Origin of the sequence: Sporosarcina sp. BP05, assembly GCF_014282005.1 — a bacterium.
In the GTDB taxonomy this organism is placed as follows: domain Bacteria; phylum Bacillota; class Bacilli; order Bacillales_A; family Planococcaceae; genus Sporosarcina.
Genome location: NZ_JACFTD010000006.1, coordinates 1 through 57,671 on the forward strand (window position 1 = coordinate 1; position 57,671 = coordinate 57,671).

At 39.8% G+C, this 57,671-nt stretch carries 47 protein-coding genes and 3 pseudogenes (1 of these 50 running past the window's edge); 38 read left to right on the forward strand and 12 right to left on the reverse strand.

The annotated features are described in order from the left end of the window. Positions 1-61: 61 nt before the first annotated feature. The 3 genes from H2672_RS08515 to H2672_RS08525 form a co-directional block, all read right to left on the reverse strand. Positions 62-394 carry a DUF3139 domain-containing protein gene (locus tag H2672_RS08515; RefSeq protein WP_186670896.1) on the reverse strand — a complete coding sequence of 111 codons (333 nt, stop codon included), beginning with the start codon at positions 392-394 and terminating at the stop codon, positions 62-64. Between the two features lie 108 nt (positions 395-502). After that, complete coding sequence (locus H2672_RS08520) at positions 503-739, reverse strand: ATP-dependent Lon protease (protein ID WP_186670897.1); 237 nt, start codon at positions 737-739, stop codon at positions 503-505. 161 nt (positions 740-900) lie between these two features. Next, positions 901-1,140, reverse strand: a complete 240-nt coding sequence (locus H2672_RS08525) for a hypothetical protein (RefSeq protein ID WP_186670898.1) — start codon at positions 1,138-1,140, stop codon at positions 901-903. A 457-nt stretch (positions 1,141-1,597) separates the two neighbouring features. Between H2672_RS08525 and H2672_RS08530 the strand changes: the two genes are divergently transcribed. The 7 genes from H2672_RS08530 (at position 1,598) to H2672_RS08560 (ending at position 10,241) form a co-directional block, all read left to right on the forward strand. Next, positions 1,598-2,533 carry an ABC transporter permease gene (locus H2672_RS08530; protein WP_186670899.1) on the forward strand — a complete coding sequence of 312 codons (936 nt, stop codon included), beginning with the start codon at positions 1,598-1,600 and terminating at the stop codon, positions 2,531-2,533. Beyond that, a complete protein-coding gene (locus H2672_RS08535) occupies positions 2,533-3,471 on the forward strand; it encodes an ABC transporter permease (protein WP_186670900.1) in 939 nt (312 codons plus the stop codon). The genes H2672_RS08530 and H2672_RS08535 overlap by 1 nt, the downstream gene beginning before the upstream one ends. Before the next feature lie 111 nt (positions 3,472-3,582). Then, positions 3,583-4,563: an ABC transporter ATP-binding protein gene (locus H2672_RS08540; protein WP_186671111.1), complete on the forward strand. Its 981-nt coding sequence runs from the start codon at positions 3,583-3,585 to the stop codon at positions 4,561-4,563. Positions 4,564-4,622: 59 nt separating this feature from the next. Next, positions 4,623-6,272, forward strand: coding sequence for a peptide ABC transporter substrate-binding protein (locus tag H2672_RS08545; RefSeq protein WP_186670901.1), 1,650 nt, complete (start codon positions 4,623-4,625; stop codon positions 6,270-6,272). A gap of 277 nt (positions 6,273-6,549) precedes the next feature. Further along, a complete protein-coding gene (locus H2672_RS08550) occupies positions 6,550-7,491 on the forward strand; it encodes a C40 family peptidase (protein WP_186670902.1) in 942 nt (313 codons plus the stop codon). Then, complete coding sequence (locus H2672_RS08555; protein WP_186670903.1) at positions 7,488-8,501, forward strand: ABC transporter ATP-binding protein; 1,014 nt, start codon at positions 7,488-7,490, stop codon at positions 8,499-8,501. The genes H2672_RS08550 and H2672_RS08555 overlap by 4 nt, the downstream gene beginning before the upstream one ends. A 192-nt stretch (positions 8,502-8,693) precedes the next feature. Then, positions 8,694-10,241, forward strand: a complete 1,548-nt coding sequence (locus H2672_RS08560; RefSeq protein WP_186670904.1) for an AbgT family transporter — start codon at positions 8,694-8,696, stop codon at positions 10,239-10,241. Positions 10,242-10,888: 647 nt separating this feature from the next. Here the strand turns inward: H2672_RS08560 and H2672_RS08565 are convergent. Both H2672_RS08565 and H2672_RS08570 read right to left on the reverse strand, forming a co-directional pair. After that, complete coding sequence (locus H2672_RS08565) at positions 10,889-12,223, reverse strand: aspartate aminotransferase family protein (protein WP_255485614.1); 1,335 nt, start codon at positions 12,221-12,223, stop codon at positions 10,889-10,891. Continuing rightward, complete coding sequence (locus H2672_RS08570; RefSeq protein WP_186670905.1) at positions 12,223-13,926, reverse strand: sigma 54-interacting transcriptional regulator; 1,704 nt, start codon at positions 13,924-13,926, stop codon at positions 12,223-12,225. The genes H2672_RS08565 and H2672_RS08570 overlap by 1 nt, the downstream gene beginning before the upstream one ends. 189 nt (positions 13,927-14,115) lie before the next feature. Here H2672_RS08570 and H2672_RS08575 point away from each other — a divergent pair, with 189 nt between their 5' ends. From H2672_RS08575 to H2672_RS08605, 8 genes and pseudogenes are all read left to right on the forward strand, one after another. Next, positions 14,116-15,273, forward strand: a complete 1,158-nt coding sequence (locus H2672_RS08575) for an amidohydrolase family protein (protein ID WP_186670906.1) — start codon at positions 14,116-14,118, stop codon at positions 15,271-15,273. 22 nt (positions 15,274-15,295) lie between these two features. Then, on the forward strand, positions 15,296-16,675 hold the full coding sequence (locus H2672_RS08580) for an APC family permease (RefSeq protein WP_186670907.1): 1,380 nt from the start codon (positions 15,296-15,298) through the stop codon (positions 16,673-16,675). Further along, positions 16,668-17,858: a M20 metallopeptidase family protein gene (locus H2672_RS08585; protein ID WP_186670908.1), complete on the forward strand. Its 1,191-nt coding sequence runs from the start codon at positions 16,668-16,670 to the stop codon at positions 17,856-17,858. Before H2672_RS08580 ends, H2672_RS08585 begins: the two co-directional genes overlap by 8 nt. Beyond that, complete coding sequence (locus H2672_RS08590; protein WP_186670909.1) at positions 17,855-19,222, forward strand: glutamine synthetase family protein; 1,368 nt, start codon at positions 17,855-17,857, stop codon at positions 19,220-19,222. The genes H2672_RS08585 and H2672_RS08590 overlap by 4 nt, the downstream gene beginning before the upstream one ends. Positions 19,223-19,912: 690 nt before the next feature. Further along, positions 19,913-20,623 (forward strand): annotated as a pseudogene (gene ltrA, locus H2672_RS20075) (group II intron reverse transcriptase/maturase); the annotation flags it as partial. A 72-nt stretch (positions 20,624-20,695) separates the two neighbouring features. After that, a complete protein-coding gene (locus H2672_RS20080) occupies positions 20,696-21,088 on the forward strand; it encodes a group II intron maturase-specific domain-containing protein (protein ID WP_483315863.1) in 393 nt (130 codons plus the stop codon). Positions 21,089-21,312: 224 nt separating this feature from the next. Continuing rightward, positions 21,313-21,465: an NAD(P)-dependent oxidoreductase gene (locus H2672_RS19635; protein ID WP_255485615.1), complete on the forward strand. Its 153-nt coding sequence runs from the start codon at positions 21,313-21,315 to the stop codon at positions 21,463-21,465. Positions 21,466-21,774: 309 nt separating this feature from the next. Further along, the gene (locus H2672_RS08605; RefSeq protein ID WP_255485616.1) at positions 21,775-22,107 is read left to right on the forward strand and encodes a GNAT family N-acetyltransferase; all 333 of its coding nucleotides are present in this window, start codon (positions 21,775-21,777) and stop codon (positions 22,105-22,107) included. A 22-nt stretch (positions 22,108-22,129) separates the two neighbouring features. Here the strand turns inward: H2672_RS08605 and H2672_RS19935 are convergent, their stop codons facing one another. Both H2672_RS19935 and H2672_RS08615 read right to left on the reverse strand, forming a co-directional pair. Then, positions 22,130-22,291, reverse strand: coding sequence for a general stress protein (locus H2672_RS19935; protein WP_370569625.1), 162 nt, complete (start codon positions 22,289-22,291; stop codon positions 22,130-22,132). 193 nt (positions 22,292-22,484) lie between these two features. Further along, on the reverse strand, positions 22,485-22,943 hold the full coding sequence (locus H2672_RS08615; protein ID WP_186670910.1) for a general stress protein: 459 nt from the start codon (positions 22,941-22,943) through the stop codon (positions 22,485-22,487). A 264-nt stretch (positions 22,944-23,207) separates the two neighbouring features. On the opposite strand from H2672_RS08615, the gene H2672_RS08620 reads away from it, so the two are divergent. The 3 genes from H2672_RS08620 (at position 23,208) to H2672_RS19940 (ending at position 25,854) form a co-directional block, all read left to right on the forward strand. Continuing rightward, complete coding sequence (locus H2672_RS08620) at positions 23,208-24,779, forward strand: S-layer homology domain-containing protein (protein WP_186670911.1); 1,572 nt, start codon at positions 23,208-23,210, stop codon at positions 24,777-24,779. Between the two features lie 391 nt (positions 24,780-25,170). Beyond that, complete coding sequence (locus H2672_RS08625) at positions 25,171-25,680, forward strand: hypothetical protein (protein WP_186670912.1); 510 nt, start codon at positions 25,171-25,173, stop codon at positions 25,678-25,680. A gap of 6 nt (positions 25,681-25,686) precedes the next feature. Beyond that, complete coding sequence (locus H2672_RS19940; protein WP_186671114.1) at positions 25,687-25,854, forward strand: DUF4309 domain-containing protein; 168 nt, start codon at positions 25,687-25,689, stop codon at positions 25,852-25,854. Between the two features lie 456 nt (positions 25,855-26,310). Here H2672_RS19940 and H2672_RS08635 read toward each other — a convergent pair whose 3' ends face one another. Continuing rightward, positions 26,311-27,717, reverse strand: coding sequence for an MDR family MFS transporter (locus H2672_RS08635; protein ID WP_186670913.1), 1,407 nt, complete (start codon positions 27,715-27,717; stop codon positions 26,311-26,313). 815 nt (positions 27,718-28,532) lie between these two features. Here H2672_RS08635 and H2672_RS08640 point away from each other — a divergent pair. Both H2672_RS08640 and H2672_RS08645 read left to right on the forward strand, forming a co-directional pair. Then, the gene (locus tag H2672_RS08640; RefSeq protein WP_186670914.1) at positions 28,533-29,336 is read left to right on the forward strand and encodes a gluconate 2-dehydrogenase subunit 3 family protein; all 804 of its coding nucleotides are present in this window, start codon (positions 28,533-28,535) and stop codon (positions 29,334-29,336) included. Between the two features lie 26 nt (positions 29,337-29,362). Next, on the forward strand, positions 29,363-31,117 hold the full coding sequence (locus tag H2672_RS08645; protein ID WP_186670915.1) for a GMC family oxidoreductase: 1,755 nt from the start codon (positions 29,363-29,365) through the stop codon (positions 31,115-31,117). 359 nt (positions 31,118-31,476) lie between these two features. Here the strand turns inward: H2672_RS08645 and H2672_RS08650 are convergent, their stop codons facing one another. Beyond that, positions 31,477-32,400 (reverse strand): Na/Pi symporter, encoded by a 924-nt coding sequence (locus H2672_RS08650; protein ID WP_186670916.1) that lies wholly within the window; start codon positions 32,398-32,400, stop codon positions 31,477-31,479. Positions 32,401-32,810: 410 nt separating this feature from the next. Here H2672_RS08650 and H2672_RS08655 point away from each other — a divergent pair, with 410 nt between their 5' ends. From H2672_RS08655 to H2672_RS08670, 4 genes and pseudogenes are all read left to right on the forward strand, one after another. After that, positions 32,811-33,311 (forward strand): hypothetical protein, encoded by a 501-nt coding sequence (locus tag H2672_RS08655; RefSeq protein WP_186670917.1) that lies wholly within the window; start codon positions 32,811-32,813, stop codon positions 33,309-33,311. 211 nt (positions 33,312-33,522) lie between these two features. Beyond that, positions 33,523-33,816: pseudogene (locus H2672_RS08660) on the forward strand (bifunctional metallophosphatase/5'-nucleotidase); the annotation flags it as partial. Between the two features lie 57 nt (positions 33,817-33,873). Then, a pseudogene (locus tag H2672_RS08665) lies at positions 33,874-34,041 on the forward strand (excalibur calcium-binding domain-containing protein); the annotation flags it as partial. A 260-nt stretch (positions 34,042-34,301) separates the two neighbouring features. After that, on the forward strand, positions 34,302-35,363 hold the full coding sequence (locus H2672_RS08670) for a permease (protein WP_186670918.1): 1,062 nt from the start codon (positions 34,302-34,304) through the stop codon (positions 35,361-35,363). 382 nt (positions 35,364-35,745) lie between these two features. Here H2672_RS08670 and H2672_RS08675 read toward each other — a convergent pair whose 3' ends face one another. Then, positions 35,746-36,300, reverse strand: coding sequence for a DoxX family protein (locus H2672_RS08675; protein WP_186670919.1), 555 nt, complete (start codon positions 36,298-36,300; stop codon positions 35,746-35,748). A gap of 382 nt (positions 36,301-36,682) precedes the next feature. Here H2672_RS08675 and H2672_RS08680 point away from each other — a divergent pair, with 382 nt between their 5' ends. Together H2672_RS08680 and H2672_RS08685 are read left to right on the forward strand one after the other, a co-directional pair. Continuing rightward, on the forward strand, positions 36,683-38,419 hold the full coding sequence (locus tag H2672_RS08680; protein WP_186670920.1) for a sulfate adenylyltransferase: 1,737 nt from the start codon (positions 36,683-36,685) through the stop codon (positions 38,417-38,419). A 212-nt stretch (positions 38,420-38,631) separates the two neighbouring features. Continuing rightward, positions 38,632-39,609 (forward strand): 2-hydroxyacid dehydrogenase, encoded by a 978-nt coding sequence (locus H2672_RS08685; protein ID WP_370569626.1) that lies wholly within the window; start codon positions 38,632-38,634, stop codon positions 39,607-39,609. A gap of 325 nt (positions 39,610-39,934) precedes the next feature. Here the strand turns inward: H2672_RS08685 and H2672_RS08690 are convergent, their stop codons facing one another. Both H2672_RS08690 and H2672_RS08695 read right to left on the reverse strand, forming a co-directional pair. Then, positions 39,935-40,456 (reverse strand): cupin domain-containing protein, encoded by a 522-nt coding sequence (locus H2672_RS08690; RefSeq protein WP_186670921.1) that lies wholly within the window; start codon positions 40,454-40,456, stop codon positions 39,935-39,937. Between the two features lie 738 nt (positions 40,457-41,194). Next, positions 41,195-42,181, reverse strand: coding sequence for an iron-siderophore ABC transporter substrate-binding protein (locus H2672_RS08695; RefSeq protein WP_186670922.1), 987 nt, complete (start codon positions 42,179-42,181; stop codon positions 41,195-41,197). Positions 42,182-43,410: 1,229 nt separating this feature from the next. On the opposite strand from H2672_RS08695, the gene H2672_RS08700 reads away from it, so the two are divergent. The 12 genes from H2672_RS08700 to H2672_RS08760 form a co-directional block, all read left to right on the forward strand. Continuing rightward, entirely contained in the window at positions 43,411-44,205 is a 795-nt protein-coding gene (locus H2672_RS08700) for an ABC transporter ATP-binding protein (protein WP_186670923.1), read from the forward strand. Positions 44,206-44,260: 55 nt separating this feature from the next. Further along, positions 44,261-45,316, forward strand: coding sequence for a FecCD family ABC transporter permease (locus H2672_RS08705; RefSeq protein WP_186670924.1), 1,056 nt, complete (start codon positions 44,261-44,263; stop codon positions 45,314-45,316). Further along, the gene (locus H2672_RS08710) at positions 45,313-46,350 is read left to right on the forward strand and encodes a FecCD family ABC transporter permease (protein WP_186670925.1); all 1,038 of its coding nucleotides are present in this window, start codon (positions 45,313-45,315) and stop codon (positions 46,348-46,350) included. Before H2672_RS08705 ends, H2672_RS08710 begins: the two co-directional genes overlap by 4 nt. 106 nt (positions 46,351-46,456) lie before the next feature. Then, positions 46,457-47,440 carry an iron-hydroxamate ABC transporter substrate-binding protein gene (locus H2672_RS08715; RefSeq protein ID WP_186670926.1) on the forward strand — a complete coding sequence of 328 codons (984 nt, stop codon included), beginning with the start codon at positions 46,457-46,459 and terminating at the stop codon, positions 47,438-47,440. A gap of 140 nt (positions 47,441-47,580) precedes the next feature. After that, a complete protein-coding gene (locus tag H2672_RS08720) occupies positions 47,581-48,564 on the forward strand; it encodes an ABC transporter substrate-binding protein (RefSeq protein WP_255485617.1) in 984 nt (327 codons plus the stop codon). Positions 48,565-48,689: 125 nt separating this feature from the next. Beyond that, on the forward strand, positions 48,690-50,405 hold the full coding sequence (locus H2672_RS08725; RefSeq protein ID WP_186670927.1) for an ABC transporter ATP-binding protein: 1,716 nt from the start codon (positions 48,690-48,692) through the stop codon (positions 50,403-50,405). A 336-nt stretch (positions 50,406-50,741) separates the two neighbouring features. Further along, positions 50,742-51,800: an NAD(P)/FAD-dependent oxidoreductase gene (locus tag H2672_RS08730; protein ID WP_186670928.1), complete on the forward strand. Its 1,059-nt coding sequence runs from the start codon at positions 50,742-50,744 to the stop codon at positions 51,798-51,800. Between the two features lie 49 nt (positions 51,801-51,849). Continuing rightward, complete coding sequence (locus tag H2672_RS08735) at positions 51,850-52,842, forward strand: ABC transporter substrate-binding protein (RefSeq protein WP_186670929.1); 993 nt, start codon at positions 51,850-51,852, stop codon at positions 52,840-52,842. Positions 52,843-53,497: 655 nt separating this feature from the next. Then, a complete protein-coding gene (locus tag H2672_RS08745) occupies positions 53,498-54,280 on the forward strand; it encodes a SurA N-terminal domain-containing protein (protein ID WP_186670930.1) in 783 nt (260 codons plus the stop codon). 238 nt (positions 54,281-54,518) lie between these two features. Further along, positions 54,519-56,051 (forward strand): DEAD/DEAH box helicase, encoded by a 1,533-nt coding sequence (locus H2672_RS08750; protein WP_186670931.1) that lies wholly within the window; start codon positions 54,519-54,521, stop codon positions 56,049-56,051. Between the two features lie 29 nt (positions 56,052-56,080). Continuing rightward, on the forward strand, positions 56,081-56,863 hold the full coding sequence (locus H2672_RS08755) for a YqhG family protein (RefSeq protein WP_186670932.1): 783 nt from the start codon (positions 56,081-56,083) through the stop codon (positions 56,861-56,863). A 165-nt stretch (positions 56,864-57,028) separates the two neighbouring features. Continuing rightward, positions 57,029-57,671: the 5' portion of a plasmid pRiA4b ORF-3 family protein gene (locus H2672_RS08760; protein ID WP_186670933.1), read on the forward strand. 746 nt of this gene lie beyond the right edge of the window; only the first 643 of its 1,389 coding nucleotides appear in the window; the start codon lies at positions 57,029-57,031; its stop codon lies off the right edge, out of view.

Here is a 57,671-nt window from a genome sequence, read left to right on the forward strand (position 1 = left end):
TATACTTCTTCTAATTCCCTAATTTTGAAAGGGAACCGTTTATAATCGCCCCCTTTTTATTTCATCCGTATGGCTCGTAATGCTTTAATTTATCTGTTGAAAGAATCGTAGAATCTATTGAATGATATTCATACTGTCCTATCTTTTCTTGATAGTGAGCAAAATAAATATACACAACATTTGGTTCATCTGAAAAAATGACGTTAACCCAATACTTTGGCAGCCCTGCAAGATGCCATTTACCTTCAATTGACTGTATATCTTCCTTAACGTATGACATCTCATCTGTCAGGAAGTGTTCAATTTTATTTTCGTACAAGCGTTTTTTTGTTTGTACAATATAAAACGGAACAAATAATAAAATTACCAACCCAATTATAATGAACTTTTTCATTCAATCCACCCCAATACGTAATCTGTCCTTTGTTTAACTAATCGACTTTCGAAACATTTTTTTAAAAAGAAAGATATCCAAATTACAGCAGTTCTTGTTCAACTAAAGCTACCCGTTGGTATCCTTTTCTTTTTCGTCTCTCTCTTTTATATATCTTTCGTATGCCAATTTCACCCTATCATTGCTATTGATCGGTACTACTTGTTTATGAATTTCATTAATTAAAATAAATGACCTAAAAATTACTCCAACAATAATTGCACATAAGATATATATACCAATGGGTCCGAGGAAAGCCAAAACACCCAAAAGTCCAGCAAATAGAACAGATAATAACAACTTCATAAAAATCCCCCTTTATCCATCTACCTTTATTCAACTAAATGTTCCGATTGTTGAACAAGCTTGTATGTCCCATACACAACAGGTTAACATAACGCCACTTCACGGAAGTATTTAACTCAATACTTTAACTAAACCACCCGTTAGTTCAATAAGTTAAATTACTATACTGTTTTTCGCTTTTTTAGTGAAAACAGAAGCAATGCTATGGCAAAGCAAATTATTGAAATAAGTCCGACAAACTGTATAGGTGGTTCACCTGAAAGTAAATATAAAGAAATTGGTAATGTTACAAAACCCAAACTTAAATAACTTTTCCAACTACGAACAATCAACGTATAAATCAAATTGATGACTGATAACAAAAGTGACAAACTAAATAGAACAGAAAATAATATCCCCATACATTCGCCTCCTCTTAGTACTTTACCCTATGTTGTATTAACTACTTATTTCCGACTTCTATATATACCTTTTTCTTAAACTAACCATCCCCATTAGTTGAATAACAGTTCACTAATACTATTTAGAATTTTAAACCTGCAACTTTCAATAATCATACTACATAAATAATTAATTTCCTTTTATTGTTGGAATACTTCAATAAACATATGAAAAAAAGAACTGCTTAAAGCAATGCTAATTTGTATTTGAATTTAGTGTTATTTGTTTTGATAGTAGCGGTGTTATTTAAAGTGTTTTACCACTCAACTGAAAGGGTTAGGATTACTTAGGGGAACGGTTTTTTCTTGGTGATGATATTGTAATATTCATAAGAGTTTGATAGAGTTATAATTAGCCATTTATTTGAATAGCTAGATATAAAAAGGGAGAATGACAAAGAGTCTGGGGGAATGATGCATGGCTGTATACATAGTCAAACGGTTTTTCATGATGATTGCTACGATCCTGATCATCGCAACATTGACGTTCTTCCTAATGCATTCAATACCAGGATCGCCGTTCGATGAAGAAAGGACAACGAATCCGACGATTCAGGCGAACCTTGAAAAGTACTATAAACTTGATCAGCCAGTTGCTGTTCAATACGTCTATTATTTAAAATCAATTGTGACGTTTGATTTTGGGCCATCGATTAAAAAGCCGAATGAGACAGTGAACAGTTTGCTTGCCAGGGGATTCCCGATATCATTCGAACTTGGGATGATTACAATTCTTGTCGCAGTCATATCGGGTGTTACTCTTGGCACATTCGCGGCGCTCCGGCATAACGGATTTATTGATTACATGGCAATGACCTTCGCTGTCGTCGGGATATCCGTTCCGAACTTCGTGCTTGCGACGCTGTTAATCCAGCAAGTCGCCGTTACATGGCAATTGCTACCACCTGCAACGTGGAGTAGCCCACTTCATATGATATTGCCGACATTGGCGCTTGCGACTGGCCCGACGGCAATTATCGCACGGCTGACGCGGGCAAGTATGCTTGAAGTGTTGACGCAAGATTATATGAAGATGGCACGTGCAAAAGGGCTTACACCGTTCCGTATTGTCGTGCGCCATGCACTTCGTAATGCACTTATGCCCGTCGTCACTATAATGGGAACGATGCTTGCAGGGATTTTGACAGGGACATTCGTTATTGAGAAAATCTTTGCGATACCTGGAATGGGAAAATATTTCGTTGAAAGTATTAATAACCGAGATTATCCGGTTATTATGGGATCCACCGTCTTCTACAGTGCATTTCTCGTTTTCATGCTGTTCCTCGTCGACATCGTTTATGGCTTCCTAGATCCGCGCATTAAACTGCACAGGAAGGATGGTGATGTGTAATGGTACAGAAAGACAAAAGCGTAACTATTCCTGATGAATGGTTCAAACCAAAGGGAAAGAACTCAGACAAAATAGAAACGGTCGTCAGGCCATCGCTGTCCTATTGGAAAGACGCCTGGCGCCGCTTGCGGAAGAATAAATTGGCAATTAGCGGACTTATTTTTCTCATCATATTAACACTGTTTGCAATCTTCGGTCCGATTTTCTCGCCGCATACTGTAACGCAAACGAATTTACCGAATCAGAATCAAGCACCCTCTGCTGAACATTGGTTTGGGACAGATGAGATGGGACGCGATGTTTTCACTCGGACATGGTACGGGGCGCGTATTTCATTGTTTGTAGGTGTCATGGCAGCTTTAATCGATTTCTTCATCGGAATTATCTATGGTGGCATTAGCGGTTATAAAGGTGGTCGGACCGACACCCTTATGATGCGCATTATCGAAATACTGTATGGATTGCCGCATTTGCTTGTTGTCATTTTGCTGATGGTTGTTATGGGGCCAAGTTTGACGACAATTATCATTGCGCTGACCATCACAGGCTGGGTCGGAATGGCCCGTATCGTAAGGGGACAAGTTCTCCAAATTAAAAACTATGAATTTGTTACCGCCTCTAAATCATTTGGGGCAAAGACTCCGAGGATTATCCGGAAAAACTTATTACCAAATACGATGGGGCCGATTATCGTTCAAATGACATTGACTGTACCGAGTGCAATTTTCGCAGAAGCTTTTCTAAGTTTTCTAGGGCTCGGTATACAGGCACCGTTTGCAAGTTGGGGTGTCATGGCGAATGATGCACTTCCAGTTATCCTTTCTGGACACTGGTGGCGATTGTTCTTCCCGGCAATTTTCATATCAATGACGATGTTTGCTTTTAACGTTCTTGGTGACGGTATGCAAGATGCACTCGATCCGAAATTGAGGGGGTGATGGGTTTTGAATGAACATCAATTTGATAATGCGAATGCGCTCGTTTGTAATCGGAATGAAGATTTAGACAGACAGAAGGGCAAGAATCGAAAAACTGTTTCAACCGAAAAGGTGCTAACTGTAGAAGAGTTACACGTATCATTTAAGACATTTGGTGGTGAAGTCCAGGCGCTCCGCGGTGTATCGTTTGAGCTGTACAAGGGAGAGACACTTGCAATAGTAGGTGAGTCTGGGTGTGGCAAAAGTGTAACGGCAAACACAATCATGGGGCTGATTCCGCAGCCGCCTGGAAGAATAAAGAATGGCAAAGTCCTGTTCAAAGGTAAAGATCTGACGAAGTTGAGTAAAGCAGGTCTGCGGAAGATTCAAGGTGTTGATATTTCGATGATTTTTCAAGATCCGATGACCGCCCTAAATCCTACACTGCAAATTGGCGAACAGTTGACTGAAGGATATCGAACACATCACAAGGTGAGTAAGGCAAATGCGCGGGAAAAAGCGATTGAAATGTTGGAACTAGTAGGCATTCCGAATCCCGAAGAGCGGCTGAAACAATACCCGCACCAGTTTTCAGGAGGAATGAGGCAACGAATTGTCATTGCGATTGCCCTCATTTGCGAACCCGAACTGCTAATTGCAGATGAACCGACGACCGCGCTTGACGTTACAATCCAAGCACAAATTCTTGAGCTATTTAATGAAATTCAAGAAAAGACAGGCGTATCTATCATCCTTATTACGCACGATTTAGGCGTTGTCGCCAAAATTGCTGATCGAATTGCGGTCATGTATGCCGGTAAGGTGATTGAAATAGGAGAGAAGCGTGAGATTTTCTATACGCCGCAACACCCTTATACGAAAGGGCTACTCAACTCGGTTCCACGGCTTGATTTGAAAGAAGAGGAACTACAGCCGATTGAAGGGACGCCGCCAGATCTGTTTGCACCGCCTGTAGGCTGTCCGTTCACAGCGAGATGTCCGTTTGCGATGGATGTCTGCGACCGTGTTTATCCTGAAACAACACATCTAACTAAAAACCATGCAGTTAATTGCTGGTTACAGGATGAACGCGCGAAACTGGTTTTCACCTAAACGTTGGCAATACGCACGAAAGTGCTTCCATATTCATCACAAACAAAGGGGGATTTTGTATGAAGAAGTGGTTGACGTTTATCATTGTAGCCATGCTTGCACTCGTGCTGGCAGCTTGTACAGCTACGAAGGATGCCGGGAAAGAACCAGAGAAGGTCAAGGATACTAAAGGCGAGGAAAAGAAAGAAGAAACGGTGGCAAAGGAAAAAATCCTATACTTAAATAATGGTGAGGAACCAACATCGTTTGATCCATCAGTTGGATTCAATGCTGTTTCGTGGAGCGCTTTGAATAACCTGATGGAAGGACTGACACGGCTAGCGGAAGATCACCTAGCTGTAGAAGCCACCGCTGAGAAAATCGATGTTTCCGAAGATGGCCTGACATATACATTCACGATTCGTGAAACTGCGAAATGGTCGAATGGGGATCCTGTTGTTGCGGGTGATTTCGTTTTCGCTTGGCGTCATATGCTTGATCCGGCAACAGCTTCACCTGCTTCGTTCCTAGCGTATTTCATCGAAGGAGCGGAAGCCTATAATACTGGTGAAGGTACTGCTGAGGATGTCGCTGTAGAAGCGCCGGACGAGAAAACATTAATCGTGAAATTAACGGCACCGAATGAGGCGTTCTTAAATATTATTACAAACCCAAGTTTCTTCCCAATCAATGAAAAAGTGGCGACTGCCGATCCGAAATGGTTCACAGAAGCGGCATCATTTGTTGGGAATGGTCCATTCAAATTAGCATCGTGGGATCATGATGTAAGTTTAGTTTTCGAAAAGAATGAAAATTATTGGGATGCAGCGGCTGTGAAGCTCGACAAAGTAGAGTGGGCTATGGTCAATGATCCAACAACAGAATATCAGATGTACGAATCGGGTGAGCTAGATGAATCAGGAGTACCACCTGAACTAGCGGAAAAGTTAAAAGATAGCGATGAACTGCGAATCGATGACCAAGCGGGACTTTACTTCTACCGTTTGAATACCTCGATGGAGCCTTTCACAAATACTAAGATCCGAAGAGCATTCGGACTTGCGGTTAATCAGCAAGAAATCGTCGACTACGTGACGAAAAACGGCGAAAAGCCAGCACATGGTTTCGTCACATACGGATTTATCGGTCCGGACGGCAAGGAATTCCGTGACTCTGTAGGGAACCTTGTTGAATTTAATAAGGATGAAGCGAAAAAGCTTCTCGAAGAAGGTATGAAAGAAGAGGGCTATACGGAATTACCAAAAGTGGAATTGACGTATTCAACAAGCCCATCCCATCAAAACATCGCGGTAGCGCTACAAGCGACGTTCAAGGAAGTTCTTGGCGTTGACGTAGGCTTGAAAAATATTGAGAGCGCAGTTTTCGCATCTGAACAAAAAGAGTTTAAATACCAGATGTCCCGCTCTTCTTTCTTGCATGACTATGCAGATCCTGTAAATGCACTTGAAAGTTTCATCACAGACTCGTCTATGAACCGGACGACGTGGTCGAATGCGGAGTATGACAAGCTTATTACAGACATTAAAAATGAAACAGATGAAAACAAACGTTGGGAATTGCTGAAACAGGCGGATCAGCTTCTAATGGAAGAAATGCCTGTCTTCCCGATTTATTATTATAATCAGACGACGCTTGAAAAACCTGGTATTACCGGAATCTTGCGCCACCCGGTTGGTTATATCGATTTGAAATATACGGATAAGAACTAAGTGAAAGTCGCGGCGTCCGTTGTGGCGCCGCTTTTTTTCTTGAATAGTTGATGCTGTACCGCTAACTTTAGGATTGCCAGCCGCATTATGCGTCAAGTTAGCCAAACGTACCTCGCTTCAATTTTGATGCACCGCTTATGCTGGCGAAGGATATCGTCCCAGGCGGAATAGTCTAACAAGAAAGTACGATTTGTTTACTAGAAACGTCAGGGCTGCGCAATGACTTTGGCAATGGTTATGAACAGATGGAGCATATAGATAAAGGAGTGGAAGGTTGATGGAAACGACTGTAAACACCTGGTATTGTGCGGTCCCGGTTGCAACCGTGTGGACTTCACCTGAATCTGTCCGGGTGATTGATGAACCTGGAACAGCGAACCCAGTCCGGTTAACGGAATGGCTTGGGAAGTTAACGTATGAACCACGCCTTGACTTGTGCGATGGCAATCGGATTCAGACGCAGTTACTGTTTGGTGAACCGGTCATCGTTGAAGATGTGCAAGGGGATTGGGCGAAAATCATTGCTGTCTGGCAATCATCAACTAAAGACGAAAGAGGTTATCCGGGTTGGGTCCCTCTTGCGCAGTTAAAGGAAGCACAACCGATACATGCGACTGGATTTGCACGAGTGACGGCAGGAAAAGCACAACTTTGGAAATTGGACGGTTCTCCTTCCGTGATTATTCCTTTTAACTCGATTCTCCCCTATATCGGAGAGTCTGGTGATCATTTACGCGTGTGCGCACCTGATGAAGAAGTCTTGCTACTAAAACGGGATACGGAACTGGCGCCATCTGTTCATCAATTTAGAAAAGAACAACCTTCTGTAGCGGTTGATAAAGGGCTTGCGTTCCTCGACCTGCCTTACATATGGGGAGGCATGTCTTCGTATGGCTATGATTGTTCCGGTTTTACATACAGTATGTTGAAAGCTTGTGGGCACTCTATTCCACGGGATGGTGGTGACCAAGCAAGAGTTGGTGTGGAAATTCCAGTAGACAATCAGTCGCTCTGGAAAAAAGGAGATCTTCTATTCTTTGCTGATAATGAAGGAAAAGCGAGTATCCGTCATGTCGGGTTTTATTTTGGTGACGGGTTGCTCCTTCATTCCCATTCCACGGGGAAATCGGTAGAAGTGATGAAGCTTGCAGGCACTAAATTGGAGAAAGAACTTTGTGCTGTCCGACGTTACGGTGTGACAAAGGAGGGAACGATATGACACAACCGGCATTATTGTCTGTAATAGAATTGAAACGTTATTTCGATGTTGGGCGCGGGGACCAGTTGAAAGCAGTCGATGGAATCAGTTTTGATATTTACAAAGGTGAGACGTTCGGCCTTGTTGGTGAGTCGGGTTGCGGTAAATCGACGGCGGGCCGTACGATTCTAGGCCTGTACAATAAGACAGACGGGGAAGTGTTGTACGACGGTCAAAGCGTTCACGATATGACGAGTAAAGAGAGACGGCATTTCTTAAAGAGAATGCAAATGATTTTCCAAGATCCATATGCATCATTGAACCCGCGTTCCACGGTCTATGAGATTATTACTGAGCCAATGCAAATCCATGGTTTGTATAAGACTAAGAAAGAAATGCGCAATCGTGTCAATGAATTATTGGAGGATGTCGGGTTAAGCGGGGATCATGCGAACCGTTACCCACATGAATTTTCTGGTGGACAACGCCAGCGTATCGGCATCGCGCGCTCGCTTGCACTTGATCCGGAATTCATCATCGCGGATGAACCGATTTCAGCACTGGATGTATCCGTACAAGCGCAAGTCGTGAAGCTGTTGCAGCGGTTACAGCGGGAGAAAGGTTTGACGTATTTATTCATTGCCCATGATCTGTCGATGGTGAAATATATTTCAGACCGTATTGGTGTCATGTATCTCGGGCATATGGTCGAGTTGACGACGAGTGCACAGCTCTACGAGAAACCGCTACACCCCTATACGGAAGCGTTATTATCGGCCATTCCAATACCTGATCCAGACATCGAAGAATTACGTGAACGTATTTTGCTACAAGGTGAACTACCAAGCCCCATAAATCCGCCGTCAGGTTGTGTATTCCGTACGCGTTGTCCATACGCTATGCAGGTCTGTGCGGAATTAAAGCCGAAATGGCTCGAAAAGGAGTCCGGGCATTTCGTCGCCTGTCATCTGCATGATGAAAAAGTGATGGCACGAAATGATACGATTGTAGTACCCGAGTTGTCCCAATGAACCTGGACAGCTTTTTTTGTCCTTGTGTGGCTCTCAAACTTGGCAGAGCTGGCTCTATTTAATGTCGATATTTTGGATACGAGAGAGGTGTCAAATTATTTAGATTAATTTGACAACGACGATAAATATAGTAATCTACTAGTAGGTACATCATTAAATGTGTACCGAAAATCGAGGTTAAGGAGGAAAAAAATGAATCCACCCAAAATTACAAAAGAACAAAAGGGCACAAAGCGTGGTTTTTTTAATAAGTTTTTAGATTTCATTGAAAGATATGGAAACAAATTACCTGACCCGGTAATGTTGTTTGTCTATATCGCAGGCCTTATTTTAGTTTGTTCAACAATTTTTTCGTTACTTGGAACGACGGCGGTAAATCCGGGTAACGGCGAAGTAGTTGCAGTTGTTAATTTACTAAATGGAGAAGGATTTATTAAAATACTAACTAATCTCGTAACGAACTTTACAAGTTTTCCACCGCTAGGGCTAGTACTTGTAGTTATGCTGGGTGTTGGAGTTGCAGAATCAACCGGCCTAATTGGAACTGTTATGAAATCGACAATTTTAAATGCGCCTAAAAAACTAATTCTACCAACGATCGTTTTGGTAGCTATTGTTGGGAACGCAGCTGCAGACGCAGCAATGGTTGTCTTACCTCCGATTGTTGCAATGATTTTCATTGCTTTAGGGCGGCATCCCATTGCTGGTTTAGCTGCAGCTTATGCATCAGTTGCAGGCGCATTTAGTGCGAATTTAATATTGAGTGTTTTGGATCCACTAGTTGCGGGCTTTACACAGACGGGTGCTCAAATGATTGATCCCGAATTCATTGCGAATCCAGCGATGAATTATTATTTCTTAATCGCTTCCACGTTTGTGTTGGTCCCGACAGCTGTTTTCGTCACAACTAAAATCGTAGAACCACGTCTTGGTAAATATGAAGGGAAAATTGAGACGTTGGATGAAGTAACAAGTGTAGAGAAGAAGGGTTTACTATGGGCGGGAATTTCTGTTGCGGTAATGGTAATTATAGTCCTTAGTCTATCAATTCCCGAAAATGGACTGTTTAGGCATCCAGAAACAGGCTCGTTAACGGTTTCACCATTAATGGATAGTCTTGTGCCACTAATGATGATTTTGTTTCTAGTACCGTCAATTATTTACGGGAAAGTTGTTAAAGTCATTAAAGACTCGAAAGATTTAGCGGAACATTTAGCTAAAGCTATGTCTGGGATGGGGATGTATATAGTCATCGCATTCGTAGCGGCACAGATGATTGCCTACTTTAACTGGAGTAACTTAGGTCCAGTTGTTGCAATCAAAGGGGCAGAAACTTTAGAAGCAATTGGGTTGACCGGGCTTCCACTGTTAATTGGCTTTATTATTGTGGCGGCGCTTATTAACTTCCTAATCGCAAGTTCTTCAGCTAAATGGGCTATTCTAGCTCCAGTATTCGTACCAATGTTTATGATTTTAGGCTATAGTCCAGCGTTGACGCAAATGGCATATAGAATTGGGGATTCCATTACAAATCCGGTTACGCCAATGCTTGCCTATTTTGCCATTGCCTTAACTTTTGCGAAAAAGTATGATCCGAAGATGGGGATTGGTACATTCATGACATCGTTGTTACCGTATTCCATTGCGTTTGCGATTATGTGGATTATTTTGTTCGCGGGTTGGTATTTACTTGGAATACCACTCGGACCAGAAGGGGAATTGTTTTTGAAAACTAAATAGGTAGTGAAGTAGGATGTTGGAAAAACGTATCCACTAGTGAATGAGTTTCGGATGGCTGCGTGAGGGACTATTTAGGTTATTCAGTACAACTGTATAATAATAGAATGGAAACCAGACAAATTGGCGAATGTCTGGTTTTTTTGAATGTTTTAGAGGAACGACCACTGTGCGCGAAGCTATTCAGTAAATACAACACAATTCTATAATAATACATAGTAAATCTATACCTAAGCGATTTTTCTTTACCTTTTGTCTGACACCGGTACCTCTCATTCTTACTGTAAACTAGTTGTTGCAACGAAAGCGCCGATAGAGTCTATTGTTGTCCGAGGATGGATAGAGTCGACTTCGGACTTTAATCTAGTGTTCATAAATGCTTTAGTAATAAATACAGTGCCTTTCGTTGTTACTATATAAGAATCAAATAGCCTTCGACGGAATATGCACTAACCTAAAAATAATGAAACAATATAAAACACTTCCGGGGTAGTACACTTGTAAAAAGTACTTTCATAGGAGGTGTTTTGCATGGAAAAAAACGTGTATTCAGGTGAATTGTCGTATAATCTTGCTAATTGCAACCTGAAAGTAAAGGGTTGTGAAGTAATGGTTTAACCACTACATCACAACCATTTAAGTTAAATAACTTAACCCCAACCAGCAAATTCGAGTACTTTATTTGTATCAAAACTTCCAGATTCAATATCAATAAATACCTGTTCCAACGTGATTAGCGCATGCTGAATCTCTTGAGAGCTAATTGTCAATGGGGGAGTAATTTCTAATACATTCCCGTGTATCCCGACGTTATATATAAGTAACCCTAACTCATAAGAACGATAACAAAGGGCAGCAGTCTTAAGTGCATCCGGTTTTTTTGAAAGTTGATCTTCCACGATTTCGACTCCGAGGGCTAATCCTTTTCCACGTACATCACCGATACATGTAAATTTCTTCTGTAGCAATTTCAAACCATCCATGAAACGAACGCCTTGCTGTTCTGCATTAGATAGTAATTGTTCGTCCTCAAGAATTCGAATACTTTCAAGCGCAGCACACGTAGATAAAGGATTACCACTTGTCGTAAACATATGTCCAGCAGCAACACAGTCTAAAATTTCTTTCCGTCCAACGACGGCACTAATTGGCAAGCCTGCACCAAGTGATTTCCCTAGCACAACTACATCTGGAATAATGCCCGCGTGTTCAAATGAAAACCATTTGCCAGTCCGACCCATTCCAACTTTTACTTCGTCGAGAATTAGGTAAATACCGTATTGGTCACAAACTTTACGCAATCCTTGAAGAAATTCTTTAGGCGGTAAAATCATTCCACCATCACTCTGAATGGCTTCTATAATAATTCCAGCTGTATCCTCGGCAGGGCAAATTGTCGCGAATACTTCATTCAAAAAATGAAATGTTTGCTCAGTTAATCCCTCACTAATTCCACTAAACGGTCTGTACAAATTAGGGTAGGGAATCTTCACAACATTTCCCCGACCTTCAAATTTAGATTGTGCACTGTGACCCGAGAGTGATGATGCTCCCATTGTTTGTCCGTGATAGGAGCCCATAAAAGAAATTAGCTTTGACCGTCCTGAAGCAACTGGGATGAATTTGCTGATCAAATCGTTTGCATCTGAGCCGGAATGACCGAACCAAACTTTTTTTTCGAAGTTACCGGGGACAATTTTAATAAGTTTCTCGGCCAATTCAATCATTGTTTCACTTGGTGCACTTAATTGTGTAGTAAAGGATAAATTCAAATATTGCTGGTATATACTTTCTGCAATTGATTTTCTACCATAACCCACGTTCGCTACAGCCCATCCAGCTGTTAAGTCTAAATAATTCTTCCCATTCAAATCAGTAATGCTGCATCCTTTTGCGCTTTTTACTGTCAACGGGTGGAAGCGTAACTTCAAACCTTCAGAAATATACGCTTTATCCTTATTTAATAACTCAGTTTCATTCATCATCAATCATCTCCCCGTATTATTTCGATCTCATATTTGCGGATTTTGTAGTTTAGGCTTTGTCGTGATAATCCCAATTTTTCAGCAGCATTTGTAATATGCGAGTTGGTTTTTTTTAGCATTCTAACGATTAACTCCTTTTCGAAAGCTTCTACCTGTTCGGTTAATGGGAGTGAAGACATTTGTTCTATCGAAATTGAAAAATTTTCCCTATCGTCATTTCTCTCATAGATATATGTGGGTAAGTGCTCGGGTAAAAGAACTCTATCCTCTAATAAAAGTGCTATTGCTCCTTCGATAATGAACTCGAGTTGCCGAATATTTCCGGGATAACTATATTTTGAAAGGATGCCAATTGCTTCTTCAGATACTGTACATTGCTCATTTATGAAATGTTGGACAAGTAAAGGTATATCTTCTTTTCGTTCACGTAAAGGGGGAATGTTCAATGCAATTCCACTCAATGCAAAAAAAATGTCCTCCAATAAGTGACGCTTTTTAAGTGCTGTATTCGGCTTTTCATCTAATAAGGCTATAAAGCGAATGTTTACAGGGAAAGCAGTTGTTTTACCATACCTAAATAATTGTTTGTCTTGAATAACACGTAATATTTTTTCCTGCAAGCGAAGACTCATTTTACTAACTTCATCCAATAGTAATGTGCCACCATTTGCGCCCCACAGTAATCCTTCAGAAGTTGAATTTCCAAATAGAATTTCTTCAAGCAACAAATCAGGTATAGCACCACAATTGATCGAGTGATAAGGTTCACCCTGTTTGGAATGAGTTGCTATAAAATCTCCAAGAATGTTTTTTCCAACTCCAGTTTCCCCGTATATCAGTACATTAGCGCTTGAATTACTTGCCTTCTCAGCGTCAAGAATGGTTTTTTTCATCGTTTTATTTGAAAAGTCATGTACTTTTTGTCTCTTTTTAGTAGGCGGAAGAGTCGCATCAAGTGTCATAGTGGCTTTTTTCATGTTATAAATTGATGCTAACATTGCTTCCTTTTTGGAAAAGTCTTTAACAATCGAAAAAGCACCGATTTTTCGATTGCCTAAAAATAGAGGTTCGCTAATCCTGTTAACGATATATCTTTTTCCACTGTTTGAAAAGAAGGATTCATTTTGAACAATCTTTCTATCTGTGGTTAATGAATTCAATAATGGGTCTTGATGTTGAGTAGCTTCTTTTACGAGCGTTGTATACGGTCTTTCCCGTACACCTATGGGTTCTTTTGAATCCAACTCGCCCATTTTTCGATTGTAAAAAATGATCTTACGATTATTATCGATAAAACAGACCCCTTCATCCAAAGCGTCCAAGATTCTATGGAAGAGTCGAATATGCATTTGGGCATCATTTAGTTCGGTGGATAATTGTTGAATACTGGTGATGTTTTTCAAGACCAGCAATACATTTTCATCATCGATAAAACGAAGATTCGCGAGTAATTGATTCATGCCAATTGATAATGTAATATTTCGCATTTCCTGTTTGTTAATATAAAACATCTCTAAATCCTTTGAAAGAACAAGGTCAATTATCCTTTTTCCTATTAAGTCACTATGCTTTAGTCTTGGAAATAAGTCCAATACTGCTTTGTTAATAGAATGAATAAACCCTTCATCGTCTGTGAAAATAACACCTTCAAATAGATAGGGAGCTATTTCATATAAATCTAAAGTAGGTTTTGAGTGTTTCAAATTTAATCACCTCGAGAAAATATTTTTCGTTTTGTTGCATGACAAATCCAAATAGTCATATAATTAACTCTATCATACAGGGAACTCATATGGTTACATTATTTTTTGGGTTTTCTGTTTAAAAACTAACAAATAAAGAAAAAATATTTGCGCAAAATCAGCATTCGATTAAGAAGGAGAGAATAAGAGATGGAAAAAGTAAGTCTTGGTGGTATAAAAGTAGTCGACGTTCACGCACATCCATTCAAAGAGAGTGTAGAAATGGAAACGCCAGTGAGTTTCCTTAGGAAGTTATCTCTTTCAGTTATTCCAGAAATGTTTACTAGTGTCGATGGCCTGGAAAAGCATCATCCATATCCAGGATCGAATATGTGGATTCAAATACTATTGCGTAACATGGCGAAATATTATTCTTGCGAAGAGGATCTGACTTCTATTGTTGAAGCACGCAATATAAGAGCTAAAGATTATGGCCGTTATACGAAAGAACTGTTTCAAGATGTTAATCTGCAAGGAACAATTATGGATTTTGGTTATCCTCAACCTCCGCTTGATCGGGTTGAATTTGAGAAGTTAAGTGGTGCAAGCGTCTGGGAAATTAGCAGAATCGAACCAATTATGATTACGGAGAGCAAACGAAGTACAAATTTTGATGAATTTGTTTGCCAGTATAGAAAGCGTTTACAAGAAGATCTGTCGATGGAAAAAGTTGTGGGCTTGAAAACAATCATTGCATATCGTAGCGGATTAGAAGTATTTGAAATGAATAAAGAAGAAGCTGAAAAATCATATAGAGAGTTTTTGGAGAATGATCGTTCTCCGGCAAAGGCTTTCAGAGATTATTGCTTCCACATTGCGATGGAAGCTTGTACTGAAACGGATAAGTTTATGCACATCCATACAGGTATTGGTGATGGAGAAGTCGTTATGACAAAAGCGAGTCCAAGTTTTCTACTAGATACATTGCGTAAAGACAAATACAAAGATACGAAAGTCCACTTGGTTCATGGGGGGTATCCTTGGATGGAAGAAGCCGCTTTCATAGTCAGTATCCTTCCAAATGTCTATATGGATATTTCACTGCAAAATCCATTTACAGGCCATGGCGTTGAACGGATTATTTCACAAGTTCTTGAGTTGGCTCCATTCGATAAAGTGATGTATGGATCAGACGCTTTTACAGTTCCTGAAATGAACTGGATGGGTGTAAAGCTCTTCGCGGAATGTTTTGAACGTGTTTTGAATAACTGGGTTGAAAAAGATTATATGACTGCTGAGAAAGCAAGATATATTGGGGAAATGATTTTATACAGAAACTTTGAAAAAGCATACAAGATTAAATTATAAGCAAATACGGGGGGGATAAGAGATGAGTAATAATATACAATTGGATCTCGTACCAAAAAGAACGTTAAAGTTTTGGCATATTTGGGCGCTGGGGGTAGGTGCGGTTGTAGGTGATGGAATCTTTCTCTTGATGGGTGAGGGAATTGCTATTGCCGGACCAAGTTCAATTGTTTCGTATATCATTGCTGGATTATCACAATTATGTCTAATTATCGCATTGACAGAAGTGGCTGTTGCCATGCCGAACGCGGGGGCTATGTCGATGTGGGTAGAGCGAATGATGGGGAAATCATGGGGTTTCCTAGCAGGTATTACATTTGGTATTGGTTGGATCATTGCAGGGGGAAGCGTTGGACTTGCGTTAGGTAAAATAACCATGTGGTTCTTCCCATCATTAACAGGCAGTTGGTGGCCGACATTCTTTGCCATTCTGTTCATCACCATTTTTGCTTTTATTAATATGTTGGGTGCAGTAATTGCTGCACGACTCCAGTTGTACTTGGTGTTATCTTTGGTCGGTGTCATGGTAATATTTGCACTAATTGGTTTAAAGGATGTAGACATGGTAAACTTCACACCTTTCATGCCGTTCGGTTTTGAAGGATTCTTTGGAGCAATTCCACTTGGTACATATGCGTATCTTGGTGCATTGACGTTAGTAACCGCAGGTGCTGAAGCTATTAATCCTGAACGAGATTTACCTAGGGGATTAATTTGGTCCAGTATTACGTTTATTGTCATTTACTCATTAGCCCATTTTGTATTACAAGGAATCATTCCTTGGAATGAGGTAACAACTGATAGTTCCCCGTTCACAGTTGCTGCTGGTCATGTATTCGGAATTGCTGGAGCATTTATTATGAATGCCGCTGCTTGGGTTGCTGCTGCAACAACAATTTTAATGGGAACAATCTATGCGACGTCTCGTATATTTTATCAGCAAGCAAGAGAAGGGATGCTTCCGAAATTCCTTGGGGCAATCAATCCCAAAACGTATACACCCGTAAACGCTATTATCGTTATCTGGGCTGCAACTGTTTTGTTAGTTCTTATCGGACAATTCAATCCAGATTTCATTTACATCGAGTTAACAAATCAGTTGGTAATAGCTTGGTTATTCTCATGGAGCCTTGCTTTGATAGCTGCAGTACTGTTTCGTATTAAGCACAAAGATGAAATCGAGAAATTAAAATGGAAACAACCGCTTTTCCCATTGTTCCCGATTTTAGGTTCTATAGGAATGGTTGTTGTACTTTACGGAACTTTTATAAATTCACTAATGACTTTAGTACGAGGCGGCATATGGCTGACAATTCTATTCGTATTATTTGCAATCTTTAATAAAAGTGCTTTTAAAAAGGGTGCAAACGAGGCAAAGGCAGGCGAAATAAAAAATGACTGATTCGATCCCAGAAGTGTCACTAGAATTAAACAATGAAATTATCACAATCCGTAGGCATTTACATCAACATCCGGAATTGTCTTTTAAAGAATTTGAAACCTCAAGCTATATTTGTAAGGTTCTAAATAAGTGGGACATTCCTTATCAAACGATTGGTGAAACAGGAGTTTATGTTGATATTGTTGGATCAGTTGATGGTCCAGCAATAGGTTTAAGGGCTGATATAGATGCCCTTCCGATTTTCGAAGAAGCGGATGTTGACTACAAATCTACGAATGATCACGTTATGCATGCATGTGGACACGATGGTCATACGGCCATTTTACTTGGTGCAGTACATGAACTTCATTCAAATAAACACTTGATAGAAGGTACAGTCCGCTGTATCTTTCAGCCAGGCGAAGAAGCAGATGGGGCAGCACTGGCATTAATCGAACAGGGTATTTTAGATAATCCGAAAATCGAAGCGGTTATCGGACTTCATTTATGGCCATACATTGCGTTTGGATCAGTTGGATTTAAGAATGGGAGTATTACAGCGTCATGTGATGATTTCAAAATTGTTATTAAGGGGAAAGGCGGTCATAGTGCACGTCCTCATGAAGCGATAGATGCTATTGCCATTTCTGCACAACTCATTCAAGGATTTCAAATGGTGACAGCTAGAAGTTTCAATCCTGTTCACCCCATGGTCATTCATGTCGGAAAAATCTCAGGTGGAGAAGCAAGTAATGTTGTGGCTGATACTGTTGTATTAGAAGGAACTGTACGTTCGTTGCAACCAGATGTACGTAAAAAGTTGCAACTTGAGATTGAGAAAGTTTGTAAAGCCGCTGAAGTACAATGGAATGCAGAAGTAACAGTGAAGTTTGTCTTAGGAGCGCCTCCAATTGAAAATGATGCTTTAATAACAAGAGAATTCGAAATTGTGGCAAGGAAGCTCCTTGGTAATGAAAATGTCGTTGAATTGAAAGATACTTCTATGGGAGCAGATGATTTTGGATACTTTTCTGAAAAAGTTCCAAGTTTATATTTTAGATTAGGTATAAAAAAAGAAAATGAAGTATCCTATGACTTGCATCACCCTAAGTTCCATTTTGACGATGCGGTACTTGCTACGGGAGTCAAGTTGTGTTCAAATTTTGCAATTAGTCTTTTACGGAAAGGGAGGCAGGAAAAATGAAGAGTGAAGTGTTAGAGAAAACAAATGACATTGAAGAGGTTCTAAAGAAAATAGAGCAAGAAGGAATAGATTATATACGCATAGAATTTCTTGATTACACGGGGATAACTAGAGCGAGAACAATACGTAGAGAGCATATTGCAAGTGCTATGAAGGATGGCGTTAATTTTAGTGCTGCAATAATGGACTTTACGATGTTTGACACATATGTACCAAATCCATTACACGGTGTAGAAGCCGGAGACTTTTTCGCTATTCCAGATCCAGATACATATGTTGTATTACCTCATCGTAGAAATACAGCAAGAATGTTTTGTGATTTGTATGATGAAAACGGAAATCCTTGGGCTGGTTGTCCCCGCGGTGTATTGAAAAAATTGCTTAAAGAAGTAGAAGAAGTTTTAGGTGGACAAATCAATATGGTGTACGAACAAGAAGCATATCTTTTGAAAGAGGAAAACGGTAATTTGGTTCCTGCTGATAGCAGTGCATGCTTCTCATCAGACGGTTTGGATATTCAAGAAGAATTCGTACAGAAATTTATTGAAACAATGGCTGAAATGGGTGTAGAAACGGAACAGATGTCCAGTGAATTTGGTCCAGGACAAGTTGAAATCAATTTGAAATATAACAAGTGTTTAAAAGCAACAGATGATCAAGTAACATTTAAACAGTTATTTAAGCATCTAGCGAGGGATATGGGAATGATTGGAACACTTGCGCCTAAACCGTTTAATGACTTAGCGGGCAGTGGATTACATGTTCATATCAGTTTGTTTGACGGTAATAAAAACTTATTTAAAGATATGAGTGACGAAAGAGGACTAGACTTATCAGAAACAGCGTATCATTTCATGGGCGGTATTCTGCATCATGGTAAAGCTTTATCAGCAATTGGTGCTCCGACTATGAACTCCTACAAACGAATGATTCCAGGGTCATGGGCACCAGCACATGTTTGTTATGGTGTCGGAAACAGATCAGTTTTAGTTCGTGTGCTTGAGCCAAGAAGAGAAAGACGTTTCGAATACCGAGGCGCTGATGGAACATGTAATCCCTATTTACTGTCGGCCTCATTGATTGCAGCAGGACTTCATGGTATTAGACAGCGTATGGATCCTGGTGCACCATTGGAAGAGGATGCGGGTGCATTGTCTAATCAGGAACTGGAAGCACTTGGTATTGACTGGATTCCACGTAATTTAAAAGAGGCATTGCATTATTTGTCGGAAGACTCGATATTAGCTGATAGCATTGGACGAGAGATTTGGCAGGAATTCATCAATGTGAAAAATGAAGAGTGGAATCAGCATTTCTACAGAGTGGATGAATGGGAACGCAAACTATATGCTGATAAATTCTAATAATTAGATAAAATGACCGTCTGCAGTTTCAAGCAGGCGGTTTTTATGTTCGCCCTGCATGGGCGAATACTCGGTGGTGAAAGTCCACTACAGGCTTGGCAGTAGGAACTGTTAGCGAAAGACAAGGTGGCTATCGTGAGGTAGTGGCTGAAGGAAGTCGGACGCAGACTCCTGAACTGACGAACAGAAACTAGATATAAGGCTGAATTAGGTCGGATAAGGTTGCAACACAAACTGAAGTCCAATACTGCCCGAAACCTATACAGTAAATCTAGCGATTACATGGGAGAAAAGTATTCGCTCTTACCGGGGGAGGTCTTACGAGGGCGCAGTGCAAGTTAAATGATAACGAACCAGTGCAATCTTTGTGGTGACATGGAGATGAATCGTAAGAAGTCAGCAGAGGTCATAGTAGCGTTCGCTGACAGGACGTGAAGGACTGAACAATAATAATTTTGAGGATACAGGGAGGTATGGAAATTGCGACAACCGCAGAAAACAGGGAAACCTGGCTACCGTCAGAGAGATAATGTGGAACATGAAGGGTACGACGGAGTGCACAGTGATCTCCACGGTGAACTGAACAATCAAAATGGTGTAAATCTGTTTGAGAAAATTCTTTCGAGGAATAATCTCAATCAAGCTTACCTACAAGTTGTCAGAAATAAGGGAGCCGCAGGCTTAGACGGTATGACTTATGACCAGCTACTCCCACACTTGAAGGAGCAAAGGGAAGAATTACTAGTGAAATTACATAACGGAACTTACCGCCCGCAACCCGTGTTGCGGGTTGAAATTCCTAAACCAGACGGTGGTGTAAGAAAATTAGGAATTCCAACTGTCATCGACCGAATGATTCAACAAGCAATCAATCAAGTCTTACAACCCATTTTTGACCCTACGTTCTCCGATAATAGCTTTGGGTTTCGTCCAAAGCGTAGTGCACATCAAGCTATCACGCTAGCGAAGTAGTACTACGAACAAGGATACAAATGCGTTATAGATATGGATATGAAAGCTTATTTTGACACAGTGACCCACGATAAACTTATGTACTATATTGAGAAAAAGGTCCAAGACAAGCGTGTTTTACGTCTTATTCGCCAATATCTCAAGAGTGGTGTTATGATAAACGGTTTATTTCAAGCATCCGAAGAAGGAACTCCGCAGGGAGGAAACTTATCACCACTATTAAGTAATATTTACTTGAATGAATTCGATAAGCTCCTCACGATACGCGGGCACAAGTTCGTCCGTTACGCTGATGACCTTAATATTTACGTCAAAAGTAGACGGGCAGGTTATCGAGTGATGGAGAGTTCAATCAACTTCCTTGAAGGTGAACTAAAATTAACCGTAAATCGTGAGAAAAGTGCGGTAGGAAGTCCATTGAAACGAAAGTTTCTAGGGTTCTGCTTATTGGCAACTAAAAACGGTGTCAAAATTCGACCACATCAAAAGGCGAAATCTACTGTGAAGCAAAAGTTGAAGAAAATAACAAAGCGAAACAGAGGGAGAAGCATTGAAGTTCTATTCAAGCAAATCAAGCAGCTAATGACGGGGTGGATAAACTACTACGGTATTGGTGAAATGAAACGCTTTATGAATGAATTAAACGGTTGGTTGAAACGACGAATCAGGCAATACATTTGGAAACAGTGGAAAAACCCACGAACCAAATGTAAAAACCTTATTCAACTAGGTATCGAAGAGCGAAAAGCCTATGAATGGTCAAATACCCGAAAGGGTTACTGGAGGATTTCTGCCAGTTACATCCTTCACAGGTCATTAACAGATGGAAAACTGGTACAACTCGGATATATGGATATATCCGTGAAATACCAGTTTGTACACTCAAATTATTGAACCGCCGTATACGGGTCCGTACGTACGGTGGTGTGAGAGGGTCGAACGAATCAAACATCTGATTCGTTCACTCTACTCGATTAATTATTTAAGGTGCCTAAAAACTCACCGGCATATAGCGGAGAAAGTTACCGATTAACTGAAGCATTATTACGTATCAACTGAAACAAAATAATCGGTGGCAAAACTCTGTATAAAAGATTGCAATACCCTGCACTTTTTTCTTGCAAAATACAGCTGTTTTTATTAATGTATCTCGCGGTCAGACAGTCGATGAACATGCGCTTATTCGTGCGTTACAAAATGGAGAGATTCATGGAGCTGGTTTAGATGTATTTGAAACAGAGCCTGAAAATCCACATAACCCATTACTTTAAATGTCGAATGTCGTGGCAGTCCCTCACATCGGATCTGCTACAGCGGGGACGTAAGCGGCAATGGTGATGCTAGCGGCAGAGAATTTAGTAGCTGTTTTAGCGGGGAAGGAACCGATAGATCCTGTTGTAAAATTAATTTTAGGTACGCAGTGCTAGAAGCTATCTTGAAAGTTTGATGAAAATAGGGTATTTGTGCACCAAAAACTATGATTACTATAAATGTAAATAAATTATTGTTGGGTACCAGGTCATCGTTTGACTTGGAATTGTTCTATAACCTAGTACCTTTCACTAAAGTGGGAATGGAGAATGGGTATGCGATTGGTGAGACCGTCCATTGAATGGAAAAACGAGCATGAAGACTACCTGAAAGAGTGGGATGAACCCCGGATAACTCCTAGCAGCTTTAATTTAGCTGGCATCGAGAGCTATTATGATTATTTAGTAGCACTGAAAATCCGGGAAAGTGGAGACGAGAAATGGGTGCATAGCACGAACTATTTCTTGGTGGATGAAAAGGATCGGGTTCTTGCAATGGTCGATATACGACACAATCTAACAGATTATCTACATAATGTAGGCGGGCATATCGGGTATGGTGTGAGACTAAATTCAAAAATAAAACCCCCTCATCGAATATAAAGATGAGGAGGTGTGACTATACTTATTTCTTAGCAACGATAACGAGTCTTCCTGTATCTAGCTGGGCTTCCGCTTCAGCCGCTTCACTTGAGGTTAAACCTGCAGCGTCCATTTTATTACGAAGTTCGTCGCCACGGGAAGAAAAAATGTTTTTTATGCTGTCCATGAAACCCAATTCCTCCATTCCAACTTTTTCCGTATGAAGTCCATCTGCTATTTCGCCGGAAAGCTTTTTTGAATGGGTAAAATATAAATATCATCCCTAGAATAACCTTGTGTTTCCAGCTTCTCTACACGTTCTTTGGCTTGTACGACGTTTTCAACTGTTAAATTTACTGTGATTGAAATCTCCTCCATTTGAATAGGTTTTTTAAGAATTAAATGAATGTCTGATTCATTGTATTTATGGGCTCGTAATCAGGTTCGACCAACACTAAAATTTTGCCGTTAATAAAGTACTCATTGTAGCGGTGGGCATCCACTTCCGGAATACCCATTCCAATCAGTGCGCCCTCAAGCCCACCAACACCAACACCCGCTGCCGCACCTGTTATTCCCGCAATAATTGGCCCTGCCGCAACAATGAGTCCAATACCAGGAATTGCTAGTGCGCCTAATCCGGCAAGTACACCACCAATTCCCCCTAATAGTCCACCAGTTGCTGCACCATCAGCGGCTTGGGTTCCTGTTTCGTCAGTTATGTGTTCTATACCTTCCGCATTCTTACTGATAATAGAAATTGCATCTGAAGAATATCCTTCTCTTTTCAAATCATCGATGGCGGCAATTGCTTCAGAATCTGTATCATAGTATCCTACTACTCCCAGTATACCCATATTAGTAACGCCTCCCAGTTTAATAAATCAGCTGTTTTTTCGGCTAGTAGAATAATACCCGTACGCAATCTTTTAAAACATGGTTTTTTAAGATCTATTGGTACACAGTCATAGTTCAGTATATTTCCGTTTTCATTCAGGATTTTGAATGCCCATAGTCACCCATGCACAATTACCTTTCACTAAGTAATAGGTCATTAGATACGAGAAAGAAAGGTTATTCCATACTATAATAAATTGTGTTTATTAGAAAGGATGTTTTCATTGAAAAAGATACTACAGGTTTTAATGGTATTATTAATAGGCATATCTATAGTTACTCTGCCAATTGGCGGTGTAAAAGCAGCAGGCTTTTCTGATATTTCTGCATTAAAAAAGGAGATTGACTATTTAACTAAGAAAAAAGTAATAAACGGATACAACGATGGTACATTCCGTCCGTCCGTACTACTTACGCGTGCACAAGCAGTTGTGATGATTATGCGCTCCATTGGTATGCCGGAAACAGAATTGAAAGATTCAGGATTCAATGATGTAAGTCCAACCAGTTTTGGATACAAGGAAATTTCCTACGCCGTGGGTGCAGGGATTATTAATGGCAAAAGTAAAGTTCGATTCGATCCAGCTGGGAATATCACACGGGCTGAAATGGCAAAAGTGTTAGGGAATGCCTATAAACTAGTGGGGGTGTATGAGCCCGGGTTCACTGATGTCTCCGCTAATTCATGGGCATTCATATTCATTTCATCATTGGCTGCGAACAATATTACCGTTGGGTATACAGATGGAACGTTCCGCCCGACGCAACCGATTGATCGTGCACAATTCTCAGCTTTCCTTGCACGAATCATGGAGCCAAGCTTCCGTCCATCTACTAGCAAAATAGACCATTCCATTGTCGACCTACCAATGGAATCGACAATCATAGATATGGTGAAAAATCCGAACAAACCAATCATTTACTATATTGATGCGAAGTCTAAATCACTGGTAATACTAAACTTGGCAACCAAAGCTAAACAGGTTGTTGAACTGAGACATCCTGCAGAAAAGCTCGCCATCAAAAATGACAAAGTATTCGTCACGCAGCAAATTCAAGCTAGAAGTCCCTATAACTTCATCGAGACGCAAAGAGGGCTAATCAATGTCTACGATGCGGACAATCTTTCTTTACTAAAACAAGTAGAGGTAAATATCGAACCTTATGATATTGCTGTGGATGATGCTGAAACGCTAATCATTTCATCTGGTTCAGGCCAACATACAGAGGTTCATACCTATAACTGGCAAACGTCAGAACACCTTTCGTCTGCTGATATTTGGGATGAAGATCTAATTGAACTGTCACCGAACCAAGGTAAAGTCTATTCGGTTCTTACTTCACACTATACTGGGCGAATGGAAACATATAGTTTAGTAGCAGGGATCATCAAGAAGGAAACAACGGAGCCTCGCTTTTTTGACACCTCCAACCTAAGAGGATATGTCCAAATGTCCCCTGACGGTAAGGTTATTTATAATGGCAATGGAACAATTTATGCATCAAGTAGTGACCCATCCAAAGATTTGACTCCACTTGGCAAACTCGCTACTCCATTCAGCACGATGACATTCGATGAACCCGGCAAGAAAATGTACCTTGCTGATAACTCAACTCAAATTTCTGTTTATAAATACGACTTGCTTGAGCCTACCTCTACTTTGCGTGCGTATGGAAAAGTAAATCAACTGATTTATGTAAAGGAAACTGGAGAACTATATGCAATCTCCGCATATAAGCAAGGTGGTTCCACAGTTGACTCCACTATACTTGAACGGTTTAATGTTGGAAAATAAACGATTATAAGGTGTTCAGTACCACCGAAGTAAGCGTCAAATTGGATTTTTAGGTGCATGTGCAAGATACTATCCAGGAAATCCGTTACAATTGCATAGAATAAGAGAAGAAGCCAACAATAGTACTAATTGTTTGGCTTCTTTTTGCGATTTCATTCAGGACTTCGTGTTGTCATAATTCAACTAAGCACTGGTACCTGTCACTATTTTCTGCAAGGCTTATTGCGAAAGGCATCTACAAAGCGTTGACTATGACTATCACATTAGTGGACAAATTCAATAACTGTTTATATTATATTTAAATAAAGTTATGTCACTTTCAAAAAACACGAGTGACATCCACTTAAAAGGGGAATCTAATAGTACGACGAACAATGAAAGGATGCTTTAGATGAGGAAACAGTTCGCACTACTACTTTGTTTTTCGCTATCAGTCGGATTGGCGGCATGTAGCAGCAACCAAGGTGAAGACACGTCCCCTCCGAAAGTGGAAGACTCCACCAATCATAAAGGAAGCATCGGGGATGAACAGGAAGTCCCCAATATAAATGACCCAACAAAAACGGACGATACCACCACAAGTCCAGTGAATCCTTCTGATAATAAAAGCGAAGACTCTGCGATTAATGGAGAGCAGACAAAGATGGCAATTGATGCATTGAAAGGCCTTGTTTTAAGATGCAAAGGAAGGCGTGTGTTTCGCTTGTCAGACGGATTTTACATCGGCAAAACTAGCCGTAAGCATATTCAAGATTCTATCGGCAAACCCGAGATTAGCGATTCGTATGATCATTACACCGGCTCGATGGGACAAGCATCTTATGACTTGTCCTATGATTCAAAAGGGATACTAAAAGAAGCGCGCTACTTTGGAACCAATGTAGAAAGGCAGACGAACTAGGGGGGGATCACAGTTGATGATCTCCTTAAACAGGTCGGGAAACCCATCGAAAAACGAACAATCGCGAAAAACGGCGAAGTGAATTATATCTATCAGTTTAAGCCATACGAACTGCAGTTCATCTTTGGTAAGGATAACGCACTGAAACATGTGAATCTACTGAAGGGGAAATAAATTGGTTCGCATATTTTAAGGAACTTCTCATGCTACTATTCCGAAAACACACTACAATTACATGTCAATAAGGTGAAGATTAGGTATTTGTGCGAATACCTAATCTTCTTTGCGTTTTAATGTAATTGGATGAAATGTCCGTAATTTTATGTCGGAATCGTACAAAAAAATATCCATATTATATATAATGGGAACTAGTCACCTTCTAAAAGGATAACCCAGCGAAGGCACGGAAAATGGTAGCCGAAGCAATTAGAGGCAGAACTTGCATGACCAACACCTTGTTTGCGCATGCGGTTGAAGCCATGCTAGCGGTACGCGTCCGCTTAGAATGGTAAACAACGGATTCCAAATGAAAAGCGGGTATGTGAGGATTCTATCGCTCACATACCCGCTTTGAAATCCCTTAATACTGTTTCAGTGCCCATACTCAAATGGTGCGGAAACCTTTCTGCATTACGCTTCCTTCGAGCTTTGGTTCGGCTTCGAATCCCTAATTGTAAATGATAACAAAAGTCCGAAGACTGCAATGTATCCTGCCATATGGAAGGCTACATTGACCCCGTGGATGGCACCAGCAACCGAGTCGTCACCCACCGCCGCTGTTACCGTGATAGCGACCAGAACCGCAGTCCCTACTGCACCAGAAATCTGACGGAACGTATTGTTCATGGCAGTTCCGTGAGCTATTAGATGATTTGGCAACTGATTCAACGCAAGCGTTGTAGACGGCATCATGACCATAGCAATGCCGAGCATCCGAACCGCATTCAAGACTGCTAAATACGTGAAACTTGTTTCTTCGGATAGGTTTGCAAACATGAACGTTGTCACTGTTAGGATGAAAAATCCACCTCGCAACAGCCATTTTGCTCCAAATTTATCGAACAGTGTTCCTGTCACTGGGTTCATAATGCCCATCACGATGGCCCCTGGCAAGAGCATCAGGCCAGAATGAAAGGCGTTGAATCCAAGCAGGTTCTGCATGAAGATTGGTAAAATTACGGTTGTTGCAATCATGGAGGCGAATACAATCATGCCAAGTCCAGTGGCCAACGTGAACACCAAATAGTTAAACACCCGAAATTCGAGGATGGGCTCTTCCAGTTTCAATTGTCGTTGAATGAATAAATAGAGTGAAATAGCTCCGACTACAAATGCTATGCCAACATTCACATGAAGCCACCCCGTGTTACCGGCAATACTAAAACCGTAAAGGAGTCCGCCAAAACCAAGTGTCGAGAGGACAATGGACCAGTAATCCATCTTTGGATTGGTTAGTTCCGTGACGTTTTTCAGCAAAAAGAAGGCCGCAATGATAATTATAATAGCAATCGGTAGGACAACATAAAAGACGCTTTTCCATGCGAAGTGATCCACAAGATATCCTGAAAGGCTCGGTCCAATTGCCGGACCAAATGCAATGACAAGACCATACATACCCATCGCTTTTCCTCGTTGTTCAACAGGGAAGAGAAGGAACATAATCGTTTGCAAGAGTGGCATCATAATCCCCGCACCTGCTCCTTGAAAAACCCGTCCTAGTAACAAGAAGGCAAAGTTAGGAGAAACGGCAGCGATGAATGTGCCAAAGGCGAATATGCTCATCGCTGTAATGAATAATTTCCGTGTTGTAAATTTTCCGATTAAAAATGCTGTGATTGGAATCATGATTCCGTTGACGAGCATGAAAATCGACTGCAGCCACTGAACTGTACTTTCTGTAACTTGAAGATCTTTCATGATTGGTGGCAAGGCTGTTGCAAGAAGAGTTTGATTTAAAATTGTAATAAATGCACCGGATAATAAAACGGCCATAAGTGGTATATTCTTTTTGAGTTCAAACGTTTGCGTGTTTTCCATTGTCTGTTAATCGCCTCATTTTAGTTACTTTCTCCCCGAACAATTTAACGTTTAATGCGAACCAGACACTTCTCACATGTAAGTGGTTATTTTACTAGACCTCAAGTTTATTGTCTAAATAAGTGTAGGTTATTCAAAATGGATACTAGATGCGGTATTGATTGGGATTGCAGTTCGCATAACGAAACAATTTGATGAAATGTCATAAGTCTATCATGCACTAGTACAACAAAATTGATACCCGAAGTCTGGAACGTGTATACGGTCGAAGGAATTAAAGTTGCTAAGTCGTTAAGTGAGGAATTAGAATACGCAGATAAATATTCTACCAGTAACCTTCCTTGTCATTTAGAATACTTAACTAATACGTTAACGCCCACCCGTTTGACAGGTGGGCGTTATTTTACGCTTATATATTTTTTTTGTGAATAGCTTTTAAGCGGAAAGTTTAGTGTCATCTACTTATTCAAATTACATCAATACTCTATTATCGAATGAACAAATTTAAGGATGAAATCCAAGTAGGTGTTATATTTTAGCGAATAATGGTCAATAGTTATAAAAGGCAGATACTGTCAAGTAGATCCAGTTTTATTGATTTTAGCAATTGCTTAGGTCTTCCTTAGAATGAAATACTTTCTATTCAATCCATTCTCCGAGGTCTTGTTCAAGAGAAAGACGATAAAGAATTTCAATTTGTCCTTATGGAGGGTGATTACTAAAATGATAGGGGTTTTAATGTTAATAGTCCTAGAATATCGTATTTAAAATGATGTCAATGTGGAATTTAAACAGTATTTTGAGGAGGATAATAAATGACAGATAAATACTCAGATGATGACAAACAAACGAAGGATGATAAAACATATGACCCTAGCCGCCGAAGGTTTTTAAAAAACACAGGAATGGTAGCTGGCGGAGTTGTAGGAGGTTCGTTTCTTGGAGGATTACTGACCAACAAATTCGTGCAAAAAAATGAAACAGCTACAAAGTCTGGTATGGAACATGCTACCGACTTTCAAGAAGCCTTACAATTTTTTACCCGTAGGGAAGACTTTGCGGTACTTCAAGCTGCAACTGAGCAAATTTTTCCAAAAGATGAGAATGGGCCGGGTGCAATTGAATTAGGGGTGCCCTATTATATTGACAAGCAGTTAGCCGGTCAATGGGGAGTAAATGCCAGAGACTATCGACAAGGGCCATTCGTTCCTAAGACTAAACCAAGCGAAAGAGCTGAGGAAAAGCGAGGTGAACAATCGATTTTGGATCGAGGAAGTATTTTTTTACTTGGCCTAAGAGTAATGAATCAAGAAAGTGGTAAACGATTTAATACTAGTTTCGATAAAGCCACGGAAGCGCAGCAAGGTGAAATTTTGCAGGATTTACAAGATGGAAAAATTAAAATGAATGGTTTATTATCATCCGAATTCTTCTTCTTGCTTCATAGATCCACACTAGAAGGTGCGTACTGTGATCCACTATATGGTGGTAATAAAAATATGGATGGTTGGAGAATGAAGGAGTTTCCTGGAGCACAAGCATCATATATGGGGGTTATTGATAGTGAAGACTTTGTAAAAATGGATCCAGTTAGTTTGGAAAATTATCAGGGACACTAATCATATATTCATTAGGAGGAAATGCAGTGGTCAAAAAACTCAATAAGGTTGACGCAGTCATCGTAGGATCAGGATGGGCCGGTGGTATTGTTGCGGCAGAACTAACTAAAGCGGGTCATAAAGTTGTCATACTTGAACGCGGTAAAGATAAGAAGCACGAAGACTTTAATGGTACAAAGGACGAGGTACGTTACTCGCAACGTTATGATTTGATGCAAAACCTTCATAAAGAAACGATAACATCAAGAGGTGATCTATCCGAAACAGCACTTCCAGTAAGAAACAATGTGAATGCAAGATTGGGTGAAAATACGGGTGGAGCTGGCGTTCACTGGAACGGATGGACCTTTCGCTGGCTACCTTATGATTTTGAAATATACAGCAAAACAGTTGAACGTTATGGGAAGGGGAAAATTCCGAAGGATTCAACAATGCAAGACTGGGGGGTTACTTACGATGAAATGGAACCATATTTCGATAAATTTGAAAAAACTGCTGGAATTTCAGGAGAAGAAAACCCACTCGGACCACCACGCTCCGATAAATATCCTAATCCGCCACTAAAAACTACGCCAGCTATTAATTTATTTCAAAAAGCATCTACAGAACTGGGCTATCATCCTTATCGAATGCCGGGTGCTACCGTGTCACAAACTTATCAAAATCCGGATGGAGAAACCATTAATGGATGTGTGTATTGTGCATTTTGTGAAGAATACGGTTGTAATTTCGGTGCGAAAGCTGACCCAATCGGAACGGTACTTGCAACTGCTAAGAAAACCGGGAACATGGAACTACGAAACGGGGCAAACGTAACGCGAGTCAGCCATAATGGGAAACGTGCGACTGGCGTGATTTATGTTGATACGAGCACTGGACAAGAATACGAACAACCTGCAGATATTGTTGTACTTGCTGGATTTGTCTTTTCAAATACGAAATTACTTTTACTATCAAAAATCGGGACCCCATACAATCCACAAACGGGTAAAGGTATAATTGGTAAAAACTTTACAGGCCATTTCTCAAATCTATCTACCTATATTGGTGCTCGCGGTTTCTTTGAAGAGAAGAAATTTAACCTCTATATGGGAACTGGTTCACTTGGTTCCACCCTTGATGATTTTGCAGGGGATAATGAAGATCATACAAATCTCAATTACTTGCATGGTTTTGAGATCCACTATAGTCAGTTAGGAGCAAGACCAATCTCCAATAACCAAGTCCCAGTTGGAACGCCTACATGGGGGAAGGAATTTAAGAAAAACTCGTTGCATTACACGAATCGAAACTTGTTTATCACATCACAAACTGCATTTTTACCAAATAAGTACAGCTATTTGGATTTAGATCCAACATATAAAGATGCACTAGGCAATCCACTACTGCGTGTGACTGTTAAATATTTAGAGGATGATATTAATCGATCTAAAGCTGGTGTAGCCCGATGTGAAGAAATAATGAACAAGATGGGTGCAGATATTGTTGATGTTGACAAGGTTGCAGATGATTTACAATTTGATCACAAATTTTATACCGATCACTTTATAGGTGGGGTTATTATGGGCGCTAGTCCAGCAAATTCTGCAGTCAACACATATTCCCAAATGTGGGATATGGAAAATTTATTTGTGGTAGGGGGCTCGTCTTTTCCACACACTGGAAATTACAATCCTACTGGAACGATTGGGGCCTTTGCCTATCGTGCGGCTGAAGGAATGAATAAATACTTAAGTGAAGGCGGGTTACTAACACAACAGCTGCAAGAAAAAAATGCATGATAATAGAAGTGAATTACAGAATGAACTAGTATTAGTCAGGTATTTTGAACTTATAGCCTTTAGATTATATGCCACGCAAATAAAGAAGCCCGTATTTATGGGCTTCTTTATTTGTGTTCACTCACTATTAACGGACTTTACATATTTATTCACTATAGTGATCTTTTTACGTTATTAATTGTCAGGTACCACTCTGTGCGCGACACTATTCTGAAAATACACATCAATTGTATAATAATACAATGAAATCAACTATCCAAAAGAGTTTCTGACCCTATTTAAATTTTTACTCGGGTGTGTGAATTATTCGTCATTGTGTATCACGCTGGTACTTCTTTTAAACCTACGATGGTGCCTTTTCACTTACGATCATGAACTCTCATAATAAGTTTTCCAAATGAAGTTGCAAAAGGAAGGATAATGAGTGAAGAAAGGACATTAAACAAAATACCGATATAAGCGAGTTGTGTGTCAGCTTCACTTGCAAGCTGTAATCCAATCGAAGTGAGCAAACCGATAAAGGGATAAAATACGATAACTCCGATGATATTCAACCATATATGGGCATAGGCAGACAATCTTGCTTCCCTGCCAGCACCAATAGAAGCCAAAAAAGCAGTGACACATGTACCGATATTGGAACCTAGCATAATAGCGATTCCAGTGTCCAAGTGTACAACGCCATTTGTTAGGAATCCCATTACAATTCCTATAGTGGCTGTGCTTGATTGAATAATCGCCGTTATGAATGTACCGGTGAGAATACTATAAAGATAACTGTCATCCAAAGATAATAGTGAATTACTAACAAATCCAATTGAGCTCAATGGACCTGCTAAGAGTTCAAAGCCACTCATGGAAGTAAAGACAGCGGCTATGCCGAGAAGTATTAGACCGATACTTCGTAACTTTCTTTTTCTAGTTAATAATAAAATAGCCCCACAAATGGCTAGAGGTACAAGGAATCGCTCTAGGTCAAAGGTGATGAGTACAGTTGTTAATGTCGTACCGATATTTGTTCCTAAAATAATTCCTATAGATTGAGGGAATGTGAGTAATCTAGCGGCAATGAGTCCAATCGTAATGACCATGACTGCCGAACTACTTTGTAGAATACAAGTAATTCCAACCCCTGCTAGTAGACCTTTCCAGGGCGTATCCGTTAATTTAGTAAGCCATAATTTTAAGGAGTTTGCAGATAAATTGAAAAGCCCTAATCTTAGTAATGCCATGCCGTAAATAAATATTCCGATTAAGAATAAAAATAGAAATAATTGAGCCAAGCACCCACCCCCATATCTATGTCTATGGTTTAAAAGGTTCGGACATGCATTGTTTCCCCCGATTACCGGTTACACGTATTCTAAACTATAGTGTTACTCGCCTAAATAGTAAGATATGTCCTCTCTAATTTTAGGATAGAGACTAATTTTTAGTTACCTGTGCATGGCACTATTCAGTGAATACAATACAATTGTATAATGATACGAAGAAAGTCCGTATTTATGCTTCATTATTCGGCTTTATGTATAATTAAATGGGTGTGTGAATTGTTTGTCTTTTGGTTTGACACAGGTACCTCCTCTAAAGCACACAATCACAAAGGTGCATCGGAATAAAGAAAAAATGTGCCTAAGTCCAATCCTTGTTCTCTTATTTTACATAACCTAAAGGTATCAGAGAGTTTAAGGATGTGGAAAAAATGGGGAATTCGAATGAGGGACTATCATGTTTGGATGTAAAGCCTGGCTTTACATTAAGAACCCAATTTACCTTTATCGCCAATGACATAACTTTAAGTTGTATTCTAAGCGGCATTGCTGAAAACTCGGTTAATATTGCCGGGTTTTTCACAACTAGAAACGCCAATAACATTAATTTTGTTAGGCTTGTGGCGGGCTCATCTGAATCTGAAAGTATGGAAGATCTTCTTGTAGTAACAAAAACACTGAAATCCTTTCATGTTAAATTTGAAGAGGAGAAAGTACTTGCACTTGCTACTATTCCAGCGGGTATACCCGGGGGCTATAATAGGGTAATTGGTAGTTTGTGGTGTAAGATGAAGCTTGAATCATTTTATGTGGGGGAAGACAATATAATCTATTTAAACGTATCAAACATCAAAAAAGCGATAGAAATATTGTCACAAGAAAATGTTAAGCAATGTCCAAAGAATTGTTCAAAAAGATGTTAAATTGACAACAAACACACATTTTTTCAAATAATAGTTTGTAGGCAAGCGTTAAATATAGCCCGCCTGTTCTGAAAAGCACCCACAATTAGTGAGCACAAACTAATTGTGGGTGCTTTTATCTTAATAGATGAACAACTTCCGGATGGCTCCCGACCATGGAAGAAGCTTATCGGTTACCTGTTCATTGTTCACATCAATTGGATAGGAATGTGATCATGAGTTTAATTTTGGATTGGATACATTGGATAAGATATCCAACCAGTATAAAGGCACGAAATTGGCGGGAAATGTTCACAAAGATAATGGCGAACGATTTTTGCCGGCGTATACGATTATCGAAAAAGAAGGTGTTAAAATTGCGATTATCGGTATGGTCACTCCACTAATCGTCGAGTTTGAAAAAGGTACTAATCATCTGGATGGATTGGTTGTTAAAAATCCAGTTGAAGAGACAAAAAAGATAGTTAAAGAGTTAGAAGGAAAAGTAGATGTCATGATTGGCATCAGCTTGCTGCTTCAATTTCATGAAAGTTGAAGCAGCAAGCCCGAAAGTAGTGGCCTGAAAAATTGCACAGAGCTGAACAAAGTATATAAAGGCGGCGTAGCAAGATCCGCATCTGTCAAAAACGTAGGCGGGAAAACGAAGTACAAACCATTTGTATCTCAGGCACTTTATGATGTGAATAAAAAGATGGACCGCGGTAAAGACTTAATTGCATGTGAACGATAAAAAAAACAGCTCCCCCCAGATTTCGTATCTGGAGGGGAGCTGTTTTTTTAGGTTCTCAAATTTCAAGTACTGGTACGACACGATTTGGAATTGTATCAGGACCTTTTTTGTCTAAGTAGTCTCTCGCACTGATACCTAGATTTAGCGCATTCACTACAACCATATGAAGAAAATACAAAGGAAAAAACAGTTAATTATTTACGTAATATAGTGCTATAATTAGCTAGTTATTTTATTTGCTTTTCTTGGGAGATGTACAGATGAATCATTTATTACCTTCTCAATCGTCCCGTTCCAAAAGGACGATTGTTTACATTTTGATATTTTTGTTGATTGCCATTGTGGGATTGGCCTATTTAAAATGGATTCCGTATTATAGCAAAAGCATCTTGGCCATTACTTCTCATTCAATCGGGGATTCCATTTTGGGGGATCCGTCTGAGGCAGGATCTGTCTCATGGGAAGGCGCATGGTCCTATGCCTTGATTTATTTCAATTCAGTTTGGAAAGCGGCTGTTCTGGGTATTCTATTGGGCTCTTTAGTGCAGGTTTTATTGCCGGCACACTGGTTACTCAGAGTACTTGGAAAAACTTCTTTTGGCAGCACCGCAATTGGGGGCCTTTCCTCACTTCCAGGCATGATGTGTACCTGTTGTGCTGCACCAGTTGCTGTCGGATTCCGCAAGAAAAATGTCTCTGTAGGGGCTAGCCTTGCTTTTTGGCTCGGCAACCCGACCTTGAACCCTGCCACGCTAATTTTCATGACCTTTGTTTTGTCTTGGAAATTCACTTTACTCCGACTGGTGTTCGGTGTTATTTTGACTTTTGGCGTCAGCTATTTGGCCAATCGTTTTGTTCTTGCGGTAAAACAGGTGGATATCGATAAAATCATAGAAAAAGCGGAAGAGGTGGAAGCGGGCTCCTTCATTTCGAGATGGATGAAAAGCTTAGGGAAAATGACTTTGTATATTCTTCCGGCCTATATCCTATCCGTTCTATTGATGGGGGCAATTCGTGTATGGTTATTCCCGCATGTGAGTGAAGCCTCTGCCAATACCATTTTTACAATTATCATCTTTGCAATTGCAGGTATGTTATTTGTGATTCCGACAGCTGCGGAAATACCTATCATCCAAACGTTTATGTCATTTGGGCTCGGCGGTGGTCCAGCTGCAGCACTCTTAATTACATTACCTTCTATCAGTCTGCCATCCCTGTTGTTAGTTGCAAAATCGTTCCCTACAAGAGTCTTGTTTTTTGTAGCAGGATCCGTGGTATTGCTGGGAATACTGTGCGGTGTGATGGGGATGTATATTTTATAAAGGATAGCTGATTGCAATGCCTGTACAAGAGAGGAAATAGGACTCTTGCACAGGCATTTTTTATCGAAATACAAGGCACAATGGCAAGCAATTCAACCAGTTAGCTAAACATATAAAATTCAGGTGCTGTTCACGGCACTGATCAGTGAATACAATACAATTGTATAATAATACGAAGTTAATCAATTACTATGCGACCTATTCTTTATCTTTTGTATAATTACTTGAAAGTGTGAATTTCTCGTCTTGGTGTCTGACAGGTACCTCTCACTGGCCTCTGAGCCTCTAGGCGCTGGAGTCTGGACGTGATTTTATAGTTTCCTAAGCTACAAAAAAAATATCCCAAGTAAAAGAACTCGGGATATCATCTAATTTATACAATTTATTTCTTTGACGACCATGGTGTTCCTAAGCGAGGCAACACCCAACGATCTAGCCCATACCAACCAGCAACTTTCCAGGCCATAATTAAGAATACTGCAATTATAAACATAACGGGATTCGAACTCACGGTACCTGCCAATAAGAAAGACATATTCATAAGTGCACCAAAGAAAGCTGCAATTCCAGTTAAGAGACCAACGATTAAGCCGAGTCCAATTAACACTTCACCCCAAGCCACCATATAAGAAAATGGGACTGCGTTTGGAATTACCATGCTCTCTAGGAACCAAGCATACCAGCCTGCGACGTCCCCCGACTCGGTTTTGGCAAGGGCGCCCCCCATAAACCCTTTAATTGCAACACCAGCATTAGCGCCAGTCCATACGTCAGAAGTAACTTTTCCAATGCCAGCCATCAGCCAAGAATAACCAAGGTATAATCTTAACACCAACCATATCCATGAGGATGTCGTGTTAGAAAACAACCATTTTGATAGAGGATTTTCTTCGATAATAACATTCTTCCCAAACTGTGATTTCTTCAATTCAACCATGTCATCACCCCATATTTTTATGTCGTTATTCATTATTACTATACATAATAGATAGAGTAAGAGTATCCATAGTACTATTTTAATCATAGCGTGTGTGACAAGTTTATCCATTTTAGGTGTCAGTGTATCAATTCAGTAAATGCAATAAAACTGTATAATGTTACAAAGTAAGTAATTCATTATGTACTTTACTATTCTTTTTCGGGTGTTTATTCAGACACGCGAATTTTTTTCTTTGTGTTTGACACTGGTACATCTTTTAAGTGCATGGCGCGAATAAGTTTCAGAGTATTTGATTTATTTTGAGTGTGCAGGTATAGTAGTGTTAGTATACCTATTTTTTGAATATATAGACAAATAGTTTAAAGGGGGAAGGAATGAGATGGTAAATGTACCAGTGGAAAACAAGTTTTTGAACTATCCACAACAGCCTCATGGCGGAAAATTGGTGGATAAGGTAGTGACGGGAAAAGAACGGGAAGAGGAGCTAGTCAGAGCCAAGCAGCTACCAACGATTATGGTAGACATGGAGGCTTCGATAACGCTTGAAATGATTGCGACGGGGGTTTTATCTCCCAATGAAGGCTTTATGAACGAACCAGATTATAATTCTGTTCTTTCGTCAGGGAGGTTAACAAGTGGCGTAATATGGCCGGCGCCGCTAAGTTTTGCCCCAATTGGTAATCGGAACAAAGAAATCGTGAAGTCCCTTAAGGTTGGGGATGAGGTGACACTTGCGGATGAAAACAATGAACCTGTTGCTATTATGCGAATAGAAGATATTTTTCAGTATGATAAGGAACGGCGCGCGTCTGCTCTTTTTGGTACGACCGATCGTAACCACCCGGGGGTCGATGCAATTTATAGAAGAATGGGCGATGTCTCTTTAGGTGGACCTATTCGATTATTACGGCGAATGGATTGGGGACCATTTGAAAAACTTCGCCTGGAACCAAAAGATACGTGGCGTATATTTTATGAAGAGAAGAAGTTTCGTACCGCGGCAGGTTTTATAACAGGGGCCAATCCCTTGCATAGGGGTCATGAATATATTCATAAGAACGCTTTGGAAGAATTAGATGGCTTGCTTCTTCAACCTTTAGTCGAGATGGCCAAACGTGAGTATACACGTCATGAATACCGTATGTTGTCTTATCGAAGCGTTTTAGATACGTATTATCCACAAGGTCGTTCCATTCTCGCTCCTTTGCGAGTGACGTATATTTTTGCAGGACCGCGGGAGACTGTTTTACACGCACTAATTATGAAGAACTATGGTTGTACGCATGCGCTCATTGGGCGAGATCATGCGGGAATTGGTGATTATTATGATAAGTATGCGAGCCATAGTATATTTGACGAGTTTAAACCTGAAGAGTTAGGGATTGAAATTCGATTGTATCATGAAGTCTTTTATTGCACACGGTGTGATAGTCCCGCTACAGGGCAGTCCTGTCCACATGATGAACAGTACAGGATTAATATTTCTGGTACGGGTATACGTGAAATGCTTCGTCATGGGATTATGCCACCGAAGGAAATTGTGCGTCCAGAATCAGCTCGTATTGCGATGCAGGGGGTTCAGCCAAAAGGACTTGATGAGTTTGAAAGATCCATTTCACCAGTTGGCAAAACGCTTAAAAGCATATTCCCTTTCTATTTGGCAAGGACAAGGCTCGGTGGACGAAAACGCAATACGCCATTGATGGTGGAGGAACTAACAAACCTTGATTTAGAAGCGGCGAACTTGGATGTCCGTACCAATGCAGACCGAATTTATCAGGATATTTTTGACGAGTTTAGTAGTGTGGGTGATGTTAATCGCAATTTGCAGCCGGAATGGATTGCAGATGCCCGGGATTCAATGCGCGCCCAACAGGAAATGGTCATTCAGGATTTGGAGGAGAAAGTGGCACAAGCGCCAGCTACCGCTTCCGATGAATTCTTGTATCAGGATAAGGAAGAATCTCAACGTGAACTTGATGTCGCTAAAAAGATTCTTACGGACATTCCGATGGTGCTGGGTGATGATCATTTAGAAGACCGGACTTGGAATCTCCTCCCTTATCATCGTTATCGCGGCAGTGATGAACCCAACGAAGACACTAATGAAAAGTAAATTGTACTTCTATAGATTTTAAAGCTATTAAGCGTATCACTTAGATGAATAAGTGATACGCTTTGTTTTCTTGTAATAATCCGATGTCTTGGGATGCTGGGTTCTCATTGAATTCTGGATTGTATGAGTACCTAATAATTTCACGTGCCAGTGATTGTAAATTATGACACAATAGAGCTAGATGCAACTGAATATACGGGGGGGAATGAAAAGTGAAACCAAAAGTGTATTCAACATATTCGATACCTGAACATGTGAAAGAGTTTATGGCTGAGTATTGTGATATTCGAGAGTGGCAGGGAGATGGGCGAATTCCGAGGGATATCTTGTTAAAGGAAATTGCTGATGTAGAAGGGTTATATACTGGGGGCAGCAGTATGGTTGGAAGGATTGATGAGGAGTTGCTGAATCACGCCCCTCATTTAAAAATCATTAGTAACGTATCTGTTGGTTACAATAACTTTGATGTAGAAGCTATGACTAAACGAAATGTAATTGGAACCAATACGCCTCATGTATTGGATGAAACGGTTGCGGATTTAGCATTTGCCCTTATTTTATCTACTGCTAGACGCATCACTGAATTGGATCGGTTCGTCAAAGAGGGGAACTGGAAACCAACGACAAATTATCGTGAGATCTATGGGAAAGATGTACATAGCACCAAGTTAGGCATCATTGGAATGGGGAGAATCGGAGAAGCAATTGCGAGAAGGGCAAAATTCGGATTTAATATGGATGTCCTTTATTTTAATCGGAACAGAAAACCGGAAGCTGAAGAGAAGTATGATGCGGAGTATTGTGACTTGACATCACTTTTAACACGTGCCGATTACATTGTGTTGATGACGCCCCTTACACCTGAAACGTTCCAACTCATTGGTGAAGAAGAATTTAATTTGATGAAGAAATCAGCTGTTTTCATAAATATATCTCGCGGTCAGACGGTCGATGAACAAGCGCTTATCCATGCTTTACAAAATGGCGAGATTCATGGGGCGGGATTGGATGTATTTGAAAAAGAGCCCGTGGATTCAGATAATCCATTGCTTCAAATGTCAAATGTCGTGACAGTCCCTCACATCGGATCTGCTACAGCGAGAACAGAAGCCGCAATGGCGATGCGAGCGGCAGAGAATTTAGTAGCTGTTTTAACGGGGAAGGAACCCATAGACCCTGTTGGAAGTTAAATCTTAGGTATGCTGTGCAGCAAAAAATCATAAGCGTTTAGACATTTACGACAGTTCTTATACAGGTATCTGATACTATTTCGGGTATTAATGATTCGTTCGGAGTATCGCTCAACTATGTATAGAGGACCTGAAGTTAGAGATTGTTATGATCTCTGGCTTTATTCTTGTCTTGAAATAATGAGGTTTGGGGTAGTAGCGCAAATCAAGCACCTTGGAATTCATTGAAGTCAATAAATGGAAAAGTCAACCAATCCCTAATTCAAGGATTGGTTGACTTCTGAATGCTGCGTGAAATGGGAAAAATAGAAATGAAGTTCTGATATTATTCTGGAACTTTTTCGTATGCTAGCTTCATTATAATCTCTTCGTGTTGAGGATACGTTGTTAATAGTTCAGCTTGTGTGAACAGTTCAAAGTCTTGGAAATCAAACCCTGGAGAAACCATACAACCTACTAAGGAGCAAGTATCATCCGCCATGACAGATGATCCGAAAATTGAATTTTGGGGGACTAACGCTTGGGGGACCTCTCCATTATCTAAATCCATGCCTAGTTTGATTTCTTTATAATCTCCAATTTCATCAATGACATGTATCGTTAACGAACTTCCAGCGTGATAATACCATAATTCATCCGATTTTAAACGGTGAAAATGAGAGACATCATTTGATGTTAATAGAAAGTAAATGCTCGTATAGAGCTTTCGGTGACCTTCAAAATCACTAGTTAATTCTTTATCAGACGTACGTTCTTCCGATTCAAAGGTTCTTTTATAATATCCACCTTCTGGATGAGGGATCATTCCAAGTTTAGATACCCAGTAATTCGCATTCATTTTCTTCATCATAAAACTCCTTTCGTTTATGAATTGTGTATTATTTTGATTTGTTCTAGCTATATGATGTAGCTGAATAAACAGTGAGTAACTACCTGGATTCCTTTCAATGAGAATTAAGTGGTTACTTTTTTGTATGTGTGATTGGGCGTGGGGATGACATCAGCACATAGGGTTAGCGCCTTTACAGATACGAGGAGGATTCTTTTGAAAGCTTTTAATAAAAACAAGGTTAAAAAGCTAATGCTGAAAAAAGTGAACCTTAGTCAAGTTACTCAAACTTTTGATTGATTTAAAATCGGACAAAAGTACTGAATTATATTTTCTTTTGTGATGGTGCTTTTTCTGTTTTCATCATTAATTAAAGGTTCAGTGGCGTTTGTTAATCGTTCTATTGAGGAAGGCGTAGGTTTGCTATGGAAAAAGCGAGCTGCGCGTATTGCTTGACCGACTTGTTAATGAAATGCATTGGATTGAAAATAACTGGATTTCCCTTTCAGATCCATTGGATGCTGTTTGAGTAAATTGATAGTGAAGCAGCAGTCTTAATTAAAAGTTAACACATTCCCTTAGTACTAATTTCATAAATTACAAATTAATCTCGCGAACTGCATACGTTATGATTACAACCTGCATGCCAGTCGCTTCAAATCAAAATTATGTGGACTGGCATGAGGATGTAAGGTGATGTGAATGTCGAAGGAAAGCGTACTGTCGCACCTTTTTCTTTAGCTTGGAAACTCTCTGTCACTCGACGTTTGTTAACTCATTAACGATCAAATTCAAAGAATTTTCCTTAATCAGCGGATAATCACTGATGGTCCAATGGGGCACACTGTAGACTTGTCCTGCTTTCACAGCGGTGAGATTTTTCCAGACAGAAGTAGCGGCATACATCTCTAGATCCGTCTGCGCTTCCAAATCTTCTTCGGAGTTGCCTACTTCTAGGAAAAGATGATCTGTATTAAAAGAAGGCAGAGATTCCAGCGAAATTTGTTCTGCTTTACTAATGCTCTCTATTCCAGGAGCAGGCGTGAGTTTCAACCCCGAGAACAGAATTTCCGCAAAGCCATGATTCGGTCCATATAATCGGATGATTTTCGGTTGAATGCGTAAATACATGAACGTTTCACCAGGTTTCACATGTGCAGCGATGAGTTTTCGGGCTTCGTCCAATTTTTGTTCATATTGCTCGATCCATTGCTGCGCTTCCTCTTCTTTTTGCAAGACTACACCCATTTTAATAAGGCCAGTTCGCCAATCATCAGAATTTTCGAGGATCACTGTCGGTGCGATTTTACTCAGATCATCGTTAATCTTGGAATCCCGGGAAATAATCAAATCCGGTTCAATTTCCACTAAGGCTTCCAAGTTAGCGGAGTCGCCAAGCGGAATGACGCCGGACAATGCATCGTTGTCCAAATAAGGAAGCTCTAAAGACCCTATGTATGTAGTGGAAGCATACGGTTTTATGCCAAGTGCCAGCATTTGATCAGCCAGTCTGTAATCGAGTACGACAATTTTCTCCGGTTTTCCTACAATAGTGGTTTGACCGGCGGCATGTTCAATGACTCGCTGCTGTGGTGTGTTCGCGGATGCTGCTTCTTTGATACTATCTACTGAATTATCTTCTTTGGGAGAGGTACAGCCCGAAAGTAAAATGAGCAGAAGCAGCAAGGATAGGATGACTGACAATCGTGAACCTGATGAACGATCTGAGTTGATTTTGTACATGATAATAAAATTAACCTCCATTATGAATAATTAAGTTAGTCTAAACAATAATGATAATCATTATCAGTTAGAAAGTCGAGAAAAGACTAGTATGACTCAGGGTAATCGTTTACGAGGGATTACTCTAAGTCATGCTAAATAGGGGTCATTTTCACCTATAATCTCTTTGTGTGCAGCGTTTCCGTCTTAATTTTAGGTACCCAATTGCCCTGCACGACAGTTAATAAGAGTAATTTAAAACTATAAATGTATATTACACTGAATGATTCTACAGAAAAATGCTCCTTCAGTAGAATAGATACTGACAACCAAATAAGTTCTATACGCTACAAATGAATTGCGTAGACCAAGACATCGTCAATCGTCAATACTTATCTCTGTTGCCGCGGAGCATTATGATAAGTTATCTGAATACGCATTAGTCAAATTCATGATTCTTGTGCAGCTATTTCGTTGGAGAAGTTTGGAGGAAATCGAACAAGTAATCCGCGCTAAACTGGCTATCTGAATCGAATTGGAGCTGGATTCTATTAGTGGATCTCAGCTGAGTCGGCGACTTGTGAAGTTAGACACATCAGCATTGGCAGACTTGCTGGTATCAGTCACGAAACGATACTGGTTGGTACGTGGTAAAACCGCTGGCATTAGTGCTAACATTGGGATCCTAAAATTAATTGATTCCACACATATCAAGTTGCCGTAGAACGCATCTACTTGGACCGCCATAAGTAAGGATTCTAGGGGGGAAAGCTACATCTCCGATTAGCCGTTGCTTTTGCAACTGGGGTTAATTATCTCTTTGATGCTTAAGTGTTAGAGCCTCTGGACGCGGGTTCGACTCCCGCCGTCTCCACCATACATAAGATCTGAAGGTGCCAGCATATATTTAAGATAAGGATATCCTTGCCAATACGGCAAAGATATCCTTATTTTTATTAATGAAAATATACTCAAGAGTAATCCGAATATTAGAGAATCTACATAGAATACACCTCCTGTAACCATGCATTTAAAGAAAGCCCGCTACTATCAAATGCTACCCCAAAAAACTAAACTTACTGTAACTTCTGCAAGCTGTTGACAATTATCTAAATAGTATCTAGTATATAAATGAGATTGATAATCGTTATCAATTAAAGTTAGCGGATAACTAGTCCTTAGAAAAGTAAAAGAAGGAAAGAAACCTTAATCAAACGATACGATTATTAAAAGGAAAGGAAGTACTGAAAATGTCAGCTATTAAAGTGGATCAAGTTGCAATAGGTTACTCAAACACACTTATTATTGATGATTTAAGTGTCTCTATTCCTGAAAAAAAGATAACTACGATTATTGGCCCAAATGGTTGTGGGAAATCTACTTTATTAAAGGCTATTTCGAGAGTATTGAAAACAAAAAGAGGTGCGGTCTATCTTGACGGACGTGCAATCCATCAGTTAGAAACGAAAGAAGTCGCCAAGAAAATGGCGATTTTGCCACAATCGGCGAATGCACCAGGGGGACTTACTGTATTTGAATTGGTTTCCTATGGCCGTTTCCCGCATCAAAGTGGATTTGGGTCATTAAAAAAAGAAGACTATGAATATATTTATTGGGCAATTGACGTAACCGGATTAAATGAATTTAAGGATCGTCCTGTTGAAGCGTTATCAGGTGGACAAAGGCAACGTGTTTGGATTGCAATGGCGCTTGCGCAGGACACTGAAATTCTTATTCTCGACGAACCGACTACATATTTAGATTTAGCGCATCAACTGGATATTTTACTCCTCTTACAGCGACTTAATGAGGAGGAAGGTCGAACAATTGTCATGGTGCTTCACGATTTAAATCACGCATCACGTTTTTCTGATTATATGATTGCCATGAAAAACGGCAAATTAGTGAAAGAGGGGACACCGGAAGAAGTGATGACTTGTCCAAATTTACAGCTTGTATTTAACATAGAAGCCAGAATTGCAACTTGTCCATTTAGTGATAATCCAATTTGTCTATCTTATCAATTATGTCAGAAGGATCGGTAGTCCTTTTTCTCAATAAAGTATGCCGATTGTAAGTTTGTTGTGGGGGAGGAAAGGTATGTCTGCTTCAGCGGAAGTTTCTGCCAAGATAGAAAAGTTAACGGAAATTAAGAAACACTCACATCCAATTGTTGCGGTAGTTGTTTTATTTGGAGGTATGTTTGCATTACTGGTTGCGATAGGTCTTTCCATTTCATTTGGAGCTGCGGACATAAAGTTAGCAACTGTTTGGACAGCTGTGTTTCAATTTGATCCTGATCTAACGCAGCATCAAATTATTCGAGAAATACGTATGCCGCGCGTTCTTGGTGCAGCAATAGTTGGATCATGTTTTGCCGTATCTGGTGCACTAATGCAGGGAATGACTCGAAATCCACTAGCAGATTCCGGTCTTTTGGGCCTGAATGCCGGTGCTGCATTTATGCTCGCACTCTGCTTTGCTTTATTACCCGGCCTTCCATATATGTACCTAATCATGTATTCCTTTTTAGGTGCTGGTTTAGGTGTTGGGATCGTGTATGGAGTAGGTTCGATGTCACGAGGCGGTTTGACACCGATGCGACTTGTCCTTGCTGGAGCTGCAGTAAGCGCATTGTTAGGAGCACTTAGCGAAGGAATTGCTCTTTATTTTCGTATTGGGCAAGATTTAGCCTTTTGGTATGCCGGTGGTGTATCGGGTACGAAATGGGTTCATCTCCAAATCATGTCCCCATGGATTCTCGTTGCGATGATTGGTGCACTCATTCTTTCTCGTTCGATCACACTCTTAAGCCTTGGAGAAGAGGTGGCAATTGGACTAGGTCAACGAACAAAGACGATTAAATTAGTTGGGATGATTATCGTGCTTATCCTAGCTGGAGCTGCTGTTTCTGTAGTAGGGGCGGTTGGTTTTTTTGGATTAATCGTTCCTCATCTTACCCGTTTTCTAGTTGGTCATGATTATCGTTGGATTATACCTTGTTCAATTGTGCTTGGTGGTCTGTTAGTTGTTTTAGCTGATCTCGGAGCAAGAATGATTAATCCTCCGTATGAAACGCCAATTGGCGCATTGATTGCTTTAATTGGGGTACCGTTCTTCCTGTATCTTGCACGAAAAGGGGGAAAAGAACTATGAAAGAAAAGAATAATAAGACTCATACCCAACATAGGGCAAAGACTAAAAATCTGATAATCATCGGTGTTCTAGGATTGCTCATTGTCGTTGCGTTCATGATTAGCATGAATACGGGCTTTATTAAATTGACACCGCTTGAAGTGATCCGCACGCTATTTGGACTAGGAACGGAAAAACAACATCTAATATTATTTGAATTTCGTTTACCGCGTATAATTATTGCGGTATTGGTAGGGATGGGACTGGCAGTATCTGGCTGTGTGTTACAAGGGATATCCCGCAATGCTTTGGCGGATCCAGGCATATTAGGAATCAACGCAGGTGCAGGACTAGCCGTCATGTTATTTATATCTTTTTTTCCATCAACTGCAGCAACACCTGTCTTTTTACTTCCTGTTTTGGCGTTTTTTGGGGCAGGGGTAACAGCAGTAATCATTTATTCGTTAGCTTATAAACGACATGAGGGAATTTCACCTATGCGGTTACTACTCACAGGTGTGGCAGTTGCAGCCGGTATTAGTTCGGCCATGATTGTTTTAACACTGCGCTTAAGTCCAGAAAATTATCAATTTGTTGCTACTTGGTTAGCGGGCAGTATTTGGGGGTCAAATTGGAAATTTGTATTGTCCTTGTTGCCATGGATTCTCGTTTTAATTCCATTTGTATTTTCGAAAGCACGTGTATTAAACGTACTAAATTTAGGAGACTTAACAGCTACTGGCTTAGGTGCTTCGATTGAGAAAGAGCGTCGAATATTACTTGCTGCAGCAGTTGGATTAGCGGGAGCTAGCGTATCAGTTAGTGGTGGTATCGGATTTGTGGGGCTGATTGGTCCTCATTTAGCACGTCAACTAGTCGGGTCCAGACATCAATTTTTAATACCAGCTGCAGCTTTAACAGGGGGGCTGTTAGTCCTTGTAGCGGATACACTTGGTCGTTGGATACTACAGCCATCAGAGATTCCAGCTGGAATTGTCGTCGCTGTGATTGGGGCGCCGTACTTCCTTTACCTACTATCGCGCTTGAAAGATTGATATAACCCATCGTCTGTTATAAACATCCACTCGTTACCTGGCAATTGCAGGGCGGTGTTAATCTTATTTTTTTTTGACAAAAAACGAATAGTAGGAGAATGAAACTATGTTAAATAATAAAAAAAGAAATGGTATCATGTCTAGTTTTTTAGTACTATCACTATCTTTAGCAGGGTGTAGCGATAGTGGTGAAAATGTAACACAAACCAAAGACAACGAAAAAAAACCGGCAACCGAAGAACTTTCCACAGAACGTATACTAACAGATGCTATGGGGCATGAAGTGACCATTCCTGCAAATCCGAAACATATTATTGCTTCCTATTTGGAGGACAATTTAGTTGCACTCGGTATTACACCTGCTGCTCAGTGGTCCATTAATGATGGTGCGGGGCTCCAAGATTATCTACAAGTCTATTTAAAAGATGTACCAACGATACCTTCAGAACTTCCATTTGAGGTCGTGGCGAGTTTTACTCCGGACTTAATTATTATGAGCTCAGCGCAAGAAGTTGAAGGATCGAAATACGATCAATATGCCAAAATTGCTCCTACTTATGTTGTTGAAGTAGAGAATAATAGCGATTGGCGAGAAAAGTTATTAAGTGTAGGTGAGATTTTTGAAAAGACGGATGAAGCCAAACAAGTATTAGAAGTATATGAAAAGAAAGCAACAGAATCAAAGAAGATTATACAGGACTCGATTGGCTCTGAATCAGCTGCTGCTATTTGGCTCGTAAATAATAACTTTTACATCGTAAGCGAAAATGTATCTAGTGGGGCAGTGTTATATGGTGATCTTGGTCTTTCAACTCCAAGTGTAGTCAAAGAAATTTCAAGCACCGCCACAGGAAATTGGTCGGCAATTTCCTTAGAGCGATTAGCTGAACTTGATGCAGATCATATTTTCTTGATTAATAGTGATAAAGGAAATGGCGCAGAAATGTTAAAAGACCCTGTGTGGCAGAATATACCTGCTGTAAAAAATGGTCATATTTATGAATATGGTGCTGAGACTAGCTGGTTATATTCAGGGGTGATTGCAAACACGCAAATTATTGATGGTGTTGTGGAATCCCTTACCAAATAAAACCAGTTACTGAGTTAAATATCTTTATCTCAATATCTAGTTCATATTAATACAAGGACAACTAAAATTGACATAGTTGGATAAATGCATTAACTTGTTAATGATAATGAAAATCATTATCATTTAAGGGGGGATTTCCGTTGAAGAATAAATCTAATCTCGTTTTTTGTCTGTTACTCGTTATGTTAGCTATGATGATTGCCGCTTGTGGTAGTACGAGCAGTCAAACATCTGATAGTAAGAAAGGTACGGAAGAGGCAAAGAATGATAAGGCTGAAAGTGAACAACCAGAAACAAGAATTGTTAAAACAATCCACGGCGATATTGAGATACCGACAAACGCAAAAAGAATTGTTGTAGATAGCTATTTACCTACACTACTTATACTTGGAGAAAAACCTGTTGGCGCAACAAAAACAGATCTTGAGAACGTTCATATTCAAGATTTAATAGTTGGAATTGAGAGTACTGGTGAGAGTGCTGTGGAAACAATATTGAATCTAAACCCAGATTTGATTATTAGTGCGGATTCTGAAAAAAGTACATATGAGAAATTTTCCAAAATGGCGCATACAGTGATCATTCCTTACGAAACATATGGTGATGCTTACGAGGAAGTAAGAGCAATTGGAGAGATGCTAGGGAAGGGAAAAGAAGCAGAAGAATGGCTGACTACTTTTGATGAGAAAATTCAACAACAAAGGGATAAAGTCAAGGCGGTAATGGAAGAGGGCGAAACAGTTTCTATCTTCGGCGCATTCGGTAAAGACTCGTATATCTATGGAGATGGTATTTATCGAGGTGGGCAAGCAATCTATAAACATCTTAAGTTAACTCCGCAAGAGCGTATTAAAAAAGAGTTAATAGATACTGGAGAAACATTCAAACAAGTTTCCTTTGAAGTACTAACTGATTATGGTGGTGATTATATCTTTTTCGATCAATCACATGGTGGTACGTTAGATAAAGAGGATCCTGTTTGGGAATCTGTAGATGCAGTCAAAAAGAATAATGTTTTCTATCTTGATGCCAAACGGTTTTGGCCATATGATCCGATAGCCGTGTTAGCGCAAGCAGAAGAAGTAGCGGATATGCTTGTTGCTAAGAAAAAGGGAGAAAAGTAATTCATATAGAAGAGGCTAGTTCTGAATGGGGTTTGATGTCAGACCTAGCCTCTTATCATTTTCGCCGAAAGAATTGTTGATGAATGCTCTACACTAAACCAATAATGTAAGGAGCGTGATACCTAGTGCTAAAACGTTTTTTCTCTTATTACATACCGTATAAAAAGCTTTTCATTTTGGACTTTTCATGTGCAGTCATTGCCGCGTTACTAGAGCTAGCCTTTCCACTAGCAATCCATCGTGTAGTGGATGATTTGTTACCCAGCTCAAACTGGACCTGGATTTTATGGGGATGCGTCTCGTTACTTGGAATTTATATTATCAGTGCGGCTCTCCATTATGTTGTCACTTACTGGGGCCATAAGCTGGGCATTAATATAGAGTCGGATATGCGAAAAGATCTCTTCACGCATGTACAGAAGTTATCGTTCCGATTTTTTGATAATAATAAAACAGGTCATTTGGTTTCTAGAATGACAAACGATTTGATGGATATTGGTGAAATCGCACATCATGGACCTGAGGATTTCTTCATAGCACTTATGACGCTCACTGGTGCATTTGCAATTATGTTCACGATAAACCCAGAATTAGCTGTACTCACTTTTATTATTGTTCCACTTATTATTAGTCTTTCTTTGTACTTCAGTAAGAAAATGTCTGTAGCATTTAGCCGCTTCTTTACGGATATTGCAGATTTTAATGCACGTGTAGAAAATAATGTGAGTGGAATGCGCGTTGTTCAAGCATTTTCAAATGAAGACCATGAAATTGCTCAATTCAATGAAAACAACGTTCGTTTTCGTGATTCAAAATTAATTGCGTATCGTGTTATGGCTTGGAATTCATCGATTAGCTATATTCTCATGAAAGTTGTCACATTGTTTGTTCTACTATGCGGAACATGGTTTGTTATCAATAAAGACATGACATACGGAGAGTTCCTTGCCTTTATTCTACTGTCGAATGTGTTTTTAGGACCGATTCAGCAAATCAATGGCGTTATTGAAATGTATCCTAAAGGAATTGCTGGATTCAAGCGATTTACTGAAATGCTAGATACAGAGCCAGATGTAGCAGATGCTCCAGATGCAATGGATGTCGGGCATTTGGAAGGGGATATAACGTTCCAGGACGTATCGTTTGGTTATGAAGGTAAAGATAATGTGTTGGAGAATATTAATCTAACGATTCGTGCGGGAGAAACAGTGGCCCTTGTTGGACCATCAGGTGCTGGAAAAACGACGATTTGTAGTCTTTTGCCTCGGTTTTACGATATAAAAGAAGGGTCTTTACTGATTGATGGAATTGAAACTAGAAAAATGACCCTTTCCTCTCTCCGTGCTCAAATAGGAATTGTCCAACAAGATGTATTTCTTTTTGATGGATCGATTCGAGAGAATATCGCGTATGGCGATTTAGATGCTTCTGAAGAAGAGGTATGGGAAGCAGCAAAAAGAGCCCAGTTGGAAGATATTATTCTTTCTCAATCAGAAGGAATGGATACGATGATAGGAGAGCGTGGTGTTAAACTTTCGGGTGGACAAAAACAGCGTATTTCTATAGCTCGAATGTTTCTGAAAAACCCATCTATCCTTATTTTAGATGAAGCTACATCAGCACTTGATACTGAAACTGAGGTCGCAATTCAACAGGCTTTAACTGAGTTATCTATTGGGCGCACAACACTTGTGATTGCACACCGATTAGCAACGATTAAAAATGCAAATCGGATAATTGTTGTGACAGAGGATGGCATTGTAGAGCAAGGAAGTCATGCTGAGTTGTTAGATGTACAAGGAGCTTATAGCAGGCTTCACCAAGCTCAATTTGGAGTCTGACAGTGGAGCGGGAGAAGTGCCTCTGGAAATTCAACTAAACATTTTGCTATTAACTAGAGCAGATCAAACGAAGTGATTTCGTGAAGGGAGCTAACAAAGTAGTTATTTTATACTTTGTTAGCTTTTTTAGGATAGTGACAATAGCTGTGAGTGGGTGCAACAAAGAATACATCATATTAGTTGAGTTTTTCAGAAAAGGATTGTAAACGGGTTCATTATGTCTTATACTAAAAATAATGAGAACGATTATCATTATCAACTAAAAAGAGTGGGTACTAAAATAGTATTGGCGAGTCGTACAAAGCATAACAACAACCTAAAAAAGGGGCGTTCATAATGAACTCAGAACAATTATATGATGTAACAATTATTGGTGGTGGCCCAGCAGGACTTTTTTCGGCTTTCTATAGTGGTTTAAGGGAAATGAAAACAAAGATAATCGAGTTCCAACCTTATTTAGGCGGAAAAGTGCATGTCTATCCGGAGAAAATGATTTGGGATATTGGGGGGCTTACACCTGTTACGGGAGAACGACTGATTGAACAAGTAATTCAGCAAGGACTAACTTTTGAGCCCGAGCTTGTATTAGGTGAAAAAGTGACGTCGATTAACAAAGATGAAGATGGAAACTTTGTTATTCAGACATCTACGAACCAAAAGCATTTATCCAAAACTGTCATTTTAGCTGTTGGTGGGGGAATATTGAAACCAACAAAATTAGAAATTGAAGGCGCTGAACGTTTTGAAGTTTCAAATTTGCATTATACGGTAAAATCTCTTGCACGTTTTAAAGGGAAAACCGTATTGATTTCCGGAGGCGGAAATGCTGCTGTTGACTGGGCGAATGAGTTGGAACCGATTGCGGAAAAAGTCTATTTAACTTACCGGAAAGATATGTTGAAAGGGCATGAGGCAGAAGTATCAAGACTATTCAATAGTTCTGTCGAGTGCTTATTGAATACATCAATCCAAAAACTCATTGCAGCAAGTGACCACGAAACCATTGAGAAGGTGGAGTTAGTTAACGGAGAAGATGGAAATGTGATTCAGCTGTCTGTTGATGAAGTGATTATTAATCATGGCTATGATCGTGATAAAGAGTTGACCGCAAATAGTGGATTGGATATAGAAATGGCGAATGAATATAGTATTGCAGGCAGTCCCATGAGTGAAACATCTGTACCAGGGCTCTTTGCAGCAGGAGATATTTTGAATCACGAAGGGAAGCTTCATTTAATAGCAGGGGCGTTTCAGGACGCGGCAAATGCTGTGAATAAAGCAAAGCAGTATATCGCGCCAGAAGCTTATGGGCACGGAATGGTCTCTTCACATAATGACATCTTTAAAGAGAAAAATCGTGAATTAGTCAAACATTTATATGCAGTGAAAAACTAACTTTGTATAGCGGGGCATTGCCAGTTAGGTAAAAATGGAGGAACAAAAGATGGGTACGAAACAAATAGCTTACAAATTATTAATAATAATGCTTCTATCATTAGTGCTTGTTGCTTGTTCTAACAATCAATCGAGTAAAAATGATGCAAAGATAGAGGAGGCAACTTCTAAAGGAGATGCCGTACAAAAAGAACCTTCTACTCGCTTGTTTACGGATGCGATGGGACGTAAGGTAGAGTTGCCTGCCAATCCAAAACGCATTATCGCCCATTTTTATGCATCTGAAATGATTGCCATAAATCAACCAATTATCGGTACAAATTTTATTAACGCGAGTGAAGTACTTACGGAAGTACAATTAAAAGGAATTGAAGATATCGGGGGGGATGGCGTAGCACCAAATTTGGAGAAAACTTTAGCACTTAACCCCGATTTAATTATCGTCCCAAACTTTTTGGAAGCATCTGATCTTGAGGAACTGTCTAAAATTGCCCCAACTGTAGCAATAGATTATAGTAGTGATGTAATTTCCCGGCTAAAGACATTAGGTGAAATCATTGGGAAACCTGAAGATGCCGAAAAATGGATTACCGATTATACGGCAAAAGCTGAAGAGAAACGTGATGAAGTCAAGCCTTTAATCGCTCCGGGTGAAACAGCTTCTGCTTTTATTATCTATGAAGGTAAACAACTATATGTATACGGTCCCCAACGGTTAGGACCGATTATGTACGATGCACTTGGATTTACAATGCCTCCAAAGGTCGAAGAAATGTTCCTAGATAAAAAAGATTCTTTGTGGGAAATGATATCGCTCGAAGTACTCCCTGAATTTGCCGGAGATCGAATATTCCTAATCGCTTCAGATGATAGTGAAGAGTCAAAACAAATGATTGAGGAAGTTATCAATGGACCAATTTGGAAGGGAATTCCGGCTGTGAGAAACGGTAAAGCCTATGTTGTTGAAAGTAGATGGGCGTTTAATGACCCATTAACATTGGACTGTTTATTAGATGAAATGCCGAAGACGATTTCACGATAGTAGAATTTTTGCTATTTAGTTAGAAAATGATTTAAAATGGCTGGCTTTTGCGGTAGTCAGAAGTAAGTAGGTATAATTAGTGTTAGAAATACTTTTCCTTTTTTATTCGTAGGTAAAAAAAGAGCTGTCTCCAAGGCCTGTTATTGGGCATTGAAGACGGCTCTTTTTCGATAATCGTATGGCGATCCTTCATCCGTCGCGCTCAAATGCTTAAGTTCACGAAGTGCTGAAGCATTTGGGGACGAATGAATAGAGGTGCATCTACCTGGATAAAAGCCGCCAAAGATGAAATTTTGGCGGCTGAAACTTTCTTCAGCGGCTAAGCTAGAAACAAGAATGCCGTTTACTTGTAATAGCCATGTGTATTTTGCAGCAAATCAAGATTTCTTTTCTCCAAATAATGATTGCATACATCCCAGAATGATCCCAATTGTTGCGAAGTTACAAAATGAAACAAGAAATGTTGAAACAACAGCTTCTGTAAGCCCTTTTCATTAGTTTTTTATGCAAGTAAATGGTTAATCAACAGACGTGCATCCAGATGTCAATTTTGTGTCGTGGAGGGATATGGGTTTATCTTTTGATGAATGTTCGTTAAGATACAAACTAAGCTTAAGAAATAAAGAGTGGCAGATTTGAAAGGGGATTACACGATATGAAGTTAAAAAAAGTACTAGTTCCGTTTTTAGCAGGTGCGCTAGCATTAAGTTTAGCTGCTTGCGGTGGAGAAGATATAGCGGCAACAGATAAAAATCCCCAAGCAGAAACAAAACAAGAAGCTACTAAAGACCAAGCTACTAAGGAACAAGAAGCATCTGCAAAGGAGATGCAAGCCAAGCTAGCTGAACAGCAAGTGGACAACAACAAGATCGTGGCTGTTGTAAATAAGGAAGAACTTACAGGTGAGGAATATAACGCGGCATTGACATCAATTCAAAGTCAAATGCAACAAATGGGACAAGACCCTTCGAGCAAAGAATCAGCGGAACAAGTAAAAATGCAAGCACTTGATATGCTGGTTAATCAGACATTGATTCTTCAAAAAGCAAAAGAAGCGAAAATAAAAGCATCTACATCTGAAATTGATGAAGAGTATTCAGCATTTGAAAAGCAATTAGGCGGCGAAAAAGAAATGAAGAAAGTTCTCAAAGCTCAAAGTATGGATGTAAAAACATTTAAAGAAAAAATCGCGGATTTCATCATAGCTGAAAAGTACCAAGATAAGGTAGCACCAGCGGGAAAAGTAACGGATAAAGAAATTAAAGAATACTACGATCAAGCTGCGTCTGCATCAAAAGAAGCGGGACAAGAGTTACCACCGCTTGAAGAAGTAAGTGAGGAAATCCAAGGGATACTTAAACAAGAACAACAACAGAAGTTACTTGCTACACATGTAGAAGAGTTAAAAGCGGTTGCTGAAATTGAGTTGAAAATTTAACTCGATTTGGTGTAAACAGGAACTGGAAATTAGGATTTACGAACAGGTGAATACTTCGGAAGTCAATATTGATAAACAAAAAGACATGGAATGCTTAACCTTGTGGGTTTAGCGTTTCATGTCTTTTTGAGTTTTTAAGCAATATAGTGGTTTAAATTCGAACTTCACTTCATTAAACATAGGAACTTCTTTTTGGGACAACCTAATAACAAAGAAAAAGTCAAATGAGGTGATCGTTATGATAATTGAAAAGTCGTCTGAGTGGAAAGAAGGCTTTACAGAGCGACTGGAGAATCGGGAAGCATGGGATAATTGGACTTTATATAGGATGAGTTATGAGGCAGTAAAAACGAACTTGATTACAGATTTCAATGGCCTTCAATCACCTAAGTATTTACCCAATCTTACGCCTCTTGCCCATCAATTGAAAGTGGCAGAAACGGTCATTGAAAGGATGAATGGCAAAGCAATACTTGCTGACGAAGTGGGGCTCGGTAAAACCATTGAAGCGGGTTTGATCTTGAAAGAGTATTTAGTAAGAGGCCTTGTGAAGAAAGCGTTAATATTGGTCCCGGCTTCACTTGTCAATCAATGGATTGAAGAACTGAACCAGAAATTTCATATTCCAGCCATGCAGTATAAAAAAAATTACGATTTAAACCATTGTACGATTGTCGTTATGAGTATAGATATGGCAAAAAGAAGCCCGCACAAAGAAAACATCTATGATCAAGAGTATGATTTAATCATCATTGATGAGGCCCATAAATTAAAGAACCATAAAACTAAAAACTATGAGTTCGTACAAAACTTGAAGAAAAAGTTTTGTTTGTTGCTAACTGCCACGCCAATTCAAAATAACGTATTTGAACTCTTTTATCTCATTTCATTACTAAAACCAGGGCACTTAGGTAATTATGAGACGTTTCAATCGTCGTTTTCCGTAAGTAAACACAATGTGGAACATGATGATTATTTAAAAGAATTGGTAAATCAAGTGATGGTGCGAAATAGAAGACAGGATACTGGAATTGAATGGACAAATCGTCGTGTTCAAATCATACCCATTGATTTTACTCAAGAAGAACAAGAAGTATACGATCTGATTTCAGACCTTAAAAATGTATGTCCCGTTTTTTCGGATGCCTTCTCTATGATAACGTTGCAAAGGGAAATGTGCAGCAGTAAGGAAGCTACATGCATGACGTTAACTAATATGCTGCAAAAATGCATTAAACCAGAAGACATTTCTTATATGGAAGGAATTATTCAAAAGTTGATGGTTTTAGAAGTTAATTCGAAAGCAGAAAAGGCTTATGAAATTATTACAGATGCAAGTGATAAGGTTATACTCTTTACCGAATATCGAGCAACTCAAACCTACTTGCAATGGTATTTACAAACTAAAGGAATCACAAGCGTCCCATTTAATGGCCAATTCAACAAGAATAAACGGGAGTGGATGAAGCAGTTATTTAAAGAGAAAGCGCAGGTGCTAATTGCGACGGAATCGGGGAGTGAAGGGATAAATCTACAGTTTTGTCACCATGTTATTAACTATGATTTACCTTGGAACCCCATGAAGTTAGAGCAACGTATTGGACGTGTCCACCGGTTAGGGCAAGAGCATGACGTTCATATTTACAATTTAGCCATTCAGAATACAATAGAGGACCATATATTAGATTTACTTCATGTGAAAATTGGTGTCTTTGAACAAGTAGTGGGTGAGTTGGATGATATACTATCCGCATTCAAAAAATCCATTTAAGTTGAAAGTACTTGGGGAGGAGGAATTACATGTACCCACAACAGATTCACAGTTATTTACTACAGTTTTTTAATGAAAACAATTGCCAAGTATTAAATGACAATGATCATTATATTAATGTTCAATTAACGATTGAAATGGATAAAAAAATTATGAACAGACCATATTATTGGAGGTACTTAGAAAGTACTGATGGCGAGCCAAATCCAGCGCAACTAACTTTTATCACGGATAAAAATAGGCTTGTTGAAGATATCAAAGGGGAAGTTATACATTTCGGTTCCCCTCGGCTTAGTCAACTGTTTCAAGCAACGAAAGAGATGGGCTCATTTGTCCAGATGTATGAGCGGATAGTAGATAAATTAGAACCGCAAACCATCTTAACACCTTGGTTAGCAGTTAATTATAAAATATCGTATTACAGTGATCAAACGAAAGAAATTCTATATTCGTTAGGTATTAACTTAATGACTGGCGAGGTAAAAGAGGAGTTTCAGGAATTGTTAGGAACGGTAGAATTAACTTCTACTATGTCGGAAAACACCTTTAATTTGCCCTATATTATTAAGCCCATTCGTGCCCTTGAACGATTGGATGGGATAATTGACAACTTCATACAGAAGGCGGATCACACATGGGCTGAAGAAGCGAAGTTGAGATGGCAAAAGGATCGCAAGGTATTAGAATATTTCTATGAAGGGATAGAAAATAAGCCGGATTGTTATGAAACAGAGAAAGAAGCTATGGACCAACAATACGAAGCGAGAATTAAAATTGATATTATAAATGGTGGATTGTTTTATTTGAAGTGAATTGGAGGTAGTTGTGCAAGAAACGATCCCGAATAGGCAAGACCTTTTGCAAGTTCATTGAACATGCGAAAGGTCTTTTCTTCGATGTAGTGGATTATTTACGTTAAAATAGCTAGTAAGAGCTACAATATGAGATTAGATGTAAATAAGAGACGAGGTTGACATATGAAAGCATATATTTTAAAACTATCCTTTGAAGGAATTACGCCTCAAATCTGGAGGCGCATTATTTTACCAGCAGGTGCGACATTTAACCGCTTGCATGAAACAATCCAAAACGTCACAAATTTTCAAAGTACACTTGAGCCGTACCATACCTTTGGAGTGGAGATAGATGATTATTTTATCACTGATAATGAATCGATTTTAGATGAATACAAAGGGAAGGCGTATTACGGTAAAACGGTCAAGCAGCCAGCACGTATAAAAATTGACTCGTATCTTGAAAAACACAGCCATTTCATTTATAACTATGATTTTGGTGACGACTGGCGGATTCTGGTGGAGCTTGAAGAGATTGTAGAGGATTATTATTTTGGCTATCCCTCATTACTTGAAGGAGAGGGAACGGCGCCACCGGAGGATGTTGGCGGTCCGCCAGGCTACGAAGCGTTTCTAAAAGTGTATCAAGATCCGACACATCCAGATTACTTATCCACCTATGCATGGGCGGAGAAGCAGTTCTATTTGCTTCTAGACATTGCTTGGTTGAATGAACGATTAAGAATGGTTAAATACAAAAAGACAGAATGGCAATCTATTGATCATGATAATTATTACGTTCTATCTGATAAATATCGTGGTGCAC

What these genes read in the sequence shown, in the direction of transcription:
- H2672_RS08515 (WP_186670896.1), bottom strand. Translation starts at nt 394, where the DNA reads ATGAAAAAGTTCATTATAATTGGGTTGGTAATTTTATTATTTGTTCCG.
- H2672_RS08520 (WP_186670897.1), bottom strand. Translation starts at nt 739, where the DNA reads ATGAAGTTGTTATTATCTGTTCTATTTGCTGGACTTTTGGGTGTTTTG.
- H2672_RS08525 (WP_186670898.1), bottom strand. Translation starts at nt 1,140, where the DNA reads ATGGGGATATTATTTTCTGTTCTATTTAGTTTGTCACTTTTGTTATCA.
- H2672_RS08530 (WP_186670899.1), top strand. Translation starts at nt 1,598, where the DNA reads ATGGCTGTATACATAGTCAAACGGTTTTTCATGATGATTGCTACGATC.
- H2672_RS08535 (WP_186670900.1), top strand. Translation starts at nt 2,533, where the DNA reads ATGGTACAGAAAGACAAAAGCGTAACTATTCCTGATGAATGGTTCAAA.
- H2672_RS08545 (WP_186670901.1), top strand. Translation starts at nt 4,623, where the DNA reads ATGAAGAAGTGGTTGACGTTTATCATTGTAGCCATGCTTGCACTCGTG.
- H2672_RS08550 (WP_186670902.1), top strand. Translation starts at nt 6,550, where the DNA reads ATGGAAACGACTGTAAACACCTGGTATTGTGCGGTCCCGGTTGCAACC.
- H2672_RS08555 (WP_186670903.1), top strand. Translation starts at nt 7,488, where the DNA reads ATGACACAACCGGCATTATTGTCTGTAATAGAATTGAAACGTTATTTC.
- H2672_RS08560 (WP_186670904.1), top strand. Translation starts at nt 8,694, where the DNA reads ATGAATCCACCCAAAATTACAAAAGAACAAAAGGGCACAAAGCGTGGT.
- H2672_RS08565 (WP_255485614.1), bottom strand. Translation starts at nt 12,223, where the DNA reads ATGATGAATGAAACTGAGTTATTAAATAAGGATAAAGCGTATATTTCT.
- H2672_RS08575 (WP_186670906.1), top strand. Translation starts at nt 14,116, where the DNA reads ATGGAAAAAGTAAGTCTTGGTGGTATAAAAGTAGTCGACGTTCACGCA.
- H2672_RS08580 (WP_186670907.1), top strand. Translation starts at nt 15,296, where the DNA reads ATGAGTAATAATATACAATTGGATCTCGTACCAAAAAGAACGTTAAAG.
- H2672_RS08585 (WP_186670908.1), top strand. Translation starts at nt 16,668, where the DNA reads ATGACTGATTCGATCCCAGAAGTGTCACTAGAATTAAACAATGAAATT.
- H2672_RS08590 (WP_186670909.1), top strand. Translation starts at nt 17,855, where the DNA reads ATGAAGAGTGAAGTGTTAGAGAAAACAAATGACATTGAAGAGGTTCTA.
- H2672_RS08605 (WP_255485616.1), top strand. Translation starts at nt 21,775, where the DNA reads ATGGGTATGCGATTGGTGAGACCGTCCATTGAATGGAAAAACGAGCAT.
- H2672_RS19935 (WP_370569625.1), bottom strand. Translation starts at nt 22,291, where the DNA reads ATGGAGGAATTGGGTTTCATGGACAGCATAAAAAACATTTTTTCTTCC.
- H2672_RS08615 (WP_186670910.1), bottom strand. Translation starts at nt 22,943, where the DNA reads ATGGGTATACTGGGAGTAGTAGGATACTATGATACAGATTCTGAAGCA.
- H2672_RS08625 (WP_186670912.1), top strand. Translation starts at nt 25,171, where the DNA reads ATGAGGAAACAGTTCGCACTACTACTTTGTTTTTCGCTATCAGTCGGA.
- H2672_RS08635 (WP_186670913.1), bottom strand. Translation starts at nt 27,717, where the DNA reads ATGGAAAACACGCAAACGTTTGAACTCAAAAAGAATATACCACTTATG.
- H2672_RS08640 (WP_186670914.1), top strand. Translation starts at nt 28,533, where the DNA reads ATGACAGATAAATACTCAGATGATGACAAACAAACGAAGGATGATAAA.
- H2672_RS08670 (WP_186670918.1), top strand. Translation starts at nt 34,302, where the DNA reads ATGAATCATTTATTACCTTCTCAATCGTCCCGTTCCAAAAGGACGATT.
- H2672_RS08675 (WP_186670919.1), bottom strand. Translation starts at nt 36,300, where the DNA reads ATGGTTGAATTGAAGAAATCACAGTTTGGGAAGAATGTTATTATCGAA.
- H2672_RS08680 (WP_186670920.1), top strand. Translation starts at nt 36,683, where the DNA reads ATGGTAAATGTACCAGTGGAAAACAAGTTTTTGAACTATCCACAACAG.
- H2672_RS08690 (WP_186670921.1), bottom strand. Translation starts at nt 40,456, where the DNA reads ATGAAGAAAATGAATGCGAATTACTGGGTATCTAAACTTGGAATGATC.
- H2672_RS08695 (WP_186670922.1), bottom strand. Translation starts at nt 42,181, where the DNA reads ATGTACAAAATCAACTCAGATCGTTCATCAGGTTCACGATTGTCAGTC.
- H2672_RS08700 (WP_186670923.1), top strand. Translation starts at nt 43,411, where the DNA reads ATGTCAGCTATTAAAGTGGATCAAGTTGCAATAGGTTACTCAAACACA.
- H2672_RS08705 (WP_186670924.1), top strand. Translation starts at nt 44,261, where the DNA reads ATGTCTGCTTCAGCGGAAGTTTCTGCCAAGATAGAAAAGTTAACGGAA.
- H2672_RS08710 (WP_186670925.1), top strand. Translation starts at nt 45,313, where the DNA reads ATGAAAGAAAAGAATAATAAGACTCATACCCAACATAGGGCAAAGACT.
- H2672_RS08715 (WP_186670926.1), top strand. Translation starts at nt 46,457, where the DNA reads ATGTTAAATAATAAAAAAAGAAATGGTATCATGTCTAGTTTTTTAGTA.
- H2672_RS08730 (WP_186670928.1), top strand. Translation starts at nt 50,742, where the DNA reads ATGAACTCAGAACAATTATATGATGTAACAATTATTGGTGGTGGCCCA.
- H2672_RS08735 (WP_186670929.1), top strand. Translation starts at nt 51,850, where the DNA reads ATGGGTACGAAACAAATAGCTTACAAATTATTAATAATAATGCTTCTA.
- H2672_RS08745 (WP_186670930.1), top strand. Translation starts at nt 53,498, where the DNA reads ATGAAGTTAAAAAAAGTACTAGTTCCGTTTTTAGCAGGTGCGCTAGCA.
- H2672_RS08750 (WP_186670931.1), top strand. Translation starts at nt 54,519, where the DNA reads ATGATAATTGAAAAGTCGTCTGAGTGGAAAGAAGGCTTTACAGAGCGA.
- H2672_RS08755 (WP_186670932.1), top strand. Translation starts at nt 56,081, where the DNA reads ATGTACCCACAACAGATTCACAGTTATTTACTACAGTTTTTTAATGAA.